Source organism: Paraburkholderia sp. BCC1886 (genome assembly GCF_900996245.1).
Lineage (GTDB): Bacteria > Pseudomonadota > Gammaproteobacteria > Burkholderiales > Burkholderiaceae > Paraburkholderia.
The window spans coordinates 57,672-113,835 of sequence record NZ_CAAJGK010000045.1; the positions used below are offsets into that span (position 1 = coordinate 57,672).

Genomic DNA, 56,164 nt, shown 5'->3' on the forward strand with positions numbered 1-56,164 from the left:
GATCAACGTGGACGAGGGCGAGCAGTCGACCCAGCGGTACTGGAAGCAGAACGAACTCGTGCCCGATACCGCTTTTCGCACCGGTTCGATGGAGGCGTTGCGTGGGTTGGTCGCGCATGGTTTTGGCGTGACCATTCTGTCGGATATGGTGTTCCGGCCGTGGTCGCTGGAGGGCAAGCGCATCGAAGCGCGGCCCATTCTGAACGCGATTCCGCAAATGGACGTGGGAATGTTGTGGCGTAAGGGCGCGACGTTAGAGGCGCCGGCGCACGCGTTCCAGGAGTTTTTGATTCATGCGTGTGGGAGTTGACGGAGGCAGCCATGAAACCAATGCTCGCCGGTGGATGTCTTTGCGGCGCGGTCCGCTATTCGGTGAAGGACGAATTCGTCTATGCGTTGAATTGCCATTGTTCTAATTGCCGTCGCGCGACGGGGTCGGCGTTCAAGCCGTTTGCCGGCATTGAACGCGGCAAGTTGCGTGTGACGCAAGGCGAAGACAGTGTGTTGATTGTCGGCGACGTGGATGCTTCGCACGATGTGCGCTGCAAGTTATGTGGGAGTCTTTTGTTTTCGGTGGTTCGCGACGGTCACTATGTTCATGTGACTTTGGGAACGCTTGCCGACGCGCCCGCTATTCGCCCCAGTGCCCATATTTTCGTGGGTTCGAAAGCGCCGTGGTATTCAATCACCGACGATCTGCCGCAGCACGATGAATTCGGATGAATGGGCTAATAAAGGAGCGCACACGAGTGAGCGCGCAGAAAAGAAAAGGGCCTAGCGCGAACGCTAGGCCCTTCGTATCTTTGGTAGGCCGTACGGGATTCGAACCTGTGACCAACGGATTAAAAGTCCGCTGCTCTACCAGCTGAGCTAACGACCCAAAAGAGAAGCAAGATTATAGCGATAGCCTGGAAGTGCTGTCAACCCGCTGGTGTCGACCGCGATAGGTTCGAAGTTTCAACGCACTTTGCGTTGCTTGCATCAGGCATGCGCAAATAAAAACGGCCGGACATTCCTGTCCAGCCGTTTTATCGCGAGGCACGCGTGGCGTCGATCGCTACTTGATCTGCGCCAGTTTGCTCTGAGCCGATTGCGCGGCGTCCGTGCCACTGTATTGCGCGACAACCTGATCGAGGGTCTTTCGGGCGGCTGCCTTCTGACCTTGCTCGAGCTGATTGTTGGCAATGGCAAGCAGCGCTTCCGGCGCACGCGGATGCTGCGGATACTTCGCCACCACACCCTGCCACGTCGCCGTCGAACCCTTGTAATCGCGCAATGCATAGAGCGCGTTGCCGAGCCAGTACTGCGCGGTCGGCTGATAAGGGCTCTGCGGGAACTTGGCGATGAAGCTGCGGAACGATGCCGCCGCATTCTTGAAGTCGCCGTTGCGGAACTGCTGTGAGGCCGCATTGAACGAATCCGTTTCACCCGGCTGAACTTCGCCCTGGACCCCGTCCACCGTCTGTTGCTGCGGCTCGAATTTCTTCAGCCGCGTATCCAGGTCGGTGTAGTAGTCCTTCTGCTGTTTTTGCAGCGTGGCGAGCTGGTTGCCCATGTCCTCGTTCTGTCCGCGCAATGTCGCGACCTGCTGGTTCAGCTGGTCGAGACGGTTGGACTGATCGAGGATCGTGCGCTGCGCAGCCGACAGTTGGCTCGAAAGGCTATCGGTCTTCGTACGCAGATCGAGAATGGCCTGGCGGGCCTGATCGTCGTCGAAGATGCCTGCATGCGCGGGCAGGGCCGCGAAGGCCGTGCCTGCGATGCAGGTCGCTGCGGCAAGCCGCAGCCAGGAGAAACGATGCGTCATTCGGCTCATCACCCGTTACTGTTGCGTGACTGTTGCTTATTGGTACACGAGGTCGGCGCGGCGGTTTTGTGCCCACGACGATTCGTCATGACCCGTAGCTTGCGGCTTTTCCTTGCCCAGGCTCACGGCTTCGACTTGCGAGTCCGGCACGCCCAGCAGCGACAGTGCGCGATGCACGGCTTCAGCACGCTTCTGGCCGAGTGCCAGGTTGTACTCGCTCGTGCCGCGTTCGTCGGTGTTGCCCTGAATCAGGACGTGACGTTCCGGATGGCTTTTCAGGTATTGCGCGTGTTGACCCAGCAGCGACTGGTAATCGTCCTTGACCGAATAGCTGTCGAAGTCGAAGTAAATGCTGCGCTTCGCCAACGGGCTGTTCGGATCGTTCAGCGGGTCGACGTTGACCTGTGCGACATCGTTCGGGTTCGGCTGCGTGGACACCGTGCCACCCTTGTTAGCGTTTTCGTCGAGCTTGACGCCCGAGTGACACGCGGCCAGCGCACCGACCATCAGTACGGCAAATACGAAGCGAAGTTTAGACATCATTTGGTTACTCTCCTTGTGTTATTGCATCAACGTTATTGCATAAACGGGCCCCAGGATGGCTCGCGTACGCTGCCACCCTGAACGGACAGGACCTGCCGAGTGCGACCGTCGGTCGATACTGCGGCCAAGACGCCACGGCCGTTCACCTGTGTGGCGTAAAGAATGTACTGACCGTTCGCCGCGAAGCTGGGCGATTCGTCATGTGTCGTGTCCGTCAGGCCCGTGGCGCTATTGCCTTGCAGGTCCTGGATATAAAGCTTGAACCCGCCGCCGACGCGCGAGATGTAAGCGAGCTGCTTACCGTCCGGGCTCACACGCGGGCTGGTGTTGTAGCTGCCGGTAAACGTGACGCGTTGTGCGGTGCCGGCGCTTTCGCCTTGTGCCGACATTTTGTAGATTTGCGGCTGGCCGCCGCGGTCGCTGGTGAAGTAGATCGACTGGCCGTCAGGAGAGAAAGACGGTTCGGTGTCGATCGAGCTGCCTTGCGTGAGACGCCGCAAGCCGCTGCCGTCTGCGTTGACGGCGAAGATCTGCGTGTTGCCGGTGCGCGAAAGCGCGACGGCCAGCGTGCGTCCATCCGGCGACCACGCCGGTGCGCTGTTGTTACCCTTCTGGTCCGACACGACGATCCGGCGACCGGTGGGCAGATCGTGGATGTAGACGATCGGCTTCTTCTTCTCGAACGAAACGTAAGCTACCTTGGTGCCGTCCGGCGACCATGCCGGCGAGATGATCGGCTCGGGGCTGGACAGCGCGATGTGCGCCTCCTGGCCGTCCGAATCGGAAATCTGCAACTGATAACGGCCACCCGTCTTGATGACGTACGACAGACGCGTGGCGAACACGCCGCGCCCGCCCATCAACTTGGCGTAAATGTAGTCCGCGACCTTGTGGCCGCTCATGCGCAGGCCGCTTTCCGGACTGACCAGCACGAGGCCGCCGAGGCTTTCCTGCTTGACCGTGTCGTACAGCTTGAAGCGCACTTCGTACTGGCCGTTCGGCAGACGGTTCACGCTGCCCGACACGAACGCGTTGGCGCCCTTGGCCTTCCAGCTGCCGAGGTCGACGGAATCGGTTTCGGAAACCGGCGTGCCGCCGGCATCGATATTGGTGAATTTGCCGCTGCGCTGCAAATCCTGACGCACGATCGTACTGACCTGCTGCGGCGAGTTCGCCTCATTGGCGAAATTCGCCGTGGCGATGGGAAACTGGGTGGACCCGACGCCCGTGACGAGGACGTTGAGTTGTGCGTGGGCGGCACCGCCGGTGGCGATCAGGCACGACGCTACAAGTGTCCGCAGGCCTAGCTTGGTCATCAAACTCATGCTGTATGGATTCCCCAAAAACGGTTTTACTAACACTTCGAGACAGCAGACAGACCCGAAAAGAACTAATTCGTTCCCGAGCACTCCGGGGACATAGCACGGTTCGTGCCGCCCCACCTTGTCTACCGTCTTTCCCCTCTTCCTCGCTAACCTGCCGGGCGCAACGTGATCGTGAAACTGCCAGGCGTTTTGCCGTCGATGTCCTGAGGCATCGGGTTGGAACTCTTGACGGCTCGCAGCGCCGCATCGTCCCATGCAGCGTTGCCGCTGCCCCGCGAGATCGTCGCGTCCAGCAGTGTGCCCGAAGGCGCACAACGCACGGCGATGACCGTCTCCAGACCCGCCGTCTCGCCACCCCACGTTACGTGCTGCAGCACCAGACGGCGGACCTTGTCCGCGTAACCCGGCGATGCCGACGTGCCGCCCGAACCGCTACCCGTACCGCTCTTGCTGAGGCCATTATTGCTGGAACTGTTGCCGCCGACCGCGCCTTGCATCTGCGCGAGCCGCGCGCGACGTTCCGCGTCGAGCTTCTTGGATTGCGCAGCGGCGTCGGCTTGCGCTTTGGCCTTAGCCGCTTTCTGCGCATCGGCTTTCTTCTGCGCGTCGGCTTCGGCCTGCTTCTGTTGCTGTTCCTGCTGCTGTTCTTTCAGCTGCTGCTGTTTTTGCTGCTCGGCCAACTGCTTCTGTTTGAGCTTGTCGGCCAGCTTTTGCTGTTGCTCCTGTTGCGCTTCTTGTTGCTGCTGCTGCTGTTGTAGTTGCTTCTGCTTGGCTGCAGCAGCTTTTTGCGCGGCGAGTTGAGCGGCCTGGTCGGCGGCTAACTGCTGCTGACGTTTCGCTTCGGCTTCCTGTTGCGCCTGCAGTTTCTGCTCACGAAGCTGCTCGGCGAGCTGCGCCTGACGAGCCGCCTGCTGCTGCTGACGCTTCTTTTCCTGTAACGCAATGTCGGCCTGTTCGTCCGGGACCGGAGGAGCAGGGGCGACGACCGGCGCGGGCGGCGGGGGCGGCACGGGACGCGGAATGGCCGAGTCCGGCACTTCGGTCCAAAGCTCTGCTTCCTCGCCGGCCGGCGTGCTGTTTTGCCATTGAATGCCGTGATACAGGAAGAACCCGAGCAGCGCGTGCATCACCAGGGCGAACACGAAGGCTCGCCAGGTGCCACGTTCACGCGGTGGCTGAAGCGGATAGTCGGAATTCTGACGGATCATTGCGATTTGACGAGCAGTCCCACACGCTTGACGCCCTCGGCTTTCAGCTCGGACATCACGTTCATCACGATTTCATATTTCACGGTCTTGTCGGCGGCGATCACGACGGGCTGGTCGGGATGCGACGCGGCGCGGTCCGAAATGAAGCCTTTCAGATCGGCCTTGCTCATGTCTTCCTGTTGCTGCGCGCCCGCGTCGTCCTTGTATTTGACGCTCATGTTGCCGTCCGCGCGAATGTTCACGATGACGGGCGGCGTTTGCTGTTGCGGCGCGGCGCCGCCGACGGTCGGCAGATTGACGATCGAAGGCGCGACCAGCGGCGCGGTCACCATGAAGATCACGAGCAGCACGAGCATCACGTCGATATACGGAACGACGTTGATGTCGGCCATGGCGCGGCGTGAACGGCTGCCGCGCATGCTGGAGTTGGATGAGCCTGCCATGGTGACGTCCTTACTGGGCCTGACGCTGCAGAATGTTCGAGAACTCTTCGATGAAGGTCTCGAAGCGGATGGCCAGACGGTCGATATCGTGCGCGTAACGGTTATAGGCGACGACGGCCGGAATGGCGGCGAACAGACCGATGGCGGTGGCGGTCAGCGCCTCGGCGATACCCGGCGCGACGTTGGCGAGGGTGGCCTGCTGCACGTTGGCGAGGCCGCGGAACGCATTCATGATCCCCCAGACCGTGCCGAAGAGACCGATGTACGGACTGACCGAACCGACGGACGCGAGAAACGCGAGATTCGCTTCGAGCACGTCCATTTCACGCTGGAACGCGGCGCGCATGGCGCGGCGGGCGCCGTCGAGGATTGCGCCCGAATCGTTCAGACGCTTTTCCTTGCCTTTCAGAAACTCGCGCATGCCGGACTCGAAAATCCGTTCCAGTGCGCCGATTGTATGGCGGTTGTTCGCGGCGCTCTGGTAGAGCGCCTGCAGGTCGCCGCCCGACCAGAAATCGCGTTCGAAACGTTCGGTTTGCGCGCGCGCCCGGCGAATGGCAAACCACTTGCGGAAGATGAACGTCCACGACAGCAGGGACAACAGCAGCAACAGCGCCATGACGGCTTGTGCCAGCAGACTTGCATTGAGTACGAGTGAAACGATCGACAGATCTTGTGTAGTGTTCATAAAGATTCGTATTAACGTCCCGGAAGGGGCGTCCGGTTGCAAGCTCGCTAGAGGCTTGCCGTGAGCAAAACGGAAGCTTCAGCGAAAGAGGCAAGCCGAACCATGCTTTGTGATGCTGAATGTTGCCTGATCGATACGAATTCACTGGCCCCGTAACAACGGCGCTCAGGCTGAATCCGTTGACACGTCAATGTTGTCGGCGCCCGGGCCACGCTTTAACGCAGCCAGAACCGACGTAGGAATCGGGGCGGGTCGTAAGCCGGTCCGCTCGACACACCCAATCCGGATGGAGCCATTAGCAAGCAGCGTGCCGTCGCGCCACGCTTCCTGCACGAAGTCGACCGAAGCCCGGCCCAGCCGTTCGATCCGGCTGACGATCCGGATCAGGTCGTCGAGTTTCGCCGGCGCTTTATAGTCGACCGCGGTACTGCGCACGATAAAAATGGCGCCGGTTTCTTCCGCCAGGCGATTCTGATCGACGCCGCAGCCGCGCAGCCACTCGGTCCGCGCCCGTTCGAAGAACTTCAGGTAGTTCGCGTAGAAGACGATGCCGCCGGCGTCGGTATCTTCGTAATACACGCGGATCGGCCACGTAGAGCCGATTTCCGCGTCGGGCGGGCTGGTCGACAGATTCATGCGGCGCATTTTACCGGAACGCCTACCCCCAGGTCTGTTTCAAGATGTGTTCATTACCCAAGGGATTTCGAATCGCGTTTTTTAGCCCCGGTGAATCGACAATCCGGCAAATGACTGGGCTACCGGCATGAGTTCGATCGTGTTGATGTTGATGTGAGCCGGGCGCGTCGCGATCCAGTAGATCGAGTCGGCGATGTCTTCCGCCGTCAGTGGCTGGACGTTTTCGTACACTTTGGACGCTTTGTCGTCGTCGCCGCGGAACCGGACGTTCGAAAATTCGGTGCCGCCGCACAGGCCCGGTTCGATGTCGGTGACGCGCAGCGCAGTGCCGGCGAGGTCGGCGCGCAGGTTCAGGCTGAACTGGCGCACGAACGCTTTGGTCGCGCCGTAGACGTTGCCGCCCGCGTAGGGCCAGCGGCCAGCCACGGAGCCCAGGTTGAAAATATGTCCGCGATTGCGCTCGACCATGCCTGGCAACAGGGCATGCGTAACTTGCGCGAGCCCCGTGCAGTTGGTTTCGATCATGGTGTTCCACTCGTCCAGACTGGCTTTGTGCGCCGGTTCGACGCCAAGCGCGAGGCCTGCGTTGTTGACGAGCACGTCGATTGCCGCGAAATCGGCCGGCAGTGCCGCCGGCATGGCTTCGACCGCCGCCCGGTCGCGCACGTCGAGTTCGAAGGGAAGAAGGGCGTCGCCGAGTTCCGCGGCGAGCGCATCGAGACGATCCTTGCGGCGCGCGGTAGCGACGACGCGATGGCCGCCCTTGACGAAGGCGCGAGCGATAGCAGCGCCGAATCCCGCAGACGCTCCGGTGACGAGCACGATCATGGCAATTTCCTGGTCGGTAGGAGAAAAAGGCCCCCAGCCTACTTCCAATGCGGCGCTGCGGCAAGACCGGCGCGAGTGCGCTAGGCGCCATGAAAGCAAGACCGGCCGACCGGCAAACCGGCCGGTGCCGGGAAGCGGCGGCCCGACCTGCGAGCGTGCCCGAACGCCATTCCGGCGAGAGCCGAGAGCGTCTTCGCCTGCGGCCCGCCAGGCGCCGGTGGACGCGGCGTCGAGGCGGTTGCCTATTCGACCCCGTTCCAATAAACTAACGCGCTCATCCCTGCGTGACTGGCGATAGAACCGGTTCAAGCAATCGGGTTCAAGGTGGAACAACCCACCGTGAAGCGCAGGGTGCCGTTTTGCCGTTCGCCTGGGCAGCCGTGATCCGCGCGCATCGATCTGCGCTGACGGTGGCTGTCCTGCCTCGCGTGTGCGGCGACCTTCTATCCGCCACGTCAGGGCTGGCCCAGCCGCCAGCAGCGCTGCGTACCCCCTACGCAAGATTCGGCGCACGAGCCGGTCAACCTGAAAACACTCAACGGAATCCGTATGTTTGACAGAGCCCAAAGCACCATCGCCAATGTCGATCCTGAACTCTGGAAGGTCATCGAGCAGGAAAACCGCCGTCAGGAAGAGCACATCGAACTGATCGCCTCGGAAAACTACACGAGCCCGGCCGTGATGGCCGCACAGGGCTCGCAACTCACCAACAAGTACGCGGAAGGTTATCCCGGCAAGCGTTACTACGGCGGTTGCGAATACGTCGACATCGCCGAGCAACTCGCGATCGACCGTGTCAAGCAGCTGTTCGGCGCGGAAGCCGCCAACGTGCAGCCGAACTCCGGCTCGCAAGCCAATCAGGGCGTGTTCTTCGCGATGCTCAAGCCGGGCGACACGATCATGGGCATGAGCCTCGCGCATGGCGGTCACCTCACGCACGGTTCGCCGGTCAACATGTCGGGCAAGTGGTTCAACGTGGTGAGCTACGGCCTGAACGAAGCCGAAGACATCGACTACGAAGCCGCCGAGAAGCTCGCTCAGGAACACAAGCCGAAGCTGATCGTCGCCGGCGCTTCCGCGTTTGCATTGCGTATCGATTTCGAACGTCTGTCGAAAATCGCCAAGTCGGTAGGCGCGTATTTCATGGTCGACATGGCGCACTACGCCGGCCTGATCGCCGCGGGCGTCTACCCTAATCCGGTGCCGCACGCCGACTTCGTCACCACCACGACGCACAAGAGCCTGCGTGGCCCGCGCGGCGGCGTGATCCTGATGAAGGCCGAGTTCGAAAAGCAGATCAACTCGGCTATTTTCCCGGGCATCCAGGGCGGTCCGCTGATGCACGTGATCGCCGGCAAGGCCGTCGCTTTCAAGGAAGCGCTGTCGCCTGAGTTCAGGAGCTATCAGCAGCAGGTCGTCGAAAACGCACGCGTGCTGGCTGAAACGCTGGTCAAGCGCGGTCTGCGTATCGTCTCGGGCCGCACCGAAAGCCATGTCATGCTGGTCGACCTGCGCGCCAAGAAGATTACCGGCAAGGCAGCAGAAGCCGCACTGGGCGCCGCTCACATCACCGTCAACAAGAACGCCATTCCGAACGATCCGGAAAAGCCGTTCGTGACGAGCGGCGTGCGGCTCGGCTCGCCGGCCATGACGACGCGCGGCTTCGGCGTCAAGGAAGCGGAGCAGGTCGGTAACCTCATCGCCGACGTGCTGGACAACCCGGAAGACGCCGCCACGATCGAACGTGTGCGCGCGCAGGTTTCCGAGTTGACCAGGCGTTTCCCGGTCTACGGCTAAGCCCTCATGCATTGCCCCTTCTGCCGCCACGCCGATACGCAGGTTGTCGATTCCCGCGTATCGGAAGACGGCGCGACGATTCGCCGGCGCCGCCGCTGCCCGGCCTGCGACAAGCGTTTCACGACGTATGAGCGGGTCGAGCTGGCGTTGCCGTCGGTCGTCAAGAAAGATGGCAGCCGGACTGAATTCGACCGCCGCAAGATTGTCGCGAGCATGCAACTGGCGCTGCGCAAGCGCCCGGTTGCAGCAGACGCAATCGACGCGGCCGTTGCCCGCATCGAGTACCAGTTGCTCGGTAGCGGCGAGCGCGAGGTGCAGAGCGAGCGCCTCGGCGAACTCGTGATGAACGAATTGCGCGCGCTCGACACCATCGCTTATGTCCGTTTTGCTTCGGTCTACCGGCGTTTCGAAGACGTCTCTGAATTCGAAGATGTGATCGAAGAATTCCGCCGCGCTTCTTCGCCTCCCAAGCCGCCGCGCAAGCGTTGATTCCGGCCGGCCTGTGCGCCGCCCTTCGCGCCGCGCTCTGTACTGCGCTTTCCGCCGCATCTTACGCAGCGCCCGAGTCGCTTTTTTCGACCGGGTTGCTTCGCGCATTCTCATCGCCTGCTCCTCGTATTGATCTTCGCGTGCATTTTTGCGCGGGATAGCGTCTGAGTGCCACCTGGCCATTCGGCTGATTGTTGCGGCGTTCGCGAGTCGCTAGATTGGCGAACATTCTTCGCGACGATCAGGGATGCCAATGAAATTCAGTTCGATCTGCTGGCGGCAAGGCCGCGGCTTCACGCTTGTCGAAACGTTGTGCGTGATCGCGCTCATTGGCGTGATGGCCGTCATGGCGACGCCGTCGTTCGTGGCGTGGCGTATGCGCGATCAGGTGGATGCCCGGGCCCGGACGCTTGCCGCTACGCTCGTCTATGCGCGCAGCGAAGCATTGCGACGTGGCGCACGGGTAACGGTTTGCCGGACCGACGCGGCGCGGCATTGTCTTGCCGCGGGACAGAGCTGTGGCGACGGCGTCGCCGACTGGTCGTGCGGCTGGGCCGTGCTGGCGGAGCGGGGCGGCAAGTCGTCCGTGCTGCGCGCGCAACCTTTGCTCGCTGCGGTGAGCATCAGTGGAACCCAGACCAACCTGACCTTCACGCCGCCGGCCGGACAATTGATCGGCACGTTTCGCAGCTTCGAGATCGCGCCGCGCACGTCTTCGAGACTCACTCAGGGAGACCGGTGGCGCCGTTGTATCCACATTGCGGCGGGCGGCCGGGCGCGCATGGTCGAAGGTGCATGTGGAGCGTCGTCATGAGCCACGTTCTTCGGGAGACGAGCGGCAAACGCAAGGGCGCCGGGGATAGCGGTAGCTCCCTGATCGAAGTCATGCTGGCCGTCGCGTTAATGGCTGTCACGGCGCTAGGCCTGATCGCAGCCCAGTTGTGGACCGCTCGCGAGGCTCGCGCGACGGCATTGCGCGAGCACGCGGCATGGGTCGCCGATTCCGTGGCGGAGACACTGTGCGGAGCCTGTCCGTTATCGGCAGGCGAAGCTGCGATGCGGCAATGGAGCGCCCGGGCATCGACGCTGTTGCCGCATGCCGAGGTGACGGTCGTGGAAAGCGGCGGCGTATCCGCGGCGCGCGTGACCTGGCTATCGGTGCGTGACATGCCGCGTACGAACGAACTCATCGACAAACCGGAATCGTGCGGTGGCGCCGACGTTCCGTCCGGGTTCTCATGCGTTGCACTGGCGTTTGCGAAATGAGTCGCCGTCAAGACACCGTCCGTGGCCATACGCTGATCGAATTCGTCATCGCGATGGCGCTCGGTCTGATCGTGACAGCGGGCGTGATCGCGCTCTACAGATCGCAGCGCGCGGCGTTCGATCACGCCGGCGACGCCATGCGGATTCGTGAGGCCGGTCTGACCTCGCTGATGCTGATCGGTCAGCAATTGCAGATGGCGGGCTTCGTGCCAGCGGATGTCATGGGCTACGCGGCGCCGGCCGGTTTGTTCGGCTGTTCGGGCGGCCGTCCCACCGGCGCCGACGATAGTCCCGGCTGCGAAGCATTGGTCGGACGCTCGGATGGCGTCGTCGTCCGCTACGTCGGCGACGTGATCTCGACCTGGCCGTCGGCGAGTGGGCAGGCCACCGACTGTCTCGGTCAGGTGATTACGGCAAGTAACGCCGCGCTCGGCGCGCAAGGGGTACCGGTCGTCAATCGGTTTTTCGCGCGGGCGAGTGGCTCGACCGGCGAGCCCGAACTCTATTGCGAAGGCAACGGCAAGGCGGGCTCGGCGCAACCGTTGGTGGAGGGCGTCGAGCGGGTTCGACTGAAATACTGGGTGAGCGGTGCGGGTGGCGCGCTCGAGGCATCCGCGGTGCCGACCGATCGATGGGCGAAGGTCGTCGCGGTCGACGTGTGCGTGCTCGTGCGTGGCGCGCCAGCGGGGCAGCGCAGCCGTTATGTCGATTGCGATGGAGTCAGCGGACTCGGCGCCGATTATCGGGCCCGGCAGGCGTTCTCGCGACGTGTGGCAATACGCAATCAGACGGAAAACGCGCTATGACGGTCGGATATACCAGGTGCAGCCGCGCAGAGGGCAGGTTCAGGCCATCGCGTCCGTGGCCCGACCACGCAAAACGCAGCGGCGGCGGTGCCAAAAAAACAGGCAAGCGCAGCAAGGGCGCCGTGCTGCCGATCGTCCTGCTGATTTCCGCGATGCTGTTGGCAACGACTGCGGCCTGGTTCGAAACCACGATAGCGGCTGCGCGCGCAGCGGCCAATGTGCGCGACTATCTGCAAGCGTTTCAGGCGGCGGATTCGGCGTTGACTTCGTGCGCGCGCCGAGTCATCGCATCGGAAGAGTCGAGCGGAACGTTGCCGATTGCTGCAGGCGAGCCTCAGCAGTGGAAGCTCGAAGCGGCATTCGAGGCGGGCGCGACCACATTCGTCACGCAATGGCCAGGCTCGCGGCGCGCGCCGCAGTGCCTGATCGAAGCGTGGAGGCCGGCCAGCCGGGCCGATGTCCGCGCCTATCTGCTTACCGCGCGCGGCATGGGGCGCACGCAGGAGTCGCAAGTCTGGTTGCAGATGCAACTGGTCGTTCAGGGCGGCAAAGTCGAGCGCCATTGGCGGCGTGTGGCCGCACGGCCGTTCTGAGGAGATGCAATGTCCAGTCTTCGCATCCGCGCATTCACGCTGCTGGAGTTAATAATCGTGCTGGCCATCGCCGCCACACTCGCGGTTTTTGCCGTGCCGTCGTACCGGAGTCATATCGCGAGAAGCTACCGTATCGACGCATCGTCAGCGCTGTATCGGGCGGCCCAATTCGTGGAAGGTGCGACCGGCGACGCTATGCCGGCATTGCCGCCGGGTTTCGACCAGGCGCCGCAGTCCGGCACACCGGTCTACCGTCTGCGAGTGCTGGCCGGGGACGACTCGAACGGCGGCTACGCAATAGAGGCAACGCCGAGCGATTCAGGTCCGATGCGCGATGACCCATGCGGCGTATTCACGCTGGACGCGACGGGGCAACGTACGAATAGAAGTGGGGGAGGTAATGCAAATGCGGCGGATACGGCACCCGTGCGCGCCGATTGCTGGAACACGAAGTGAGGCTCAATGAAGCCGGAAAGCAAGACTCAACGAGCGGAAGCAAACACCGATGCCTCGCTAAACGCAATCCATGGACTCAACCTTCACCATTCGAAGCGCGCTCGTTTTTCATCTGTTGCCAGATCCGATACGCTTCCCATCCGACAAGCCCGAGGCCGCCCCATTTGAGAGCAGGTTTTGCACCGGCAGCGACGCTTGCGCGCAGCGGTTTGGCGAGAAGCATCGAGGCGATCGAACTGATCAGCGGGTATTGCTTGAGCAGCGTACCGATGGTGCCTGCATTGAACACATTGTTGCCGCCCTTCGGCCCACTGCCTCCTACGCGCATGCCGCCCATACCGGGCACGATCATCTTGAGCCAGCTGAAGTGGGTCACGGCCTCGCGCAGGTCGGTGGTCGCCTGAGCAAGCTCCATGCGCTCGACGTCCGCGCGCACTAGCAGCAATTCCTTGCGCAGTGCGCGCAGGTGCGGGGCGCTCAGATCTTTGGCCTGGCGACGTTTGTTGCGAAACGCGGTATCGGATTGGCTGGAGCTCATGGCGGGTAGGCAGCGGTGAAAGTGTGGAGCGGTTCGATCAAGGCTTGCGAAACGTATCGCGGTCCTTCTCGAACTCGGCAATGGTGGCTTCGAACACCATCGGTGCGTTGCGCAGGCCGCTGCGCGCTTTCAGCGCGCAGGCTATGCCCGCAATCGCGTAGACAGCCGTAATGCCGGCGAGCGCCTGCCACCGGTACGTGTCCCAGAAGGCGATCGCGATGAGTACGGTTAGCGAGATCAGGGCCATCGTGGCGAGCATCATCGCGGCGAGGCCGAGAAACAGTACGCCGATCAGCCGATCTTTCTCTTCGGCGAGCTCGATGCCCACCAGTTCAAGCCGCGTCTGCAATATCGCAAACACGGAGCCGATGATGCGGCGCAGCGGGCTGTGTTCTCCGCGCGGCGGTTGTTTGTCGATCGTCATAACTGTGGGCGTTGCGCGTGAGGGCCGAACCGGCGCGCGCGGACGGGCGCGCCAAGATGAGCAGACCCGCCGGAGATGCGCCGGTCGGCTCGAGTCACCGGACTGCCGAGCCGCGAGGTCCGGCGATGTCCGGCGTTACCGCTTACTTGCGGTTGATCAACAGGCCAAGCAGCACGCCTGCGCCGGCAGCAATGCCGATAGATGCCCACGGATGCTCATGCACGTAATCGTCCGTCGCACGGGCGGCTTTCTTGCCTTTTTCGACCACGACGACCTGCACGTCGGCGGCTTTTTCCTTCGCCTGTTTCAGACGCGTGAGCGCCGTTTCACGCAGTTCCGAAGCACGCTCGCCAGTGGCGCTCGCGGCCTGTTTCAGCAGATCTTCTGCGTCCGCGAGGACGGTTTTGATATCCGACATCAATCTCTCCTTGTTGATTTCCGACATTGACAGCTCCCCTTCGTCTCACGCCACGTGAATCCTAACCAAACTAAAGGTTGCTGGCGAGCGTGGGGTCCGGTGGATTCAAGCAGACGCACGAACCGTTCCCGGCAAAGAGAGAAGCCTTGCAAGCGCGATCGCCCGCAACTCGAAGCAGGAAATCTTTGCCTGAGATGGAGTTGATCTGTCCCGCAAAGTTTCCACTAAATCGGTGAAAATTACAAAAACGCATAAAGTAGTGACGCGATGTTCGTTCGTCACGCCATGCCGTTGCCGTATGCTTTATCGTTGCAGGCGCTGCGAGGAGACTGCCCGCGCAGAAAGTTTCGAACCCTAAGGAGGATGCATCATGAGTTTACGTCTTGGCGATATCGCACCCGATTTCGAGCAGGAGTCGAGTGTCGGTCGGATCAAATTCCATGAATGGCTAGGCGATAGCTGGGGCGTGCTGTTCTCGCATCCGGCGGACTTCACGCCGGTCTGCACGACCGAACTCGGTCTGACTGCCAAACTCGCCGACGAATTTGCGCAACGTAATGTCAAAACCATCGCTCTGTCGGTCGACAGCGCCGAGTCGCACAAAGAGTGGATCAAGGACATCAACGAGACTCAAGCCGCCAACGTCGGTTTCCCGATTCTCGCCGACGGCGACCGCAAGGTAGCCGAGCTATACGACATGATTCACCCGAACGCGAACGAAACGCTCACCGTGCGTTCGCTGTTCGTGATCGATCCGAAAAAGAAGGTGCGGCTGATCATCACGTACCCGGCCAGCACCGGTCGTAACTTCGACGAAGTGCTGCGAGTGATCGACTCGCTGCAACTCACGGACAGTCACTCGGTCGCCACGCCCGGCAACTGGAAGCAGGGCGACGACGTGGTGATCGTGCCGTCGCTGAAGGACGAGGAAGTGATCAGGCAGAAATTCCCGAAGGGTTATAAGGCGTTGCGCCCGTATCTGCGTCTGACGCCGCAGCCGAACAAGTAAGCGGGCAACGGACGTCACGCACGTGCCGATCGCCGCTCCAAAAAAAGGCCGGTTCGATTCGAACCGGCCTTTTTCAATTTAAGCGGACTTCGCGTCAGAAAAACGCCTGAATCCCCGTCTGCGCGCGCCCGAGAATCAGCGCGTGAATATCGTGCGTGCCTTCGTACGTGTTCACGACTTCCAGGTTCACCAGATGCCGGGCAATACCGAACTCGTCCGAAATACCGTTGCCGCCCAGCATGTCCCGCGCGAGTCGCGCGATATCGAGCGCCTTGCCGCATGAATTGCGCTTCATGATCGACGTGATTTCGACGGCGGCCGTGCCTTCGTCTTTCATGCGACCGAGGCGCAGCACGCCTTGCAAGCCGAGCGTGATTTCGGTCTGCATATCGGCCAGTTTTTTCTGGATCAACTGATTCGCGGCGAGCGGCCGGCCGAACTGTTTGCGATCCAGTACGTACTGACGGGCCGTATGCCAGCATGCTTCAGCCGCGCCCAGCGCGCCCCACGCAATGCCATAGCGCGCCGAGTTCAGGCAGGTGAACGGACCGCGCAGGCCGCTGACGTCGGGGAAGCGGTTCTCTTCCGGCACGAACACTTCGTCCAGCACGATCTCGCCGGTGATCGACGCACGCAGACCCACCTTGCTATGAATGGTGGGCGCGGACAGACCCTTCCAGCCCTTCTCCAGAATGAAGCCGCGAATCGAGTCGCGGCCGTCTTCCTCGAGCTTTGCCCAAACGACGAACACGTCGGCGATCGGCGAATTGGTAATCCACATTTTCGAGCCCGACAGCGAATAGCCGCCGTCGACTTTCTTCGCCCGCGTCACCATGCTGCCCGGATCCGAACCGTGGTTCGGCTCGGTCAGACCGAAACAGCCGATCCATTCGCCGGTGGCCAGCTTGGGCAGATACTTCTGCTTTTGCGCTTCCGAACCGAATTCGTTGATCGGCACCATGACCAGCGACGACTGCACCGACATCATCGACCGGTAACCCGAATCGACGCGCTCCACTTCCCGCGCGATCAGACCATAGGCGACGTAGTTCAGACCCGGGCCGCCGTACTGCTCGGGAATCGTCGGGCCGAGCAGACCGAGCTCACCCATCTCGCGAAAAATTTCGATGTCGGTTTTTTCATGACGGAACGCTTCGAGCACGCGCGGTTGCAGCTTGTCCTGCGAGTAGGCCGCGGCGGCGTCGCGCACCATGCGTTCGTCTTCGGTCAGCTGCTGATCCAGCAGCAACGGGTCTTCCCAATGAAACTGCGCGGCCTCGGCCATGACTGATCTCCTGATTCCTTGCTTGAATTAAGTGCGACTGCGCTTGACGTGAGTTCCGCTATGCGAAACAATGTTTTGCAAATCACGCCCGAGTGTATCACCCCATGCCGACTGCTTCCACTCCCTCCGAGCCGCTCGACGAGCGCAAATTCGTCGTCGCGCTGGCGCGCGGCCTCGACTTGCTGCGGGCATTCAAGCCGGGCGAGACCTTGCTCGGCAACCGCGATTTCGTCGAACGCACGGGTTTGCCGAAGGCGACCGTCAATCGTCTCGCCTATACGCTGACCGTGCTGGGTTACCTGCGGCTCGACGAATCGCTCGGCAAATATGCGCTCGACGCGGGCGTACTGTCGCTGGGTTTCGCGCTGCTGTCCGGCACCGACACGCTCGAACTGGCGCGCCCGCATCTGCGCACGTTTGCGCGCGAGGTCGGCGCGGCGGTGTCGCTCGGTTGCCGCGACGGGCTGGACATGATTTATCTGGAAACGATCCGCAGCGAGACCGCGTTGACGCTCGGGCTCGCGTCGGGTTCGAAACTGTCGATGCTGACGAGTTCGATGGGCCGCGCCTATCTGGCCGTTCAGCCCGAGGACGCACGCAAGGCCTTGCTGGCCGAGTTGCGTAAAGCGGCGGGCAAGCACGCAGCGTTGCAGGTGGCCGAAGCGGAAAAAGAGATCGCCGCCTTCGCGACGGAGCGCTGTTGCTATTCGTTTCGCGCGTGGCACGACGATGTGAACGCGGTCGCCGTGCCGTTTCGCGAGCCGCGCGAAGGGCGCTGGCTGGTACTTAGTTGCAGCGGGCCGGCTTCGTCGATGGGCGAGGCCGTGTTCCGCGACAGCGTCGCGCCCCGGTTGAAGGCACTGGCGCGGCGCCTTGGAGATGCCGGCTGACCTTGCGCTTCGGACTTAAACCTTAAACCTCAAGTCTCAAACCTCAAGCCTCAAACCTCAAGCCGGCCGCTCATGATAATGAGCCGTGAACAAAGGCCCCTGCACAAAACGCACGTCGTATTGCTGAAGCGCGACGAACTGCGACTCATCCGCCACGCCATTGAAAATCAGCGGAATCCGCAACCGGCTCGCATAGCCGACTAGCGGCTTCACCATCGCATCGCGCAACGCAATGCCCGCATCCATCTTGATGAAATCGAGCCGCGCGGTTTCCGACACCGACAGGATCTGCCCCGCGTTCGACAGATTGCCCGCCACCTTGAAGCCGTAGCGCTGATAGCTCGTGGTCAGATAGCCGAGAAAGGTTTTATGGGCGACGGCCGCGGCCGGCAACTCGATCACCACCCGCGCCGGGTTCAGCCCGAACGACACGAGCACGGTCGAGAAATGCTTTCCGTGGTCGTATTTGACGCTCTTGAGCAAACGCTCGTGCACGCGCAGGAACAGCAAGCCATGCCGTTGAGCGCCGAAGAAGTTGATCGCATGCAGCGCGCGGGACATGCGGTCGAGCGCGACCAGTTCGCGGTCGTCGGCGATACGCTCGAACGGATCGGCCACGTCGAACGGCGTCGCATCCGGCCGCTGCGTCACCGCCTGAAAGCCGAGTTCGTCGCCGAAGCGATCCACGCCCTCGGCGCCCGAAGTCAGCGATTGCGCGAGTGCATGCACGCTGATATCGAAGATGGGTTCATACGCACTGGCCAGTTCGATATCGCCGAATCGCGCGAGCGCCACGTCGCGATGCGCGCCGGTTCCCATGGCCAGATGTTCGCCGAGAAACGGATGATCGGCGGCACGGGCAATCAGATTGGGAATGGTCGGCGGAATCATGTAGGCGGATGGATTCGAAGAACGCGCGTCAGGCGCTGGACAACGCGGCGCAATGGCCGCATCCAGGGATGGTAGCAGTCCGCGATGCGCGGGCTTGGACAAAATGCTCATAACGTTATCGGCCGAACGTTTGTCCGCCGGGCTCTTCGGGCTGTCACACTGCTTCGCTTCGGGTTTACGTTAGTTTCACTATTCGAAATTGATTTTACAATGCGTAAATCTTGTGGGCCGCATACCTGCCGATACCAATACACCCGCTTCACCAGACAAGCCGTCGAGACCGAGGAGACCCCCGTGACAGCCAAACCGGCCGCCGCCAGCGCCAGCGCCAATGTGATCGAAGTCGAGCGCGTGCTCGGCGAAACGCATCACCCGGCATTCCAGTTGTTATTGCTCGCGCTATGCGGGTTGTGTCTGGTCATCGATGGTTTCGACGCTCAGGCCATGGGCTATGTCGCGCCGAGCGTGATCGGCGAGTGGCATGTGTCGAAGGCCGCGCTCGGCCCGGTGTTCAGCGCCAGTCTGTTCGGCATGTTGCTCGGCGCGCTGGGCCTGTCGGTGCTGGCCGACCGGATCGGCCGGCGCCCGGTGCTGATTGGCGCGACGTTTTTCTTTGCGTTGTCGATGCTCGTGACGCCGTTCGTCACGACGATTCCTACGTTGATCGGGCTGCGCTTCGTCACGGGCCTCGGGCTCGGCTGCATCATGCCGAACGCGATGGCGCTGGTCGGCGAATTCGCGACGCCCGCGCATCGCGTCAAGCGCATGATGCTGGTGTCGTGCGGCTATACGCTTGGCGCGGCGATCGGCGGCTTCGTCAGCGCCGCGCTGATTCCGGCTTACGGCTGGCGCGCGGTGTTCTGGGTCGGCGGCACGGTGCCGCTGCTGCTGGGCCTGGCGATGCTCGCGCTGCTGCCGGAGTCGCTGCAGTTTCTCGTGCTCAAAGGCCGTACCGACCGCGCGCTGAACTGGCTGCGCAAATTCAATCCGGCATTGCCGATCGATGCGGCCACGCGCCTCGTCGTGCGAGAAAAGGGCAATGGAGGCGCGCCGGTCGCTGAACTGTTCCGCGCCGGTCGCGGTCCGTTCACGCTAATTCTGTGGGCCATCAGCTTCATGAACCTGATCGATCTGTATTTCCTGTCGAACTGGCTGCCCACCGTGATGCGCGACGCGGGTTACTCGCCGGGCACCGCGGTGATCGTCGGCACGACGCTGCAGACCGGCGGCGTGATCGGCACGCTGCTGCTCGGGTGGTTCATCGAACGGTTTGGCTTCGTACGCGTGCTGTTCGTCTGTTTCGCCGCTGCGGCGGTGGCGGTCGGCACCATCGGCACGGTCGCGCATGCGTTGCCGTGGCTGCTGATCGCCGTATTCGCCGGCGGCTTCTGCGTGGTCGGCGGACAGCCGGCAGTCAACGCGCTCGCCGGACATGTTTATCCGACCACGCTGCGCTCGACCGGGATTGGCTGGAGCCTCGGCATCGGCCGCATCGGCTCGGTGATCGGGCCGCTGGTCGGCGGCCAGCTGATTGCGCTGAACTGGTCGAACGAGTCGCTGTTTCATGCAGCCGCGTTGCCGGTGCTGTGTTCCGCGCTGCTGGTGATACTGCTCGCCGGCACGACGCGTCAGCGAGGCCCGGCGACGACGCAAACCGTCTGACGCCGTCCGGACATCTGGTTAGAAGCCGCGACTCGAACCGGCGGCTCAAACCCGCGGCTGGAACACCGATCGATCATCCAAGGAGACCTTTATATGGTTGCCCTCACCAGAACACCGAACCTCGAGCGTTCACGGCTCGAGATCGAGCCGGGCTATCAATCCGGCTTTGGCAACGAATTCGCCACCGAGGCATTGCCGGGCGCGTTGCCGGAAGGTCGCAACTCGCCGCAACGCGTGGCCTATGGCCTGTATGCGGAACAACTGTCGGGCACGGCGTTCACCGCGCCGCGCGGCCACAACCGTCGCTCGTGGCTATACCGCATTCGCCCGGCCGCCGTGCATATGCCGTTCGAGTTGCTGCCTTCGGAGCGCCTGGTCGCCAACTTCGCGGAAGTCCCGCCGACGCCGCCGAACCAGTTGCGCTGGGACGCATTGCCGATGCCCGCCGAGCCGACCGATTTCGTCGACGGCTGGACCACGATGGCCGGCAACGGCTCGGCGGAGTCGATGAACGGTTGCGCGATCCATCTGTACGCGGCCAACAGTTCGATGAAGGACCGCTTCTTCTACAGCGCCGACGGCGAACTGCTGATCGTGCCGCAGGAAGGCCGCCTGCACATCGCCACCGAACTGGGCGTGCTCGACGTCGCGCCGTTCGAGATCGCGGTGATCCCGCGCGGCGTGCGCTTTGCCGTGAGCCTGCCGGACGGCCAGGCGCGCGGCTACATCTGCGAAAACTTCGGCGCGCTGTTGCGCTTGCCGGACCTGGGTCCGATTGGCTCGAACGGTCTTGCCAATCCGCGCGATTTCCTCACGCCGCAGGCCGCGTATGAAGACCGTGAAGGCGACTTCGAACTCGTCGCGAAGATGAACGGCAACCTGTGGCGCGCCGACATCGGCCATTCGCCACTCGACGTGGTCGCCTGGCACGGCAACTACGCACCGTACAAGTACGATCTGCGCCGCTTCAACACCATCGGTTCGATCAGCTTCGATCATCCGGATCCGTCGATCTTCCTCGTGCTGCAATCGCAGAGCGACACGCCGGGCGTCGATACGATCGACTTCGTGATTTTCCCGCCGCGCTGGCTCGCCGCCGAAGACACGTTCCGCCCGCCCTGGTTTCACCGCAACGTGGCGAGCGAGTTCATGGGACTCGTGCATGGCGTCTACGATGCGAAGGCCGAAGGCTTCGTGCCGGGCGGCGCGAGTCTGCATAACTGCATGTCGGGCCACGGCCCCGACGCGGATACCTTTGAAAAAGCCTCGAACGGCGATACCTCGACGCCGAAGAAAGTCGGCGACACGATGGCTTTCATGTTCGAAACCCGTACGCTGATCAAGCCGACCCGCTTCGCGCTCGAAACCGCGCAATTGCAGGCGCATTACTACGAGTGCTGGCAAGGTCTCACCAAACACTTCAACCCGGAGCAACGATGAGCGCATTGAGCGATCTTCAGGCGACGCTCGATCCGTCGCGCAAGAGCTGGGTCGAATCGGCCAACGATTCGACCAACGATTTTTCGATCCAGAACCTGCCGTTCGGCATTTTCAGCGACGCGAGCAACGCGGCGCGTCGCGTCGGCGTGGCGATCGGCGATGAGATCGTCGACCTGGCCGTTCTGCAGGCGGCGGGATTGTTGAAGGCTTCGGCATCTGCTTCCGCTCCCACCGATGTCTTCTCGCGCGACACGCTAAACGATTACATCGCGCTGGGCCGCGATGCATGGCGCAGCGTGCGCGTGCAACTCAGCAATCTGCTGGCCCGCGATACCGCAACTTTGCGCGACGACGCCGCGCTGCGCTCGAAAGCGCTCGTCAAGCAGGCCGGCGCGCAATTGCATCTGCCGCTGCAGATTCCGGGCTACACCGATTTCTACTCGTCGAAGGAACACGCGACCAATGTCGGCTCGATGTTCCGCGATCCGAAGAATGCGCTGCTGCCGAACTGGTCCGAGTTGCCGGTCGGTTATAACGGACGGGCCTCGTCGGTGGTCGTGAGCGGCACGCCGGTGCGCCGTCCCAACGGACAGTTGAAGTTGCCGGACCAGGAGCGCCCGGTATTCGGCGCGTGCCGCAAGCTGGATATCGAACTCGAAACGGGCTTCGTGATCGGCCGCGGCAACGAACTGGGCGAGCCGATCGCGTGCGCGGATGCCGAAGCACATATCTTCGGCATGGTGCTGCTGAACGACTGGAGCGCGCGCGATATCCAGCAATGGGAATACGTGCCGCTCGGTCCGTTCAACGCGAAGACTTTTGCGACCACGATCTCGCCGTGGATCGTGACGCTCGACGCACTGGAACCGTTCCGCGTCGCGCAACCGGCGCAGGATCCGCAGCCGCTGCCGTACTTGCGGCACGAAGGCGCGCATTCGTTCGACATCTCGCTGGAAGTGCGACTGCGTCCGCAAGCGGCTTCGAAGACGAGCACGATCGCGCTGACCAACTTCAAGTACATGTACTGGACGATGGCGCAGCAACTCGCTCACCACACGGTGTCGGGCTGCAATACGCGCGTGGGCGACCTGATGGGCTCGGGTACGATCAGCGGTCCGACAGAAGATTCGTTCGGCAGCCTGCTCGAAATCACCTGGAACGGCAAGAAGCCGCTGGAACTGCAGGAAGGCGGCACGCGCAGCTTCATTGAAGATGGCGACGAACTGACGCTCGCCGGATGGTGCCAGGGCGACGGCTACCGTGTGGGCTTCGGCACCTGCGTGGGCGAGATTCTGCCGGCCCGCCGTTAAAGCTTGTTGACGCAGTAGAAAGGCCGGCGCGGTTTTGCCGGCCTTTTTTGCATTGTCATTCTGCTGTGCGGGTTTAGCGCGCATACCAGAGACCATGGTCATACAGGATGGCGAGCACTTTCGCGTCCTCGGCCGCGCCCGGTGCGAGCGTGTTTGCGACCGCCAGACACGCGGCCGTCGTATTGCCCACCAGATAACCCGTGCTGCGCGCCAACGCTTTGCGCGTATCCAGCACGGCTTCGTAGTCGACCGTTCTGACGTCGTCGATCAGACTCCAGTCCAGAAACGGTGGCGCAACGCCAACCGCCATACCTTCCAGCTTGTGTTCAGTGAAGACGCCGCGGCGCGAGTCGCAGCCTTGCGGCTCGACCAGCACGACTTCCACCGTATAACCCGCCGACTTCAATGCCTTCGCGATTCCAACCAGGCTCGCGCCGGTGCCCGCGCACGCAACGAATGTCAGTTTCTTGACGCGCGGCCAGGCCTGGAGTTGTGCGACGATTTCCGGACCGGTCTCCAGTTCATGCGCGGCGACGCTCGCGGCATTGCGAAACTGGTCGGTGTAGAAATAGCTGCGCTGCAATTCCTGCTGGTTTTGCAGATGCCATTCCACGACCTCGCGCGGCGACGCGCCGCGTTCCAGCATCTCGAGGCCGATCAGCCGCGCGCCGAACAATTCGAGGCAGCGGCGTTTGACGGGACTGAAGCTCAAACCCACCGCGAGTTCGACGGGGACATCGTGCGCCCGGCACGCAATCGCCAGGCCGAAGCCAAAGTTGCCGCCCGTTTTTTCGATGACGGTGGTGTGTCCCGGCACGATCTCGCCGCTGTCGAGCCCGCTTCTCACGATAAAGCGCGCAGCCCGGACTTTGTGACTGCCGCCCGCGTTGTCGCCTTCGAACTTGAGCAGCATGCCGGGTTGTACTTCGCGGAGTGGCGTAATCGTGTCGCCCTGAATCTCGAACGCGGGCGAGGCGTCATGTCTATCCATTAAAGCGGGCGTCATGATCCCAACGCCTCCCGAACCGGTTTGCGGTTTTCGCGCAGACCTGCCCACGTCATGCCCGCCGCGACGACGCACAGCGCCAGACAGGCGAGATTGGTGTTGCGCCAGCCGATCGCGGCTTGCAGTATGGCCGGGGCGAACGCGCCGATGGTCGCGCAGATCGCGATGATGCAGTCGTTGATGCCTTGCAGACGATGGCGGTCGGCGTCGGTCAACGTGCTGGCGAGCAGTGCACCGCCGCCGACATAACCGAAGTTCCAGCCGACCCCGAGCAGGATCAGGCCGACGACGACCGTTTCGAAGCCGGTGCCCCATGCGCCCAACGCCGCCGATGCGGCCAGCAGCACATAACCGGCCATCAGCGTGTTGCGATGACCCGCGCGGACCAGAATCGCGCCGGTCACGAACGACGGCGCGAACATCGCGACGACATGCCCCTGAATCGCCATCGAACTGCTGTCGAACGATACGCACATCGATTCCATCAGCAACGACGCCTGAACCATCAGCATGTTCATGATGAGATAGCTCAGCGCGGACGCGATGACGGCGACGGTCACAGGGGCCTGTCGCGTGGCCACGCCGTCTACGCCTGACGAAGCGGCAGCCTTCAAGCTGGAGAAACCGGAAGCAGTCGCCGTACTTACCCCAGCCGGCTTCCAGAGCCCCATCAGTCCGATCGTCGCCAGCCCGAGCAGCACGAACGATGCATAGCACAAGGAAAATGCTGCAAAGCCCGCGACGTCCTTGAGTCCCATCGACATGAGCGGGCCCGTGATAGCCGCGACGACGCCGCCTCCCACCACGAACGACAGGCCCTTCGCGCGCAGATCCGGCGCGAGGCCGTCGACGGCAGCGAAGCGATAGAAGTTGGCGAATGCGACATATACGCCGAGCAGCGCGTGCGCGACGATCAATTGCGTGAAGCTGGCGCGCGCGATCGCGTCGTAGCCGATGCAGCCCGCCGCCATCAGACAGAGTGCGCCGATCAGGAAGCCCGGCTTGCGGCCGCGACGACGCATGAAGCTGGCCGCCGGATACGTGGCAATGGCGACCGCCGCGAACTGCACGCCGTAGGGAACCGTGGCCCACGCCTGGCTCGGGGCCAGCTTGCCGCCCACCAATGCGGCGATCGTGACGGACACCACGGCCGCGGTCAGGTTGATGGCCTGGCACAGCGAGAGCAGGTAAGTCGCACCGGGTAATTTGCCGGACTCCAACGACGCGTTGAGCGGAGAAAGCGGCGCGCCGGTCACGATGTCCCTCCGCCTGAATGACCAGGCTGCGGCCCTGCATGCCCGGTATGAAAAGGCGCAATGTCGAAAGCCGCCTGCTCGAACTGACACGACAGCCGTTCCTTGCCGGCGCCCATGCTTTTACGGCGCACGGCGATACGGCCGATGGGCGCGGTATTGCCGATATGGGTGCCCCCGCAAGGCATGGTGTGAGCCTCGCACTCCCAGTAGCGCGCGTCGATATGCTCGGGATGTGCATACGTGAGCACCGCGTTGCCTCGTGCGACGAACTCGTTCGCTATCTGCTCGACGGCCCGCACCTCGTCCAGCGAGAAGCGCTGCTCGACGCCGAAATCGAAGCGCGCGCCGTCGGGCCGGATATGACAGCCGAGCGTCCAGTCGATAGCGTCGGGGCGAACTTGCGCGACCCCGAGATAAAGCAGATGCGATGCGGTGTGACTCAACGACAGTTGCGCGCGACGGAGCACGTCGATACTGATCTGAACTTCGTCGCCGGTTTTCAACCCGGCGAGCAAAGGCACGTCGTCGGGATGAACGACATGTTCGATCACCCCGTCGAGTTGAATGTCCGGAAAGCCTGGGATAGTCGCTCGCTTGCCGTACATCTTGCGCGCGTGGATAAATCGGATCGATTCGCCGCTCACAAGCTCGAGTGTGCCGACGTCCGCTTCCTGGCCGCCGCCTTCGGGGTAGGCGACGGTTGCGGCCAGCTCGACGTAATCGCTGCCGACTTTCGTCACGGTGGAGCTGGTTTGGTACAAAAAAGCGTCCGAGTAATAAAGCCGCTCGGTACAACGGGAAATGGACAGCATGGTTGAAAGAACCTCGCGTTGAGCAGAGCGCCTTAAGCGCGGCAGCCGGCCGTGGCGGCGCGAACGACCTGGTTTTCGGATCGCAGCGTGACGACGGAATTGGCCGGAATGGTCTGGGTGACGCAGCAGTGCGTGCCGATGAACACGTCGTCGCCGATCAGGATGTTGCCGAACACGCGCGCGAAGGCGCCGACCTGCACGCGATTGCCGAGCGTGGGATGACGCCGCACCGATGGATTGCCCGCCATGCCTGCCGCGCCCAACGTGACGCCGCCGAGCAGATAGCAGTCGTCACCCAGCACGCTGGTCTCGCCGATCACCGTGCCCCAGCCGTGATCGAGCACGAAGCGCTTGCCGATCGTGCAGCGCGGATGGATTTCCGCGCCCGAGAGCAGCTTGCCGCGATTCGACACGAGCAACGCATACGACTCGAAGCCGTCCGCGCCGTGCGGGTCTGCATTCGCCATGGAGATCAAAGCGCTGGCCAGCCGGTAGTGGAGGATGGCCTTGTAGGACGTCGAGCCGGTGAGCGTGACGTTCCACGAGCCTTGTTGCGCGGGGTCTTTGACGACGAACGCCGTGAGGTCTTCATAGGCGTCGACGCAGGCAAGCGCGAAGCAGGGATGCGCGAAGATTCTGCGGGTGGCGGCGGGCGGCGCGCATTCCATGAGCGCGGCGCGCAGCAGGCTGGTGACGGCTAGAAGGGGTTCTGAACCGGAAGCGGTGCTGGACGGATCGACAGGACCGACAGGACCGACAGGACCGACAGGATCGACAGGATCGACAGGAAAATGCGCAGTGGTTGCCGCGAGGCCGGTGCGGTCACCACCCGTGATGAGCGATGCAGCAACGCTCGATTCGGATTGCGTAACTAGGACGTCTCTCATGACTTATAGGAATTTTTTAGATGAACATAGGATTACCTATCGATAAGTTTGCCTCATTCAATCGCCGCATTGGTGTGCGAAATTTCCCAAATTAGAGAGCGTGCAGAAGCTCAGCCGGACACGGCCATGCGTTGCGTGCGCCGCTCGATCAGCACCGACCACAGCGTCAGCAACAGTGCGCCGATCGCGATCGCGACGCCCACCCAAGGCAGGCGCGTAAGCGGCGCACCCGCGCCGATCGACAGGCCGCCGAGCCACGCGCCGGTCGCATTGCCGAGATTGAACGCCCCCTGGTTCAGCGTCGAGGCGAGATTCGGCGCCCGACTCGCTCGATCGACGATCAGGATCTGCAGCGGCGGCACGATGGCGAAGGCGAGCACGCCCCACACGAAGATCGTGATCATTGCCGGAATGCGCGCGTGCATGGTGCCGGCGAAGATCGTCAGGATCATCACGATGGCGAACAGAAACGTCACCAGAGACGGCATCAGCCGCCAGTCGGCGAGCTTGCCGCCGAGCGTGCTGCCGACCGTCAGGCCGAGCCCGAACAGCAGCAGCACGAGCGTGACGGCATGCGGCGTCAGACCGGTCACGTCCTCGAGAATCGGCGTGATGTAGGTGAAGGTGGAGAACAGGCTCGCCGAGGCCAGCACGCTAATGGCGAGCACCATCAGCACCTGCGGGTTTTTCAGCACGCCGAACTCGCGCAGCAGACTCGCTTTCTGCATCTCGATTTTGGCCGGCAGACACACGGCGAGCGCGATGGCCGCGAGCACGCCGATCACGGTCACCGCCCAGAAAGTCGCGCGCCAGCCGACCGCCTGGCCCAGCGCGGTGCCGAGCGGTACGCCGAGCACGTTGGCGAGCGTCAGGCCGGTGAACATCAGCGCAATCGCTTGCGCGCGGCGATTCGGCGCGACCAGTCCGGCGGCCACTACCGAGCCGATGCCGAAGAACGCGCCATGACAGAACGCCGTGACGATGCGCGCGGCCATCAGCACGGCATAACCCGGCGCCGTCGCGCACAGCACGTTGCCGACGATGAACACGCCGATCAGGCTCAGCAACGCCTTCTTGCGCGGCAGATTGGCGACGGCGATCGCGACGATCGGCGCACCGATCGTGACCCCGAGCGCATACGCCGAGACCAGCATGCCCGCTGCGGGAATGGAGACCGACAGGTCGCGCGCGACATCGGGCAGCAAACCCATGATCACGAATTCGGTGGTGCCGATGCCGAACGCGGCTACGGCAAGAGCGAGCAGGGGTAGGGGCATGGTGAGCGAGGAAGCGTCGGCGCGGGAGGTGCGCATGGTCGGGATGAGCATGCAGGCACCTTGCGAGGTCAAGGCAGTGGGGAATTCTACCCAGGTCGAAATGGGCCTGCCGGGCAGCGGCACCGGGTGATACCGTGCATGACCGGCTGCAAAACGTGCGCTCGCGCACACCGGTCCGTCGATGCATGGCGGTTAATACACACACGTGTCATCCAGGTTTCACAATCGCCTCGTAGCGTGGGCGGTCTATTCGTGCGCTGGCGTCGCCTGCCAGCTTTGCCGGCTTTTTGCTGGCTTTCCAAGCCTTTCAAGCCTGCCCAGCCTGTTCCGTTTTTCGAGCCCGACTTTGCCCGTTATTCCGCCCTTTTCGTCCGGTCCATTGCACACGAACCCATTGGCCGATGCCGTTCCCGTTCCCGAAACCGTCTGGACCGTGCCGCTGCCCGATCATCCCTGGTACGACCACGTGTGCCTGAAACGGGTGTTCGTCACCGACGGCACGCGTCATCAGGTGGTGCTCGTCGACGCGCGCAAGCTGCTCGTCTGCGCGGATCGCGACAATACGGACTACGTGCTCAAGCCGGTCGCCGAATGGCATTCGGGCAAGGTGCGCGGCATCCGCGAGTTTCTCGATCCGGAGAACCCGCGGATTCCGCCGATGCCCTACGTGACCATCTCGACGCGTCGCGCGTCCGGTCTGCTGGGCTGGCTCGGACTGGAGCGCGAAGGGGTGGTGGCGTTTCGCAACGGACAGCATCGCGCGCGCTATCTGGCGGGGGCGGGCGCGCGCTGGTTTCCGGTGGAGGTTCACGAACGCGAAGCCGCGTTGCTGCATGAAATGTGCGGTGCCGCCGACGATGCGCGCACGGCGATCCGCCCGGTCACGTTGCCGGCGGTGCCCCAGCCGGGCGCCGCGGGCAGCGCGGGCGGCAAGCCCGGCAAAGGCGCCGCCTAACTCCGTGCGCTCACCTCGTTGCGCGGCGCACCCGCCCGCCACGCGGCCACGTTGCCGAGCGTGGTCTGGGCAATCTCGTTCATCGCCTCGCGCGTGAAGAACGCCTGGTGCGCGGTGACTATCACGTTCGGGAACATCAGAAGCCGCGCCAGCACGTCGTCTTGCAGCGGCGCGTGCGAGTGGTCTTCGAAAAACAGGCCGCCTTCTTCCTCGTACACATCGAGCCCGAGATGGCCGAGCTGGCCGTCTTTCAGTGCGCCGACCAGCGCCTGGCTTTCGACCAGACCGCCGCGACCGGTATTGATAAGCATCGCGCCGCGCTTCATTTTCGCGAGCGCGGGGCCGCCGATCAGGTGATAAGTGGACGGCACCAGCGGACAGTGCAGGCTCACCACGTCCGACTCGGCCAGTAGCGTATCGAGCGGCACGTAGCGCGCGCCGAGCGCCAGCAGGTCGTCGGCCGGTGTGCCGGGATCGTGCGCGAGCACCTGCATGCCGAAGCCCGCCATGATGCGGCCGAACACGCGGCCGATCATGCCGGTGCCGATCACGCCCACCGTCTTGCCGTGCAGATCGAAGCCGAGCAGCCCATGCAGCGAAAAGTCGCCTTCGCGGGTGCGTGCGACAGCGCGCGGCAAACGCCGGTTCAGCGCGAGGACCAGGCCAACCGCATGTTCGGCGACCGCGTGCGGCGAGTAAGCCGGCACTCGTGCGACCGGCATGCCGAGCGCGGCCGCCGCGGCGAGATCGACGTGATTGAAGCCTGCCGAGCGCAGCGCGATCATGCGCGTGCCGCCTTCGTGAAGCCGGGCAAGCACGGCCGCGTCGACGCGGTCGTTGACGAACGGGCAGACCACCTCGTACCCACGCGCGAGGACCGCGGTTTCCTCGTCGAGACGCGAATCCTGGAAATGCAACTCATAGCCGTGCATGGCGTTGGCTTCGGTGAACGTGTCGCGGTCGTACTGGCGGCTGCTGAACAGGATGATGCGCATGGCGGACTCCGCAAGGCTTCGGAAGAAGGCTTAGATGTTATTCCCGACGTTTCGCCAAATCTTATTGCATATGCACATTACATTTGGCATCAGCCAGATGCTGCCTTTTTCGAGAATAGATTCGCCTCAACTGCAAATAATATTGACAGCTGCGCCGAAATGCCATATTTATTAAACGCTGCAATTTAAGAAAAGCATGTTCATTCATGCAAAAAAGATTGGCCATCCGCAAATGTCATTTTCAAGGCGTTAGGCAACTTCGCGAGGAAAGTATGACTGTCGAGCCATCCAGAAGGCGCCTGCGCGCCGCTGTCGCAATGCGGCATTATGTCCGGCCGCGTGCGGTTTTTGCTCTTTACGCGTTCCCATTTTCAGTCAATTCTGTTTTCACCCAATAATCGATGCAGGTTGATTAATTCACCGGACATAATGGCGCCGGCTGGATCGACACGCGCCCGGTAATTGGGTATTCAGTTCTTTTTTAATTAATCGATAACGACCGCGAGACAATATGATCGGTGAATTGCTGAGGTCTCAACCCGAGATCGCGCTGTTCGCAAGTCTGGCAATCGGCTATTTCATCGGCTCGTTTCGCGTCGGCCCCATTCAGTTGGGCGGCGTGTGCGGCACGCTGGTCGTCGCGCTGCTGTTGGGGCAAACCGGCGCCCGCCTGCCTGCCGATCTGAAGAACATCGCGTTCGCGCTGTTCATCTTCGCGCTCGGCTTCACCGGCGGCCCGCAGTTCTTCGCGAACATTGGCCGCGGCTGGCGCTATGGCGTGTTGTCGATCGTCGAGATCGTCTCGGTGCTGGCGCTCATCATGATCGCGGTCGTCGTCATGCGGCTCGACGTCGGCACCGCCGCCGGTCTGCTGGCGGGCGCCGCGACGGAATCGGCGGTAATCGGCACCGCCTCCGAGGCCATTGGCAAGCTCGGCTTCGGCGCGACGGAAACGCTGCGTCTGCAAGCCAACATCGTGACCGCGTACAGCGTGAGCTACCTGTTCGGGCTGATCACCATCGTGCTGTTCACCAGCCAGTTCGCGCCGCTGTTGCTGCGCGTCAATTTGCGCGACGAAGCCGAACGGGTGTGGCGCACGCTCGGCGGCGACGGCGCATTCGGCGACGGACAACGGGCCGCCGCGCCGGCGCTGGTCGGCCGCGCCTTCCGGGTCGGCGCGGAGATGGACGGCACGACGGTGGCCGCGCTGGAGCAGCAGTACGGCTTCAACCTGAACGTCGCGCAGGTCCGGCGCGACGGCGCCGAACTGCCGGTCGAACCACAACTGGCCTTGCGTGCCGCCGACCAGATCCTGCTCGGCGGGCGACGCGAAGCGATCGTCGCCGCCGCTGCTTTTCTCGGCGAAGAAGTGGACGGGGCGAGTTTCGGGCAGGTGCTGGCCGCGCGGCTCGACGTCGTGCTGACGCGCCGCGAGGCCCACGGCCTGACGCTCGCGCAGTTGCGCGCGCGGGCCGTGCCGCAAGAGGGGCGCGGCGTCTACATCGCAGCGGTGACGCGGCTCGAAACGACGGTGCCCGCGCTACCCGGAACCGAACTGAATCGCGGCGACGTGCTGACGCTGGTGGGCGCGAAGACCGACATCGAGCGCGGCGCCGGCCGTCTCGGCTACGTGCTGGCGGCCACCCAGAAAACCGACTTCGTCTATCTGGGGCTGGGCGTGCTGGTCGGGATGGCAATCGGACATCTGGGCGCGCGCATTGGCGGCGTGTCGATCGCGCTCGGCACGGGCGGCGGCTGTCTGTTGTCGGGCCTGCTATTCGGCTGGATCCGCTCGCGCTATCCGCTGATCGGCTCGCTGCCGTCCGCCGCCGCGCAAATTCTCAAGGACTTCGGGCTGGCCACGTTCATCGCCGCGGTGGGTCTCTCGGCGGGGCCGGACGCCATCAGGCTGGTGCGCGAATACGGGCTCGCGTTGCCGGTGGCCGGCATTCTGATGGTGCTCGTGCCAGGGCTGCTTTCGCTGTGGATCGGCCGCGTGTTTCTCAAGCTCGAAGCGCCGATGCTGCTCGGCGCGATTGCCGGCCAGCAATGCAGCACACCGGCAATCAGCGCGCTGGTCGGCGTGACCGGCAACTCGACGCCGGTGATCGGCTACACGATCACCTACGCGCTCTCGAACATCCTGCTTCCGTTAATGGGCCCGGTCGTCGTGGGCCTTGCCGGCAAGTTCGGCTAGCACCGCAGTAATCGCGCATCGCGCAGTCGCGCATAACGAGCATCACTATCCAGCGAGGGCATGATGGATTGGCTACATGACATCTTTCACAAATCACCCGAGATTGCGCTGTTCCTGTCGCTGGCGGTCGGCTATTTCGTCGGGCAGATCAACTTCGGCAAGTTCCAGTTGGGCGGCGTGGGCGGCTCGCTGCTCGCCGCGGTGGTCATCAGTCAGGCGGGCGTGACCATCGACAACGGCGTGAAATCGGTGATGTTCGCCGTGTTCATCTACGCGGTGGGCTACGACTCCGGGCCGGGCTTCTTCAATTCGCTGAATCGCAAGACGCTGCGCGAAATCGCGATGGCGATTTTCCTCGCCGTCTCCGCGCTCGTCACCGTGGTGGTGTGCGCGAAGCTTTTCCATCTGAACAAGGGCCTCGCCGCCGGACTCGCGGGCGGTGCGCTCACGCAGTCCGCGATTATCGGCACGGCCGGCGACGCCATTGCGCGGCTCGGTCTGCCGGCCGATCAGGTGAAGTCGCTGCAATCGGACGTGGCAATCGCGTATGCGGTGACTTACGTGTTCGGCTCGCTCGGCGCGATCATCGTGTGCGTGAACATTCTGCCGAAGTTCATGGGGCAGGGCCTGCGCGAGGCCGCGCTCGAAGCCGAGAAAGCGCTGTCCGGTTCCGTGCCCGCGCGCGCGGCGGGGCAGTTGTCCGCGTTGCCCGAACTGGTCGGCCGCGCGTTTCGCGTCGAACAGGCCGCGGGACGCACGGTCTCCGAACTCGAGATGAGCCAGAACGACACCATCACGATCGAGCGGATTCGCCGGCACGGGAAGGCCGAAGAGCCCGTACCCGACTTCGTGCTGGAGAAGGACGACGTGGTGATGGTGGTCGGCCGGCGCGGCGGGGTCGTGGACATCGCCCCGCTGATCGGCGTGGAAGTGGCCGACACGGACGGCGTGAGTCTCGTCATGCAGACCCGCGAAGGCGTGTTCACGCGCAAGGGCATGAACCACATGACGATCGCCGAAGTGCGGCAGAGCGTCGATCGCAACATGCGCCACGGCGTGTTCCTCGAGAGCGCGCGGCGTGCCGGTCAGCCGCTGCCGATCCTGCCCGAGACGAAGCTCGAACATGGCGACGTCGTCAGCTTCTACGGCTCGCCGAAAGACACCAAGCGCGCGGTCGACGCCGCCGGCTACGAGTTGCCGTACAGCATCAAGACCGACTTCATCTACATGGGCGTGGGCATCGTGATCGGCTTGCTGATCGGCCTGATCGTCGTGAACGTCGCGGGCATACCGCTCACGCTCGGTTCGGGCGGCGGCTGTCTGCTGGCGGGTCTCGTGTTCGGCTGGATGCGCGGCAAGCATCCGATGTACGGCGTGATGCCGTCGGCGGCATCACGGCTCCTGCAGGACTTCGGGCTCGCCGCGTTCGTCGCGGTGGTCGGGCTGAACTCGGGCTTGCAAGCGGTCGTCACGGTCAAGCAGAGCGGCATGACCATCTTCCTGCTCGGCGCGTTCGTCACGCTGTTCCCGTTGCTGCTGACCATGCTGTTCGGCCGCTTCGTGCTGCGCTACGACAACGCGGCCATTCTGGCCGGTGCGCTGTGCGGCTCGCGCAGCGCGAACCCGGCGTTCGGCGGCGTGCTCGACAAGGCGGAAAGCGCCGTGCCGACCGTGCCGTTCGCCATCACCTACGCCATCGCGAATGTTGCTTTGACGCTGCTCGGGCCGCTGGTAGTCGGCCTCGTGTAGCGCGTACCGATCCATCCATCCATTGGAGAACGACATCATGGCCAAAGAGAAAAACGGCAAGAAACACGCGGATATGGACCAACCGGGCCTCGCCGCGCTCAGTCCGTTCGAACTGAAAGACGAACTCATCAAGGCCGCGGGCGGCGGCGCCGTGGAGCGGCCCGCCAACGTCTCTATGCTCAATGCCGGTCGCGGCAATCCGAATTTCCTCGCGACGATTCCGCGCCACGGCTTCTGGCAACTGGGACTGTTCGCCATGCGCGAGGCGGAGCGTTCGTTCGCGTATCTGCCCGAAGGCGTGGGCGGCTTTCCGCGCCGCGACGGACTCGAAGAGCGTTTCGACCTCTTTCTGCGCGAGCATAAAGGGGTCGACGGTATCGACTTTCTGCGCGGCGCGGTGTCGTACGTGCGCGATCAGCTCGGTCTTTCCGCCGGCGATTTTCTGTATGAAATGTGCGAAGGCATTCTGGCGTCGAACTATCCGGTGCCCGACCGCATGCTCAAGCTTTCCGAGGTGATCGTCGGCCAGTATCTGCGCCGCGAGATGATCGGCAAGCATCCGTTCGTCGGCGAGTTCGACGTGTTCGCGGTGGAAGGCGGCACGGCGGCGATGACGTACATCTTCAACACGATGCGCGAGAACCATCTGATCAAGGAGGGTGACACGATCGCGCTCGGCATGCCGATCTTCACGCCGTATATCGAGATTCCGCGTTTGAACGACTATCGCCTGAACGTCGTCAACCTCGAAGCGGACGTCGCCAACGGCTGGCAGTACTCGAAGCAGGAACTCGACAAGCTGCGCGACCCGAAGGTGAAAGCGTTCTTCCTCGTCAACCCGAGCAATCCGCCTTCGGTGCGCATCGACGACGAGAGCCTTCAGTACATCGCCGATATCGTCAAGGAACGGCCCGACCTGATCCTGCTGACCGACGACGTGTACGGCACCTTCGCGGACGACTTCGTTTCGCTGTTCGCGCTCGCGCCGAAGAACACGATTCTGGTGTACTCGTACTCCAAGTATTTCGGCGCGACCGGCTGGCGGCTCGGCACCATCGCCACGCATCGCGACAACGTGATGGACCGGCTGATCGCCGGGTTGCCGAAGGACGCGAAGAAGCAGTTGCACGAGCGCTACGAGTCGATCACCACCGAGCCGGACAAGCTGAAGTTCATCGACCGTCTGGTGGCCGACAGCCGCACGGTCGCGCTGAACCACACTGCCGGTCTGTCGACGCCGCAGCAGGTGCAGATGGTGCTGTTTTCACTGTTCTCGCTGATGGACACGCCGGATGCGTACAAGAACGCACTCAAGCGGCTGATACGCAGCCGCAAGCAGGCCTTGTACGAAGAGGTCGGCATCTCGTTCGAGGACGACGATCCGAACCAGGTCGATTACTACACCATCCTCGATATCGAATTTCTCGGCTCGCGCATGTACGGGCGCGAATTCGTCGACTGGCTGCTGAAGAACACCGAGCCGTCCGAACTGCTGTTCCGGCTCGCGCGCGAGGCGCGGGTGGTGCTGCTGCCGGGGCGCGGTTTCGGTACGCAGCATCCGTCGGGACGCGTGTCGCTCGCGAATCTGAACGAATCGGACTACCGGCTGATCGGCCGCGCGTTGCGCCGGCTGATCGAGGAATACGTCGAGCGGTTCAATGCCGCCACCGGCAAGAATCTGGATAAGACCAAGGTGAAGTGACGTCCGGGCGCGAAGCACAGTCAAAAAACTTGCGCAATCGCGCCAATCAGTGAATGATCGGACGAACGGCCTCGCTGGTGTCATGACAGCGAGGCCGCTTGCTCCTTTGCGTCCCGACCTTCACGTATCGACCATGCCGACTTCCTCTTCTGCTGCTGTGCGCGCTGTGCCCTGTCCCGTCGTCGAATCGCTCGACGCCATTCTTCCCGAAGAACCTTTGCTGATGATGGGCGCGGGCCCGGTGCCGATTCCCGCGGCCGTGGCCAAGGCCAATACGATCGTGATCAACCACCTGGGCGCCACGATGGTGAAGGTGATCGGTCAGGTGAAGACGATGGCGCGCTATGTGTTCCAGACGAATTCGAAATGGGTGCTGGGCGTCGCGGGCCCGGGTTCGGCTGCGATGGAGATGGCGATTTCGAATCTGGCGTGGGAAGGCACGCGGGTACTGAGCATCAAGAACGGCTTTTTTAGCGAGCGGATGGCGGAGATGGGACGCCGCGTCGGCGCGCGGGTGAGTCTGCTGGACGTGGACGACCGGTCGGTGGCGAGTCTCGAGCAGATTGCCGATGCGATTCGCCGCGAGCGTCCTGAGATCGTGACGGTGGTGCAAGGCGAGACATCGAACACGGTCTGGAATTATCAGTTGAAGGAAATCGCCGCGTTGGCGAAAGCTGCTGGCGCACTGGTGATTGTCGACGCGGTGTGTACGTTGAGCACGATGCCGCTGGAGATGGACGCCTGGGGCATCGACGCGGTGATTACGGGCGGCCAGAAGGGTTTGTCGTCGATTCCGGGTGTCTCGCTGATTGCGTTTTCGGACGCTGCGTGGGCGCGCGTGAAGGGCCGCACGGCAGCGAATGCGCATTGGTGCCTGGACGCGTCGCTGGCGGAAAATTTCTGGCACAACGCCGGCTACCACTACACGGCCCCGGTATCGGGCGTGTTGGCTTTGCACGAGGCGTTGCGGCTCGTCTGCGCCGAGACCTTGGAAAAACGCTTTGCACGCCACTTGAAGTGTTCGCTGGCGTTGCAGGACGGCGTCACGGCATTGGGTTTGAAGTTATATGCACCGGCCGCGTGCCGCCTGAACTCCGTGGTGGGCATTGAGGTACCGGTGGGCCTGAGTCCAGGCGATGTCTGCTCGCACATTTCGCGACAGCACCAGGTGGAGATATCGGGTTCGTTTGGTTTGCCGATTGTGCGAATTGGTCAGATGGGCGAGCAATGCCGCGAGCACAACTTGTTTCGCACGGTTCACGCACTGGGCCGCACGATGGTGGACCTGGGCGTAAGGGTGGACTTACCGGCTGGCGTCGCCGCACTGGAACGCGGCCTGTCGGGCGCCCGGTAAAGTAGAGGGCCAAGGGAGGCTGCCCCTGACCATCCGCCCCGGCCGGCCTTCCCAGGCAGACCCATCCGCGACGCACGCAGTGCGGAGTGGGCGCTGATGACTGCTTTGTCACTCACGCATAATGCGCGAGGGCACGGATTCCAGATGCACCACTACCAAAGAAATGCCGCGGGACCCGCTTAAGAATTAGCGGTTTGAGCCCGCTTTCTTTTGCCTACTTTTCTTTGCGGCGGCAAAGAAAAGTAGGTGCCCCCCCGCACAGGGGGAACGCTAATAGACCACAAACGCAAGAAAAAAAATAAGGAAAAAGCCCTCAAAGCGCCGCAGGCAAATTAGCCCCCTTAACATCCCGCATATAAAGCAAAACCGAAAGCCCAACAGCCAAAGCCGACGCGAGAGCGGCAAAGAGAAATACTGACCCATACCCAAACTCCCCGGCGATATACCCGGCCAGCGGCCCGGTAATCCCAAGAGAGAGATCGAGAAAAACAGAATACGCCGACAAGGCGGCTCCCCGACTAGCAGGCGGCACCAACCCCACAGCCTCGACCCCAAGCGCCGGAAACACCAGAGCAAACCCAAACCCGGTCAAAGCAGCGCCAGCCAGGGCAACATTAGGCTCAGGCGCCAGCCACAACATCAACAACCCGACGCATTCAAACGAAAACGAAGCAATCGCCACCCGAAACCCACCATAGGTCTTGATGGTATTAGCAAACAACAACCGCGCGCCGATAAACAGCGTCCCAAACACGGTCAACGACAAAGCCGCATTAGGCCAATGCCTGGCCGCATAAAACAGCGTAATAAACGTAGCGATCGACCCAAACCCGGCGGAGCCCAAAGCCAACCCGATCCCATGCGGCAGCACCCGCGTGAACACGCTGCCATAGGACATCCGCTCGCCATGCACCACTGGCACCGGCAACATCGGCCGCGCGAGATAGAAACCCAGCACCGCCAGCGCAATAACGAGAATACCGAGTGCAGCAAACCCGACCATATGCTGGATCGCCACGCCCAAAGGCGCACCAATCGCAAGCGCTCCATAAGTGGCAATGCCGTTCCAGGAAATCACCTTGGCGTTGTGATTCGTGCCGACTCGCCCGATACCCCACAAAATCGCCCCCGTACCGCACAGGCTTTCACCGAAACCCAGCAGCAGCCGGCTCAACACCAGCAAAACCATGCTCAGCAAAGGCCACGGAGCCGATAACACCGCGAGCAACAGCAACACGCCACTCGCGCCACAGCCCGTCAGGCCAATCGAAACAGTCCGCTTTGGTCCCAGCGTATCCGCCGTGCGTCCGGCGAGCGGCCGCGACGCCAGCGTCGCCAGGTACTGCACGCTGATTGCCGCGCCCGCCAGCACGGTGCTGTAACCGAGGTCGTCGTGGACGTAACCGGGCAGCACCGCGAGCGGGATCCCGATGGTCAGGTAGCAAAGAAAGGTGAAAAAGACGACCGGAATGATCTGCATGGTCGTCGCAAAGTCGCTGCGAGGTGTCGCTGAGTCGGTGGACATGGGGAAAACGAGACTTGAAAACGGCGGAAAGGCGTGATTTTCCCATGGAAACGCGTCGCTTGCAGGATTCGCTTAAGACTCCCTGTGTTCAAAACGCCTGATGAAACTCATATAGTGGCCTGCTACTGGGGGATAAAAACGTCCAGAAAGCCAAAATCACCGCATGCCAGAATGGCAGAAAGACCGCATCAAGTCATAAAATCACTAAAAATAGCCACCCCGATATAAGCCGCCCATCACCAGAATCCGCCTCGATATCGCTCTCCGAATATGTCCCCCATGCGGTCCCCGCTATGGGTTGTCTTTATTGACGATGATAGTTTTCGACCCATCATTGCTGGACGTCCCCACGGACACAGAACATTCGAGAGTAACGAGACATGACCGAGCCGATTCGCTTCTACCACCGCAACGCCATCCGCGAGATCCACGACGCGCCCGTCACGCGCACCGTGCTGCAGTATCTGCGTGAAGACGCGCACTGCACCGGTACCAAGGAAGGCTGCGCCGAAGGCGACTGCGGCGCGTGCACGGTGGTAATCGGCGAGCGCAACGAGGCGGGCGGCGTCGACTTCAAGGCGGTCAATGCGTGCATCCAGTTCGTGCCGACGCTCGACGGCAAAGCGCTCTACACCGTCGAAGACCTGCGTCAACCGGACGGTTCGCTGCATCCGGTGCAGGAAGCGATGGTCGAATGCCACGGCTCGCAATGCGGGTTCTGCACGCCGGGTTTCATCATGTCGATGTGGTCGCTGTACGAAAAGCACGGTCACGAACACAGTTGCGCCAACCGGACCGTCCCGTCGCGCGACGACCTCAGCAACGCATTGACGGGCAATCTGTGCCGCTGTACCGGCTACCGGCCGATCGTCGACGCGGCCGTGCGGATGTTCGAAACGCCCGCGCCGAAAGCGCCGGTCGATGTCGCGGCGCTGGCAACCCGACTCGCCACGCTGCAACGCCCCGACACCTTCGTCTATCAGAACCGCGGGCAGCAATTCGCCGCACCGCGCACCGTTGCGGCACTGGCGCAAATCAAACAGGCGGAACCGGCCACGCGCATCCTCGCGGGCAGCACCGACATCGGCTTGTGGGTGACCAAGCAGATGCGCGAACTCGGCAACATCGTGTATGTCGGGCAGATCGCCGAACTGCAAAAGCTCGAAAGCGGCGAGGAGTGGATCGAGATAGGCGCGGGCGTCAGCGTCGAGAAAGCCTACGCGGCCATCGCACGGCACTACCCCGAACTGACGGAAATGTGGCAACGCTTCGCGTCGTTGCCGATTCGCAATGCCGGCACGCTCGGCGGCAACATCGCGAACGGTTCGCCGATCGGCGATTCGATGCCCGGCCTGATCGCGCTGGGCGCGCGCGTGATCGTGCGCGGCGGCGAGATCGAACGCGAGATGCCGCTCGAAGACCTGTACCTCGCGTATCAAAAGAAAGACATGGCGGAGCACGAATTCGTGGTCGGCCTCAAAGTGCCGACGCGCACCGGCGCGCGCCAGCATCTGCAATTCCGCACCTACAAACTCTCGAAGCGCTTCGACTCGGACATCTCCGCGGTGTGCGCGGCGTTCTCGTTCATCGCGGACGGCAACCTGATCCGCGAGCCGCGCATCGCGTTCGGCGGAATGGCGGCGACGTCCAGACGCGCGGCGCAGGCCGAAGCCGTGTTGCGCGATGCCGAGTGGCACGAAGCCACCGCGCAGGCCGCGATGCTCGCGCTCGGCAACGACTACGCGCCCTTGTCCGACATGCGCGCGACCAGCGACTACCGCCTCGAAGCCGCGAAGAACACGCTGTACCGTTTCTGGCTCGAAACGCGTCCGCACAACCCGCTGCCGAAGAGCGCGCTCGATGTCCGTGCGGTCGCCGCGGCCTGCGCGCCGGCCGGCGCGACCGCTTAAGACGCGGCGCTCAACAAGGATACGGAGAACCCACGATGAATCAGCAAGCCGAACCGTTCCTGAAAGACCTTCAGGAACTCGACGACTTCACCCAGGTGCACGTGTCGCGTCCGCACGAATCGGCGCATCTGCACGTGAGCGGCCGCGCGACCTATACCGACGACATCCCCACGCTCGCCGGCACGCTGCACGCCGCGCTCGGCCTGTCGCCGAAAGCGCACGCGAAAATCGTCTCGATGTCGCTCGACAAGGTGCGCGCCACGCCCGGCGTCGTGGCGATTTTTACGGCCGAGGACGTGCCGGGCGTCAACGACGTCGGCCCGATCATCCACGACGATCCGTTTCTCGCCGATGGCATCGTGCAGTACGTGGGCCAGCCGATCTTCATCGTGGTCGCGACCTCGCACGAAACCGCGCGGCTCGCCGCGCGTCGCGCTGAAATCGTCTACGAAGAGTTGCCCGCCATTCTCACCGCGCAGCAGGCGCGTGCGGCCAACCAGCATGTGCTGCCGCCGATGAAACTGGCGCGCGGCGAAGCCGCGGCGAAGATCGCCCGCGCCGCGCATCGCACCGACGGCGAGATGCTGCTAGGCGGCCAGGAGCAGTTTTATCTGGAAGGGCAAATCTCATACGCGGTGCCGAAAGACGACGACGGCATGCACGTCTACTGTTCGACTCAGCACCCGACCGAGATGCAGCACATGGTCGCGCACGCATTGGGCGTGGCGTCGCACAACGTGCTGATCGAATGCCGACGCATGGGCGGCGGCTTCGGCGGCAAGGAATCGCAATCGGGCCTGTTCGCGTGCTGTGCGGCGCTGGCCGCATGGAAGCTGCTGTGCCCGGTGAAACTGCGTCCGGACCGCGACGACGACATGATGGTCACGGGCAAGCGCCACGATTTCCACTACACCTACGAAGTCGGCTACGACGACACCGGCGTGATCGACGGCGTGAGCGTCGACATGACCTCGCGCTGCGGCTTCTCGGCCGACCTTTCCGGTCCGGTGATGACGCGCGCGGTCTGCCACTTCGACAACGCTTACTGGCTGTCGGACGTCAGCATCGACGGGTTCTGCGGCAAGACCAACACCCAGTCGAACACCGCGTTCCGCGGCTTCGGCGGACCGCAGGGCGCGTTCGCGATCGAATACATCATGGACGACGTCGCGCGCTCGATCGGCGCGGATGCGCTCGATGTGCGGCGACGCAATCTGTACGGCAAGACCGAGCGCAATCTCACGCCGTATGGGCAGACCGTCGAAGACAACGTGATCCACGAACTGATCGACGAGCTCGAAGCCACCAGCGACTACCGCGCGCGCCGCGCGTCGATCGACGAATTCAATGCGAACAACGAGGTCCTGAAAAAAGGCCTGGCGCTCACGCCGGTGAAGTTCGGCATTGCGTTCAACGTGACGCATTTCAACCAGGCCGGCGCGCTCGTGCATATCTACACGGACGGCTCGGTGCTGGTGAACCACGGCGGCACGGAAATGGGCCAGGGGTTGAACACCAAGGTCGCGCAGGTGGTCGCGCATGAACTCGGCGTCGGCTTCAACCGCATTCGCGTGACGGCGACCGATACCAGCAAGATTGCGAACACGTCGGCGACGGCGGCCTCCACCGGTTCGGATCTGAACGGCAAGGCGGCGCAGGACGCGGCGCGCCAGTTGCGCGAGCGTCTCTCGGCGTTTGCCGCCGAGCGTTTCGGCGCAGGACAGGTGAGCGCCGCGGACGTGCGTTTCGTGCACGACCGCGTGGTGATCGGCGAGACCGTCGTGCCGTTCGAAGAGATCGTCGCGAAAGCCTATCTGGCGCGGATCCAGTTGTGGTCGGACGGCTTTTACGCGACGCCGAAGCTGTACTGGGATCAGGCGAAGCTGCAAGGCCGCCCGTTCTTCTATTACTCGTACGGCGCGGCCGTCGCGGAAGTGGTGATCGACACGCTGACCGGCGAAATGCGCGTGCTGCGCGCCGACGCGTTGCACGACGTGGGCGCGTCGCTCAATCCGGCGCTCGACGTCGGCCAGGTGGAAGGCGCCTTCATTCAAGGTATGGGCTGGCTCACGACCGAAGAGTTGTGGTGGAACGCGAGCGGCAAGCTGATGACGCACGCGCCGTCCACCTACAAGATTCCGACCGTCAACGACACGCCGCCGGACTTCCGCGTGCGTCTGTTCAAGAATCGCAATGCCGAGGACAGCATTCACCGGTCGAAGGCGACTGGCGAGCCGCCGCTGTTGCTGCCGTTCTCGGTGTTCTTTGCGATTCGCGACGCGGTCTCGGCGGTCGGCGGCCACAAGGTCAATCCGCCGCTGAATGCGCCCGCGACCAGCGAGGAAATTCTCAAGGCCGTCGGCGCGGTGCGCGCGGCAACGGCGCCGCCCGCACCGGCGCGCCGGTCCTGATCGCGGGCTCATCGTGCGCAACCCGAACCTCACCATGACGATCGCCATGAACGATACCCCGCCCATCCAGATCGGCCGCCGCAGCGCCGTTCAGACGCCGCGTCCGGCGCCTTTGCACATCGTGCTGTTCGGCGCCGGACACGTCGGTCATGCGCTCGTCACGCTGCTCGGCGCGTTGCCTTGCGTGGTCCACTGGGTCGACGAGCGCGACGAACTGTTCCCCGACGAAACGCCTGCCAACGTGCAGATCGAAGCGACCGATACGCCGGAAGCTATCGTCGATACCGCGCCGCCCGGCGCCTATTTTCTCGTGATGACGCACAACCACGCGCTCGATTTCGCATTGGCCGCGCGCATCATGCGGCGGCGCGACTTCACTTACTTCGGCATGATCGGTTCGAAGACCAAGCGGGTGAAGTTCGAGCGGCGTTTGCTGGAGCGCGGCGTCGAGCTGGACCGGCTTGCAGAGATGACTTGCCCGATCGGCGTGGCGGGTATCGTCGACAAGGCGCCTGCGGCCATCGCGGTCGCGGTGTGCGCGGAGTTGTTGCAGATTCGCGCGCGGCAAGGCGCAGCGGTGTGGGCGGCACAGGCGGTGGCGAACACGCTGCGGGCGAGCGTCTAGGTTTGAACGCAGTGGTGCGTGAAATCCGCAACGCAAGCCCAGTCAGCTCAACCCGCTGACGTTTTCGCTTTCACGCGGCGCACCTTTTGCGCGACCAGTCCATCCGACACGCGCGACATCAACGCGCGCAACCAGCCGACATCGCTCGGCCGATCCGGTTGCGGATGCCAGAGCTGATAGCACTTGATGCGCGGAAACGGAATGGGCACCTCGACCACCGCGAGCGGCAGCATGGCCGCGTAGTGCATCGCGAAGCGGCGAGTCGTCGTGAAAATCAGATCCGATTGCAGCAGCGTCTGCGGCACGAGGCCGAAATACGGCAGCGTAGTGACGATGCGCCGGTCGGCGCGCGCGCGCGCAAAGCCGGTGTCGATCGCACCGCCGCGCGCGCCGCTGTAGGGCGTCGGCGCGAGATGCGGCGCGGCCAGATACGCTTCGCGCGTGAACGGCCTGCGGGCCAGCGGATGGTCGGCGCGCATCATGCACACCACGGTGTCCGAGAACAGATCGCTGCGCTCGAAGCGCGGATCGGGTTTCGGCCAGTTGCCGATCACCAGATCGAGTTCGCCGGCCTCGAGTGCCGCGTGATGATCGAGCATCGGACTCAGCGAATCGATTTCGAGCCGCGCATGGGGCGCCGCCTCGCGAAACTGCGCGATCACGGTGGGCATGAAGAAGTCGTTCAGATAATCCGGCGCGGCCACCCGGAACGTGCGGCGCGAGCGGCCCGGGTCGAAGTCGCCGTGCGGCGTCGCGACGAAGTCGACTTCGCGCAGCACGCGTTGCGCGGAGGCCAGCAGCGATTCGCCGTATTCGGTCGGCACCATGCCCGACTTGCCGCGCACCAGAATCGGATCGTTCAGCGCTTCGCGCAGTCTGCGCAAGGCCGTACTGATGGCAGGCTGGGTCTGATTCAGCCGCAGCGCGGTTTGCGTGACGCTGCGCTCGACCAGTAGCGTGCGCAGCACGCGGACGAGCCAGATATCGAGTGAGGCGGCGGTGTCTTCCATCGTGAAGGACCCAGGCATGGCAAAACGCCAACGGCAAAAAAGTGCACCACCTTAGGCCTGTTTGCCCCCCGCCGGCCATAGCAGGCGGGGTATGGCCGGCATCAGCCGCGCTGCCTGCGGTTGCTCATGCCTGTTTCCCCGGAAGACCCGAAGGCAGCGAACTTACCCGTTTCACTTCGCGCGACTCGAGCCAGTTCGGCGTGCGCGCGCAGTACAGCACCATCGGCAGCGCGTCTTCACCCCAGAACAGCTGATTGTTGAGCCGGAACGTCGGCACGCCGTAGACGCCGAGGCCGACCGCATCCGCGGTATTGCGCTGCAACTGGGCCTGCACCTCTGCGCTTTTGATCAGCTCCGGGCCGTCCGGCATGCCGACGCGTTCGCACAGTTCGGCGAAGGCTTCGTCGCTGGACGGGTCGCGTCCCTCGCGCCAGATGAAGCGGAAGATTTCGCGCACGAACTGCACGTCGCCTTTGGCGGCGGTCGCGAGCAACAGCGGTTTGGTCGAATCGAACGGATGCGCCGGCGGCATCTTGTACGGAATGCCGAGTTGCTCGGCGCGAAACAGCGCGTGCCGGTACATGAACACCCGCTTGGTGGGCAGGCTATACGCCGGCACCTGGCCGGAGTGGCGATACAACTCGTTCAGCACCACCGGCGTGAACGCGAAATCGAAGCCCGGCCATTTGTCGTGTTGCTCGAGCAACAGATACGTGAACGGCGAGACGAAATCGTAGAACCACAGAGGTTGCCTGGCGTCGATGCCAATGGTCATAAATGTCTCCCGGATTGCCCTTGCGGCCGGCGGCTGGCGAGACGTGAGCGAACACGCGTCTGCTGCGCCGGCGAAATTGTGATGATCTTACGCGGTGCGGCCGCCGCGCGGTTAATTGAGGTCGATGCGCGAGGTGCTCGAACAGCCTCACGCCGATCTTGTTCGTAAACCGTCCGCCGATTCCGGCGGACCGTCGTCGGGCTGGCGGTTCGGCTGCTCGCCGCTCGGGTCGTCCCCTTCGCCAGCAGTCCCGGCAGCCGCCTCGCGACCCTGCGTGAGCCGCGCGCGCACGAAGCCGATATGCTCGCGCAGCACGTAGAACTGATCCGCATACGCGAGCGGCATCTTCAGACCGTTGACCGACTCCTCGATCGCGTCGAGCCGGTCGAGCAGCGATGCGCGCTCGGCGGCGGAGTGGTCGGTGAGCGCGCTGCGCTCGATCGCGATCAGTGCGCCGTACCAGCGGTAGATGCGCGACTTCACGCGCCAGGCGTACAGCGACGGCACGAGCCGCAGCGCGGGAATCAGCAGCACGATCAGCGGCACGACGACCACCAGCAGACGGTCGGCGAGGCTGGCGAGCCAGAACGGCAGGATCCGGTAGAGGAAGCTTTTGCCCGACTTGTAGTAGCGCGCGGCGTCGTCGCTGATCGGGAAGTCGTGCGCGAGCGGCGCAGGAAACTCGCCGGCGCGCTGCAGGATGTTCGCCTTGCCGTGCACCTCGCGGGCGGCTTCGATCAGCAGATCGGACAGCGCCGGATGCAGCGAGTCGCGCGCCACCAGCTCGGCAGTGGGCGCCACCATGTGAATCGGCGCGGACGGCAGGTTCTTGCCGAGGTCGAACGCGCCCATCGGCATCACGAGTTGCGTCAGATACGGGAAGCGGCGCGTGTACGCGTCGGCCTGGGTGAAGTCGTAGAACTGCACGTTCGGCGTCCGGTAGAGCTTGCCCATGACCGCCGGTTGCGCCGAGTCGCCGGCGAGGAAAGCGGCGTCGACCTTGCCCGAGACCAGCGCATTGGCGGCGTCGTCACCCGACAGCGGCAGCAGCCGCGTCGCACCGTCCGGCACGATGCCGTTGGCCTTGAGCAGCGCCAGCGCGAGTTCGCGCGTGCCGCTGCCTTCGGCGCCGACCGCGAGGCGTTGCCCCTTGAATTCGGAGAGCCGCGTCACGCTCGGGCCGTGATAGAAAATCGCCAGCGGCACATAGGCCACGCTGCCGAGCGACATGAGTCCGTCGCTGGCCGGGCCGGGCGCGACGCCGTCCTGCACGAAACCGACATCGACCTTCGAGTTCGGATCGGCCAGCCGCTTGAGATTCTGCAGCGAGCCTTCCGAGGCCAGCACATTCAACGTAATGCGGTTGCGCGCCAGAATCGCCTTGTACTTTTGCGCGGCGCTCCAGAAGGTGCTGCCTTCGGGGCCGGCGCTGATCGTCAACGTGCTGGGCGGGGCGGGCTGGATCAGACGCACGGCGACCCAGATGGCGGCCGCCGCGATCAGCAGGATCGGGCCGAACGACAGCGCCAGATCGCGCCAGGAAATCGCCACGAAGCGGGCGACGAGGCGGGGCGGACGCTTGAGATTATCGACGGGACCAGGCTTCATCGGATCAGGTGACGGCGATGCTCGCAGGGAAAGAAGTGACGGCGCTTTTTTGCGGCTTTTGCAGCTTTTGCAGCGCATGGCCGGCGCTCAGCGCTTCGCGCCGATGGTACCCGAGATTCGCACGACGCCCCAACGCCTGACGGCTGCGCGCACGGAGAAACCCGTAACAAAAGGTGAGTGCCTTCGAAGGCCTGGGTGAGGGCGCGTCGGGTTGGATGACGGGCGTGGCGCGGCCGCGGCCTACATAGTGGGTCGAATGCCATCGGCCGACCCGCCAGCCGCCCGGCCAACGACTAAACCCTTTGCGATTCCGGCTCGCGTGGATTAAATTGTGCATCGCTGCCGCGAACCGACGTTCGGCGCGGCGTGACCCGGCACGACACACAAGAACCGGGCGCGCCCTCCGGCCTCGCGGCTTGCCGGTTTTTCCGCCATCTTGCCGCGCGCGCTGCGCCGGCGGTCATCGGCAACCGGCCTCTCTCGCCTCTCGCACATCGTGTTTCAGCCTTAGTCGGCCGTCGCCGGGTCGCGCCTATCGTGGCGTCGGCTCGCGCGCGGTCGCGGGTAGTCGTAACGAAGCCGCTTCTATAAGCGGTCCAATGTGTGAAGTAAAGGAGAAAAGCATTATGAAATCGGTCGGTTTTCTGAAAACGCTCGGCTCGGTCGTGGCCATGGTCGTCGCGTGCAATGTCTACGCTCAGGCCAGCGATGCCGCAGCAAGCGGTGCGACGGCTGCGCCGGCGACTAGCGCCAAGGCCACCAGCAAGTCCACGAAGAAGGCCAATAGCCAGCTTGGTCGCAAGGTGCGCGCGGCGATCGGCAAGGCGCAAGGTGTCGACGTGTCGAGCATTGCCGTGCGTGCGCGCGGCGGTGCGGTGACGCTGACGGGCACGGTGCCCGATCAAGGCCAGATCGATGCCGCAGGCGCTGCTGCGAAGAGCGTCGCCGGCGTGACGTCGGTGTCGAACAAGCTGACGGTGGAGCAGCAGTAAGCTGCCCGGGCGAGCGTCGCACGGGTTCCGTCACGGACGGCTAGCACGCTCGCCGCATCGCGAGACGCAGAACGGACGCCGGCTGTCAGCCGGCGTTTTTTTTCGATTAATTTTTCGTCGCGGCGATTTTTGACACGGTGATGATGAGGCAACGCGCCGGGCAACCGGCCGTCGACGACGCCGCGTTTTTCGAAGGTGGGTTCCGGGTAGCACCGACACCCGCTCGACACGTTTCAGGCGGACTCTCAGGCATGCAGCGCAACCGGAGTCAATGCGATGGAAGCCACGCTTTTACGCTATACCGACTTGCCGATCGGCCATCGGGCCGCCTTCGAACTGGTGTGCGCGCGGCACGGTTTCGCGCCGGCGCATTTCGAGGTCAGCGTGTGTGCCGATCTTGCCGGCCCCCAGGATCCCGACTATCCCGCCGATGCCACGCCGGGACGTCTGGTCACCGTGCGCCGCGCGGGCTGGGCGCAGTCCTATCACGACCGTGCGGGGCAATGGGTGCGCCAGTTCGAAACCGATCTGACCTGCCGTTTCTTCAAGTAGCGCTTCGGCTCGCTCTGACTCAGACTCAGACTCAGACTCAGACTCAGGCCAGCACGAGCCGCGCGCCGACCAGCGTCAGCGTGGCGGCCAGCAGATTGCGCAGCAGCTTCTCCGGCGCGCGCGAAGACAGGTAGCTGCCGATCGCAATGCCCGGCAGCGAACCCACCAGCAACGACAGCAGCATCGTCCAGTCGATCGAACCCAGCAGCCAGTGACCGGCGCCCGCCAGCAGCGTCAGCGGCACGGCGTGCGCGATGTCGGAGCCGACGATGCGCGTGGTCGCGAGCAGCGGATACAACAGCAGCAACACCGTCACGCCGATCGCGCCCGCGCCGACCGACGTCAACGAAACCAGCACGCCGAGCACCGCGCCGGTGAGGATCGTGAGCGCGAGCGTGCGGCCTTCGCGCGGCGCGCGTCGACGGTGTGCGCCGAGCGCCGCGAGTTGCGGCCGGAACACGAGGGCCACCGCGGTGATCAGCAATGCCGCACCGAGCACGATCTGGATCAGCCGGCCCGTGCCCGGCGTATCCATGCCATAGCGGTGCAGCAGGACCAGCGTGACGGCGGCGGCCGGGACACTGCCCGAGGCGAGGCGCAGCGTGATGCGCCAGTCGACCGAGCCTTTCAGGCCGTGCACCAGCGTGCCGGTCGCCTTGGTCGCGGCGGCATACAGCAGGTCGGTGCCGACGGCAGTCGCCGGGTGGACGTTGAACAGCAGCACCAGGATCGGCGTCATCAGCGATCCGCCGCCGACGCCGGTCAGGCCGACCAGAAAGCCGACGAACAGGCCGGAAACGGAATACAGCAGTTCGATATGAGGAAGAGCCATTGAGCAGACCGTCGACGGTCGGGTGGGTTGAACGGCGTATCGTCCAGGTCGCAAGGAGCCGACGCAGTACGCAGCCGCCGTGTGATGGCGGCGCGCTGCTATTGCCGGAGGGGAGCGTGGGAACGACGAAAGGCGCTATTGTCGCAAAACTGCTGCTCGTGCGTACGAAGCGCCGGCGGCGATCAGGACCATGCCCGTTGCGGGCAATCCCAACTGGAACGCGAAAGCGCCCGAACCCGCCGCATCAAAGCGCGCGGCGGATTTCGGCGAGACCGAACGCCGCCAGCGTGATGCCGACCACCCGGTCGATCACGAGCCGCAGCTTGCTGCCGATCGCATGCCGCGCTAGCGACACCACGGTGACGAGGCAACACCACCACGCAATCGATCCGCAGAACACGCCGGCCACGGTGGTCAACGCGATGCTCGAAGAAAACGCGCCACGCGGCGCAAGCGTGGTGAACAGCGCGGCGAACATGATGACCGTTTGCGGGTTGGTCAACGTGAGCAGCAGCGAACTCGCGTAGGCGCGCAGCGCGCCCGCTCGCATGGCCGGTGCGGCCGATTCCGCGTCGGCGTTTGCGGATGCCGGGGCCGGTTTCTGAAGCAGGGCGCGCAGCCCGAGATAAAGCAGGAACAGCCCGGCCAGCAGATGCAAAGGCCGGTCATAGGCCAGCATGAAATGCGAAATGCCGACGAGGCCAAGCGCCGCGATCAGACCGTAAAACGCATCGCCGCTGGCAATGCCGAAACCGATTGCAAGTCCGGCGCGCGGGCCGCCGCCCAGCGTGCGACGGATGCACAGCATGCCCATCGGGCCGACCGGCGCGGCAATGGCAAGGCCGACACCCGCAGACGTGACAAACAGATCGATCAGTGACATGTGAAGTCGACGCAACTGGACGGTGAGCAGGAAGCAGCCCGGCGGAAGCCGATGTCGCAGCGAAAAACGACAGGAAAAACGAACGCCCGCCGAAAGCGGCGGGCGTGTTGGGATTATTTCTTGGTGGTGGCCGAAGCGCTCGGCTGAACCCGGATTGGCGGCGAGCCGGAAGGCGACGTGGCCGGTTGGGGCTTCTTCGCCTGCTTCGGCTTCTTGACTTCGCGGTTACTGCGCATTTGACCTTTTGCCATCATGGACTCCAATTGGCTGGCTTGCTCCCCGTGGGAGCAATACGCGAGTGTGCGCTGAAATCCGCCGGCGCGGTTGAAAATCTTGGCCGGTGGCAGCTAATGACGAGGCAACCGGCAGCTAATCGGCCATCGAGCCAGGCGGGCAACATTGCATTTGCTGCGAAGTGGGCGGTGGCGCTCATTGGGCAGCCGCGGAACTCTGGGAGTTGGCGTAAAAGTGCTGGACCTTCGGAGTAAGGTTTCCGGGCAGCAGTCACTTCGCAGCGGAACTGTTGCGGTATCAGGAGGCCAGGCGCGTTGTCCACCGGCGCGCCCAGATCGACGAAGAGACAGGCCAACGGGGTTTGGGGTCGGCAGCCGCCGGCCAGGCGTGTCCAGTCGCTGCGTAAAAAAGCGGTTATCCAGAGAGATAAATCGTGAGGATTCTTCAACTGGTTCACGCACCGCGCCTTTCCGGCGCGGAAATCCTGGTGAAAGGCGTCGCCATTCATCATCAGCGCGCGGGGCACGAGGTTGGCATGGCGTCGCTGCTACCGCAGCAGGACGACTTTCTCGACATTCGCGCCGAACTGGAAGCGGCAGGCGTCACCTGCATGTTTCCCGAAGTGCGCCACGGCCGGGTCGGCAAACTGCTGCACCTGTATCGCGTGGTGCGGCAGTTCAGGCCGGACTTCATCGTCGCGCACGCGACCCTTGCCGGTCTTTATATCCGCCTGCTGCCGGTGAACACGCCTATCGCGTGGGTCATGCATTCGGGTGTCAACGACTTCGAGAACGGCGCGCTCAAGCGCGCGGAGCGGCTGTTGTCGCGCCGGGCCCAGGCGATCATCGGCGTGACGCAGCAGAACATCGACGATTATCTGCGCGAGATCGGCAAGCATCCGGCGATGGTCGTGATCCCGAACGGTGTCGACGCGTCGATGTTCGCGGAAGACGGCGACGCCCACGTGCCGGATCTGGAAGTGCCGCCGAAGCAGATCGTTCAGCTCGGCCGCTATATCGAAGGCAAGAGTCAGCTGGACACCGTTCGCGCGTTCGAGCGGGTACTGCAGAGCGAGCCCGAGGCGCGTCTGCTGTTATGCGGCGTGGTCGAGGAAGTCGCCTATCACGAGGCGGTGCTGTCGCTCGTCGAACGGCTCGGTTTGACGAGCCGCGTGACGGTATGCGGGCCGAGGTCGGACGTCGCCGCGATTCTGCGCTCGTCGCGCGTGTTCGCGATGCCCTCGCAGTTCGAAGCGCAGAGCATCGGTTTTCTGGAAGCGCTGGCGTCGGGCATTCCGGTGGTGGCGAACCGCATTCCTTCGTTCGGGTTCGCCGGTAACTTCGCGGGCGTCAGTCTGGTGGATACGACCGATGCCGAAGCCTATAGCCGGGCCTTGCTGAACGCGCTCGACACGCCGCGCGCGAATCGTCAGCTGGCGGGCTATACGCTGCACGATACGGCGGACCGCTATATGTCGATCGCGCGCAAGTTCGCGCATCCGCTCCACGCTTCTGCGTGAAACGGATTGGCGTCGTATCGACCGGACTGGCTACTGTGCGAGCCGGTCGATACGAACGGTCTCCGTGAATAAGCCCGGCAACGCGCCGAGTTGCTGCGCGGCGCCCAGCGTCGATCCCTCTCCCATTGCATAACGCGAGAGCGCGGGCGAGCCGCCGGTGAAATAGAAATCGCCGAGCATCGCATCGGTTCGGCGATACAGCACGAGCGCCGTGCCGTGGCTGTCCCGCACCACCGCCGGGAACACATCCGACCACGACATCCCTCGCAGACTCGCCGTGCGCGTGGCCACGCCGGCTGTTTGCGTCAGGTCGACGGTCGAGACGTCGATCGTCGCGTCGTCGCTCGTGCTGTCGAGATGCGGTGTCAGCAGCACCAGCAGATTGTCGTTCGCGGCGGTCCCGCTTTCGATCGCGGCCTTCACGAAGTCAGGCCCGATGCCCGGCGGCAGCACGCGACGCGCTCCCGACGTGAGACGTGTGCCGTCGTTGGAGATCGGGGTGAGCGCGACGCGGTCTGCCATACGTTCGAGCGCCACCAGCGACGTGCGCGGTGATTTGCCACCTGCCTCGCTTGCGCCACGCGTCAGCAATTCGGCGTTCTGCTGCAGGTCGGGCGCTTGCGCCACGAGTCGCGGCGCGGCGCCATCTTCCTCGCCTTTAGCCGACCCGTTGGCTCGTCCCTTGGCCGACCCAACGAGCCAAAAATCGAGTCCCCGATCCGTCCGCTTCTGCGCGATCAACACACTGGCGCGACCGCTGCCCGTGAAATCTCCCGCCACATACTGTTGCGCGGTCGCGGGCTTGAACGCCGGTCCGGTTTGCAGCCACAGACGCGGTGCGTCGAACCGGTCGCCGGCGCCGCGCAGCAACCAGAACGCGGTGCCGTCTTCGCGTGCAGTGACGACCATCAGGTCCGCTTTGCCATCGCCGTCGAAGTCGCCGAGCAGGAAGCGCGCGCTATCGAAACACAGCGAGTCTTTCCCGCAACTCGGCGCGCTGGCGAGCGGATCGAAGGCAACCTTGTTCGCATACCACAGCACCGGCCGGCCGGCGCCCGTGAGCGACGCGGCGTACACGTTGAAGCCGGGGCCGTCCGCTTGTCGCTGCACGTAGACGGCGGCCTGTTCGCCGTTGCCCCCGAGATCGCCGAACATCGCGGTCGCGAGCCGCAGGTCGTTGGCCTGGGTGTGCTGCGTAGTCGACCAGCGGTAGCGCGTGGTCAGCGCGGTACAGCCGCGCTCGGTGAGCTTGCCATCGTTTTCGCCGAGGCAATGTCGTTGCGGCGTGTAGACGAGGCCGAAGTCCCACGGCGTCCAGCGCTGCGCCATATCCCATTGATCGCAGGTCTCGGCGAGCAGGAAGCCGTCGCGTTCGGCGACGCATTGCGAGGTCGCGACATTGACGAGCGCGGCATTGCGCGTGTTGCCGGGATACACGGTCAACGGTTCCCAGCGCCATTGCTGCGCCGACGAACCGTTGCACGCCGCGAGCGTCGGCGCTTCGCCTGGGCGCGTGGAACTCGCACAGCGGTTGGCCGCCGCATTGAACAGCACCACGGGATGAACCTGAAAATCCGGCACGCGATGCTCGCTGCGATCGGCGACTGCGTAGCGCCGCGCGACCCAGTTGCCGTCCCATTGGAATTCGCCGAACACATGCGAAAAATCGCTGCCGTCGATCGAAAAATAGCTGGCGACGATATCGCGCTTGCGTTGCACTTCGGCGGCGGGAAGATTGGCGGGCCAGTCGCCGGTCGGATAGGTGACGTGATAGACGATCGGCACGCTGCGCCCCAACGTCTGGGCGACGTGACGCGTGATACGCGCCGCGTAAATGTGGTCCGGATGTTCGAGAAACGGCACGGTATCCGGATTGAGCGTGTAGATCTCGGTGGCTTCGGCGAGGATCGCCTTCAGCGTCGCGGACAACGTGTCCCGGTCGTAACGCATGCGCGACGAGCCGTCCACGTTCATCGGATACGTCGAGAGAATCGCCCGCTGATCCCACAGCAGCGCGAGCGGGGCGCGCCCGCCGCGCACGGCGCCGCCCGGCAGACGCAGTTCGAGCAGTTGCACCTGGGGCTTCGCCTTCAGCACCATCCGATGCACGAGCTTGCCGGCAATCGTCCGGTTCGATTCGAGCCACACGTCCGGCACATGCGCCATCCGCGCATAGGCGAGCCGCGAGGCCCGTTCTCGAGTCTGCACGTAGGCGAAGTTCGCGCCGTTCGCGCCGCCGATCAGATGGACCGTGGTGATGCACCATCCGGCGTCGAGCCGTTCGCTGATGGCCGGGTCGACGAACAGCAGGTCGTCGTCGAGGTGCGCGACCACCGTGACGAGCTTGCCTGCCGCGCATTCCGCGGCGCTGGCGGCGCTGGCCGCGCCGACTGTGCCGACCGCGTTGGCCGCGCCCGGCGTGAACACCCCGGCGAGCACCGCGACGCAGGCGAAGAAAAATCCCCGAACGAATCTGGTTATGGATGTCCGCATGGTGAGTCGAGCCCCGAAAGTGAGCCCGATCTTACTGGAGCACCCGGGCGCGCCACGTTGGCGAACTCACAGTTCGCAGCGTTCTGCGATGTCGAGGCGCAGCGCGGCGGGATCAGCGGAAATACGCCTTGGTGTTCTCGTGCACGTCGTCGCGCGCGAGCAGTTCGGCAGGCATGAGCCATAGATAGTCGCTGTGCTGGTCGGGCCGGCCGACGGCGGCGTCGCCCGTCAATTGCAGTGCGTACGCGAGCACGATGTAGTGTGTGGAGACGCCGGGTTCGCCGGCGAAGTTGTCGGCGTAGTGATGTTCGAACACGCCTTCGAAGCGCGCGCCGTCGCGAGCCAGTTTCGCCACGCCGAGTTCCGCGTCGGTAATCCGCACGAACGCTGCATCGAGCGTTTCGTCCTTGAGAATGCGGCCGCCCGGAACGAACCAGGTGCCGCGCGCGGGACGATTGCGCCGGTGACCGATCAGCACGCGTCCACTGGCGTCGCGCACGATCAGATCGATTGCGACGAGCGGCGTCAGACGGACTACGTCGAGGAAGTCGATCTCGGTCAGCATGAAGGGTTCTCCAGCGAATGAAGCGCGGGCCGCGCGGTTGGGTGGAGTACCGTGCGCGAGCCGCCCACATGGCCCGGCCATGTGTCAGTCGCGATGATCCTCGTCGTTGCGCGTGAGCCGGTCGGAGACGTTGGCGAACAGCAGAACCAGCAGCAGCACGCCGATGACGGCGAACAGGAATGCGCCGGTCAGCGCGGCCAGCACCAGCATCGTCCAGGCAAGGCCGTTCATCTCTCGGCTCCAGCGCATTGTTGATCATGCTAAATCTCACCCCGGAGCCGCTCTGTGCGGCAGCTATCCCGGGCCCCGTTACTTCACGCCGGATTATCGCCGTAATCCGCCGTTAGCGGGGCGCATACCCCTCCGGCGTCGTGACCGCCGGAGCGAATACCTCGGCGTTGCCCGAGACCACGTAAAGCGGCGCGGGCGACAGTTTCAGATCGGCGACGCCGTCGCGGTACGGCACGCTGCTGGCGTTACCCATCATGTCGAGCGCGGTAACGGTGCCGGCGGTGCCGGCCGCGTCGACACGCAAGCGGTAGTTCGCGGTGGCGTTCGCATCGAAGCCGGACTTCGCGTTCCAGCGGTCGTTGTCATGCGTCCACAGCGCGGTCACGATCTTGCCGCCGCCGAGCCGGCGAAACGCATACGCATAGACGCCTTGCGGCAAACCCTTGAGCGGACCGAGCGTGATGGTGCCGTCGACGATGCGGGTCAGCGCCGCCACGGCCAGCGCGGCCGGCTTCGGGCTGATATGCACCGCGCCGTACGCACCTTGCGGATGATCGAGTTCGAAGAACACGCCATAACCGGGCGCCGCGTCCGGCATGTCCGCGAGATAGAACACATAGCTCATGTCGGCGCCTTCGCCGAGCAGGATCAGATGAGTGCGCGCGACCACCGCGGCCTGCGCGTACAGCACGTTCGCATCCGGATACTGCTTGCCGTACGACGCGCCGATGTCGTAGCTGATACCGGTTTCGGTCACGAAGAGCGGCGCGCCCGGTTTCAGATAAAGGCGCATTTCGTGGCGCAGCGCGCGCATCGATGCCGCGAGCGCGCCCTGCACGGTGCCCTGGCTGGCCGTATCGGCGACCCGTTCGGGCGGATGGGACGGTGTCGTGCCGATGTCGTAATAACCGTGGATGGTCATGCCGTCCATATATCGGCCGATGCCCTGCGGGCCCAGCCGGCGCATCGCGACGACGTTCGCCTGGACCGACGCGTAGGTCGGACCCATCACCACCGCGTGCGGATCGTTCCGGTGGATGCCTTCATAGACCGCCTG

Annotated in this window: 55 protein-coding genes, 1 tRNA gene and 1 riboswitch (2 of these 57 only partly in view); of the genes, 25 read left to right on the forward strand and 31 right to left on the reverse strand. The window is 63.7% G+C overall.

The features are described from left to right. A protein-coding gene (locus tag FQ746_RS14985; RefSeq protein ID WP_144110153.1) for a LysR family transcriptional regulator crosses the window boundary here: on the forward strand, positions 1-310 show its final stretch. It extends 596 nt beyond the left edge of the window; the window shows 310 of its 906 coding nt (coding positions 597-906); the start codon falls outside the window, past its left edge; it ends in the stop codon at positions 308-310. A gap of 11 nt (positions 311-321) precedes the next feature. Continuing rightward, positions 322-723 (forward strand): GFA family protein, encoded by a 402-nt coding sequence (locus tag FQ746_RS14990; RefSeq protein WP_144110210.1) that lies wholly within the window; start codon positions 322-324, stop codon positions 721-723. A gap of 81 nt (positions 724-804) precedes the next feature. Here the strand turns inward: FQ746_RS14990 and FQ746_RS14995 are convergent. The 9 genes from FQ746_RS14995 to ydfG form a co-directional block, all read right to left on the reverse strand. Beyond that, positions 805-880: transfer RNA gene (locus FQ746_RS14995), tRNA-Lys, on the reverse strand. Positions 881-1,057: 177 nt separating this feature from the next. Next, complete coding sequence (gene ybgF, locus FQ746_RS15000; protein ID WP_144110211.1) at positions 1,058-1,807, reverse strand: tol-pal system protein YbgF; 750 nt, start codon at positions 1,805-1,807, stop codon at positions 1,058-1,060. A gap of 36 nt (positions 1,808-1,843) precedes the next feature. Further along, positions 1,844-2,350, reverse strand: a complete 507-nt coding sequence (pal, locus tag FQ746_RS15005; protein WP_144110154.1) for a peptidoglycan-associated lipoprotein Pal — start codon at positions 2,348-2,350, stop codon at positions 1,844-1,846. Positions 2,351-2,382: 32 nt separating this feature from the next. Further along, on the reverse strand, positions 2,383-3,675 hold the full coding sequence (gene tolB, locus FQ746_RS15010) for a Tol-Pal system beta propeller repeat protein TolB (RefSeq protein WP_144110155.1): 1,293 nt from the start codon (positions 3,673-3,675) through the stop codon (positions 2,383-2,385). Between the two features lie 146 nt (positions 3,676-3,821). Next, entirely contained in the window at positions 3,822-4,883 is a 1,062-nt protein-coding gene (tolA, locus tag FQ746_RS15015; protein WP_144110156.1) for a cell envelope integrity protein TolA, read from the reverse strand. Further along, positions 4,880-5,326: a protein TolR gene (gene tolR, locus FQ746_RS15020; protein ID WP_144110157.1), complete on the reverse strand. Its 447-nt coding sequence runs from the start codon at positions 5,324-5,326 to the stop codon at positions 4,880-4,882. The genes tolA and tolR overlap by 4 nt, the downstream gene beginning before the upstream one ends. Before the next feature lie 10 nt (positions 5,327-5,336). Beyond that, positions 5,337-6,014, reverse strand: a complete 678-nt coding sequence (tolQ, locus tag FQ746_RS15025) for a protein TolQ (protein ID WP_012431821.1) — start codon at positions 6,012-6,014, stop codon at positions 5,337-5,339. Positions 6,015-6,179: 165 nt separating this feature from the next. Next, on the reverse strand, positions 6,180-6,659 hold the full coding sequence (gene ybgC / locus FQ746_RS15030) for a tol-pal system-associated acyl-CoA thioesterase (RefSeq protein ID WP_144110158.1): 480 nt from the start codon (positions 6,657-6,659) through the stop codon (positions 6,180-6,182). A 72-nt stretch (positions 6,660-6,731) separates the two neighbouring features. Continuing rightward, positions 6,732-7,478 (reverse strand): bifunctional NADP-dependent 3-hydroxy acid dehydrogenase/3-hydroxypropionate dehydrogenase YdfG, encoded by a 747-nt coding sequence (ydfG, locus tag FQ746_RS15035; RefSeq protein ID WP_144110159.1) that lies wholly within the window; start codon positions 7,476-7,478, stop codon positions 6,732-6,734. Between the two features lie 274 nt (positions 7,479-7,752). After that, positions 7,753-7,861, forward strand: a riboswitch (ZMP/ZTP riboswitch). A 166-nt stretch (positions 7,862-8,027) separates the two neighbouring features. On the opposite strand from ydfG, the gene glyA reads away from it, so the two are divergent. The 7 genes from glyA to FQ746_RS15075 all read left to right on the forward strand — a co-directional run bounded on the left by glyA (position 8,028) and on the right by FQ746_RS15075 (position 12,885). Continuing rightward, complete coding sequence (glyA, locus tag FQ746_RS15045) at positions 8,028-9,275, forward strand: serine hydroxymethyltransferase (RefSeq protein WP_144110160.1); 1,248 nt, start codon at positions 8,028-8,030, stop codon at positions 9,273-9,275. Between the two features lie 6 nt (positions 9,276-9,281). Continuing rightward, a complete protein-coding gene (gene nrdR, locus FQ746_RS15050; protein ID WP_144110161.1) occupies positions 9,282-9,764 on the forward strand; it encodes a transcriptional regulator NrdR in 483 nt (160 codons plus the stop codon). A 253-nt stretch (positions 9,765-10,017) separates the two neighbouring features. Beyond that, the gene (locus FQ746_RS15055) at positions 10,018-10,578 is read left to right on the forward strand and encodes a GspH/FimT family pseudopilin (protein WP_144110162.1); all 561 of its coding nucleotides are present in this window, start codon (positions 10,018-10,020) and stop codon (positions 10,576-10,578) included. Then, positions 10,575-11,030, forward strand: coding sequence for a hypothetical protein (locus tag FQ746_RS15060; RefSeq protein ID WP_144110163.1), 456 nt, complete (start codon positions 10,575-10,577; stop codon positions 11,028-11,030). The genes FQ746_RS15055 and FQ746_RS15060 overlap by 4 nt, the downstream gene beginning before the upstream one ends. After that, positions 11,027-11,836: a PilW family protein gene (locus FQ746_RS15065; RefSeq protein WP_144110164.1), complete on the forward strand. Its 810-nt coding sequence runs from the start codon at positions 11,027-11,029 to the stop codon at positions 11,834-11,836. The genes FQ746_RS15060 and FQ746_RS15065 overlap by 4 nt, the downstream gene beginning before the upstream one ends. Before the next feature lie 122 nt (positions 11,837-11,958). After that, on the forward strand, positions 11,959-12,429 hold the full coding sequence (locus FQ746_RS15070; protein WP_144110165.1) for a pilus assembly protein: 471 nt from the start codon (positions 11,959-11,961) through the stop codon (positions 12,427-12,429). Between the two features lie 9 nt (positions 12,430-12,438). After that, on the forward strand, positions 12,439-12,885 hold the full coding sequence (locus FQ746_RS15075) for a type IV pilin protein (RefSeq protein ID WP_144110166.1): 447 nt from the start codon (positions 12,439-12,441) through the stop codon (positions 12,883-12,885). 76 nt (positions 12,886-12,961) lie between these two features. Here FQ746_RS15075 and FQ746_RS15080 read toward each other — a convergent pair whose 3' ends face one another. The 3 genes from FQ746_RS15080 to FQ746_RS15090 all read right to left on the reverse strand — a co-directional run bounded on the left by FQ746_RS15080 (position 12,962) and on the right by FQ746_RS15090 (position 14,292). Beyond that, a complete protein-coding gene (locus FQ746_RS15080) occupies positions 12,962-13,423 on the reverse strand; it encodes a DUF3318 domain-containing protein (RefSeq protein ID WP_144110167.1) in 462 nt (153 codons plus the stop codon). A gap of 37 nt (positions 13,424-13,460) precedes the next feature. Next, the gene (locus FQ746_RS15085) at positions 13,461-13,847 is read right to left on the reverse strand and encodes a phage holin family protein (RefSeq protein ID WP_144110168.1); all 387 of its coding nucleotides are present in this window, start codon (positions 13,845-13,847) and stop codon (positions 13,461-13,463) included. 142 nt (positions 13,848-13,989) lie between these two features. Next, positions 13,990-14,292 (reverse strand): YqjD family protein, encoded by a 303-nt coding sequence (locus FQ746_RS15090; RefSeq protein WP_007179108.1) that lies wholly within the window; start codon positions 14,290-14,292, stop codon positions 13,990-13,992. A 343-nt stretch (positions 14,293-14,635) separates the two neighbouring features. Here FQ746_RS15090 and FQ746_RS15095 point away from each other — a divergent pair, with 343 nt between their 5' ends. Continuing rightward, positions 14,636-15,274, forward strand: a complete 639-nt coding sequence (locus tag FQ746_RS15095) for a peroxiredoxin (RefSeq protein ID WP_144110169.1) — start codon at positions 14,636-14,638, stop codon at positions 15,272-15,274. 94 nt (positions 15,275-15,368) lie between these two features. On the opposite strand, the gene FQ746_RS15100 is transcribed toward FQ746_RS15095, so the two are convergent. Beyond that, complete coding sequence (locus FQ746_RS15100; RefSeq protein WP_144110170.1) at positions 15,369-16,559, reverse strand: acyl-CoA dehydrogenase; 1,191 nt, start codon at positions 16,557-16,559, stop codon at positions 15,369-15,371. 104 nt (positions 16,560-16,663) lie between these two features. Here FQ746_RS15100 and FQ746_RS15105 point away from each other — a divergent pair, with 104 nt between their 5' ends. After that, a complete protein-coding gene (locus FQ746_RS15105; RefSeq protein ID WP_144110171.1) occupies positions 16,664-17,449 on the forward strand; it encodes an IclR family transcriptional regulator in 786 nt (261 codons plus the stop codon). 57 nt (positions 17,450-17,506) lie between these two features. Here FQ746_RS15105 and FQ746_RS15110 read toward each other — a convergent pair whose 3' ends face one another. Beyond that, entirely contained in the window at positions 17,507-18,340 is an 834-nt protein-coding gene (locus tag FQ746_RS15110) for an EAL domain-containing protein (protein WP_144110212.1), read from the reverse strand. 294 nt (positions 18,341-18,634) lie between these two features. Here FQ746_RS15110 and FQ746_RS15115 point away from each other — a divergent pair, with 294 nt between their 5' ends. The 3 genes from FQ746_RS15115 (at position 18,635) to fahA (ending at position 22,752) form a co-directional block, all read left to right on the forward strand. Beyond that, positions 18,635-20,002, forward strand: coding sequence for an MFS transporter (locus FQ746_RS15115; RefSeq protein ID WP_144110172.1), 1,368 nt, complete (start codon positions 18,635-18,637; stop codon positions 20,000-20,002). Positions 20,003-20,095: 93 nt separating this feature from the next. Continuing rightward, positions 20,096-21,442: a homogentisate 1,2-dioxygenase gene (hmgA, locus tag FQ746_RS15120; protein ID WP_144110173.1), complete on the forward strand. Its 1,347-nt coding sequence runs from the start codon at positions 20,096-20,098 to the stop codon at positions 21,440-21,442. Then, a complete protein-coding gene (fahA, locus tag FQ746_RS15125; RefSeq protein WP_144110174.1) occupies positions 21,439-22,752 on the forward strand; it encodes a fumarylacetoacetase in 1,314 nt (437 codons plus the stop codon). The genes hmgA and fahA overlap by 4 nt, the downstream gene beginning before the upstream one ends. 73 nt (positions 22,753-22,825) lie before the next feature. On the opposite strand, the gene FQ746_RS15130 is transcribed toward fahA, so the two are convergent. From FQ746_RS15130 to FQ746_RS15150, 5 genes are all read right to left on the reverse strand, one after another. Next, complete coding sequence (locus FQ746_RS15130) at positions 22,826-23,758, reverse strand: PLP-dependent cysteine synthase family protein (RefSeq protein ID WP_260854061.1); 933 nt, start codon at positions 23,756-23,758, stop codon at positions 22,826-22,828. Next, a complete protein-coding gene (locus FQ746_RS15135; protein ID WP_260854062.1) occupies positions 23,755-25,014 on the reverse strand; it encodes an MFS transporter in 1,260 nt (419 codons plus the stop codon). The genes FQ746_RS15130 and FQ746_RS15135 overlap by 4 nt, the downstream gene beginning before the upstream one ends. Beyond that, positions 25,011-25,775 carry an alanyl-tRNA editing protein gene (locus tag FQ746_RS15140; RefSeq protein ID WP_186310741.1) on the reverse strand — a complete coding sequence of 255 codons (765 nt, stop codon included), beginning with the start codon at positions 25,773-25,775 and terminating at the stop codon, positions 25,011-25,013. The genes FQ746_RS15135 and FQ746_RS15140 overlap by 4 nt, the downstream gene beginning before the upstream one ends. An 83-nt stretch (positions 25,776-25,858) precedes the next feature. Further along, entirely contained in the window at positions 25,859-26,713 is an 855-nt protein-coding gene (locus FQ746_RS15145; protein ID WP_260854063.1) for a serine O-acetyltransferase, read from the reverse strand. Between the two features lie 110 nt (positions 26,714-26,823). Then, positions 26,824-27,990 carry an MFS transporter gene (locus FQ746_RS15150; protein ID WP_144110216.1) on the reverse strand — a complete coding sequence of 389 codons (1,167 nt, stop codon included), beginning with the start codon at positions 27,988-27,990 and terminating at the stop codon, positions 26,824-26,826. Between the two features lie 394 nt (positions 27,991-28,384). Here FQ746_RS15150 and FQ746_RS15155 point away from each other — a divergent pair, with 394 nt between their 5' ends. After that, positions 28,385-28,945, forward strand: coding sequence for a plasmid fertility inhibition factor family protein (locus FQ746_RS15155; protein ID WP_409932400.1), 561 nt, complete (start codon positions 28,385-28,387; stop codon positions 28,943-28,945). Here FQ746_RS15155 and FQ746_RS15160 read toward each other — a convergent pair. Then, the gene (locus FQ746_RS15160; RefSeq protein WP_144110175.1) at positions 28,942-29,940 is read right to left on the reverse strand and encodes a 2-hydroxyacid dehydrogenase; all 999 of its coding nucleotides are present in this window, start codon (positions 29,938-29,940) and stop codon (positions 28,942-28,944) included. The two genes, FQ746_RS15155 and FQ746_RS15160, sit on opposite strands and share 4 nt — an antisense overlap. A gap of 511 nt (positions 29,941-30,451) precedes the next feature. Between FQ746_RS15160 and aspT (FQ746_RS15165) the strand changes: the two genes are divergently transcribed. From aspT (FQ746_RS15165) to FQ746_RS15180, 4 genes are all read left to right on the forward strand, one after another. After that, entirely contained in the window at positions 30,452-32,137 is a 1,686-nt protein-coding gene (gene aspT, locus FQ746_RS15165; RefSeq protein WP_144110176.1) for an aspartate-alanine antiporter, read from the forward strand. 63 nt (positions 32,138-32,200) lie between these two features. After that, the gene (gene aspT / locus FQ746_RS15170; protein ID WP_144110177.1) at positions 32,201-33,886 is read left to right on the forward strand and encodes an aspartate-alanine antiporter; all 1,686 of its coding nucleotides are present in this window, start codon (positions 32,201-32,203) and stop codon (positions 33,884-33,886) included. A 37-nt stretch (positions 33,887-33,923) separates the two neighbouring features. Continuing rightward, a complete protein-coding gene (locus FQ746_RS15175; RefSeq protein ID WP_144110178.1) occupies positions 33,924-35,588 on the forward strand; it encodes a bifunctional aspartate transaminase/aspartate 4-decarboxylase in 1,665 nt (554 codons plus the stop codon). Between the two features lie 133 nt (positions 35,589-35,721). After that, positions 35,722-36,942 carry a pyridoxal-phosphate-dependent aminotransferase family protein gene (locus FQ746_RS15180; RefSeq protein WP_144110179.1) on the forward strand — a complete coding sequence of 407 codons (1,221 nt, stop codon included), beginning with the start codon at positions 35,722-35,724 and terminating at the stop codon, positions 36,940-36,942. A 313-nt stretch (positions 36,943-37,255) separates the two neighbouring features. On the opposite strand, the gene FQ746_RS15185 is transcribed toward FQ746_RS15180, so the two are convergent. After that, entirely contained in the window at positions 37,256-38,467 is a 1,212-nt protein-coding gene (locus FQ746_RS15185; RefSeq protein ID WP_144110180.1) for an MFS transporter, read from the reverse strand. Positions 38,468-38,847: 380 nt separating this feature from the next. Between FQ746_RS15185 and xdhA the strand changes: the two genes are divergently transcribed. Genes xdhA through xdhC form a run of 3 tightly spaced genes read left to right on the forward strand, consistent with a single transcriptional unit; the run spans position 38,848 to position 43,413 of the window. Then, a complete protein-coding gene (gene xdhA, locus FQ746_RS15190) occupies positions 38,848-40,377 on the forward strand; it encodes a xanthine dehydrogenase small subunit (protein WP_144110181.1) in 1,530 nt (509 codons plus the stop codon). 35 nt (positions 40,378-40,412) lie between these two features. After that, entirely contained in the window at positions 40,413-42,788 is a 2,376-nt protein-coding gene (gene xdhB, locus FQ746_RS15195; RefSeq protein ID WP_144110182.1) for a xanthine dehydrogenase molybdopterin binding subunit, read from the forward strand. A 34-nt stretch (positions 42,789-42,822) separates the two neighbouring features. Next, positions 42,823-43,413 (forward strand): xanthine dehydrogenase accessory protein XdhC, encoded by a 591-nt coding sequence (xdhC, locus tag FQ746_RS15200; protein ID WP_409932401.1) that lies wholly within the window; start codon positions 42,823-42,825, stop codon positions 43,411-43,413. 47 nt (positions 43,414-43,460) lie between these two features. On the opposite strand, the gene FQ746_RS15205 is transcribed toward xdhC, so the two are convergent. The 3 genes from FQ746_RS15205 to FQ746_RS15215 form a co-directional block, all read right to left on the reverse strand. Further along, positions 43,461-44,423, reverse strand: a complete 963-nt coding sequence (locus FQ746_RS15205; RefSeq protein WP_144110219.1) for a LysR substrate-binding domain-containing protein — start codon at positions 44,421-44,423, stop codon at positions 43,461-43,463. 124 nt (positions 44,424-44,547) lie between these two features. Further along, positions 44,548-45,198 (reverse strand): 2-hydroxychromene-2-carboxylate isomerase, encoded by a 651-nt coding sequence (locus tag FQ746_RS15210; RefSeq protein ID WP_144110183.1) that lies wholly within the window; start codon positions 45,196-45,198, stop codon positions 44,548-44,550. Positions 45,199-45,345: 147 nt separating this feature from the next. Continuing rightward, positions 45,346-46,806, reverse strand: a complete 1,461-nt coding sequence (locus FQ746_RS15215) for a TAXI family TRAP transporter solute-binding subunit (protein WP_144110184.1) — start codon at positions 46,804-46,806, stop codon at positions 45,346-45,348. Positions 46,807-47,432: 626 nt separating this feature from the next. On the opposite strand from FQ746_RS15215, the gene FQ746_RS15220 reads away from it, so the two are divergent. Together FQ746_RS15220 and FQ746_RS15225 are read left to right on the forward strand one after the other, a co-directional pair. After that, positions 47,433-47,798, forward strand: coding sequence for a BON domain-containing protein (locus FQ746_RS15220; protein WP_144110185.1), 366 nt, complete (start codon positions 47,433-47,435; stop codon positions 47,796-47,798). A 276-nt stretch (positions 47,799-48,074) separates the two neighbouring features. Next, positions 48,075-48,350, forward strand: coding sequence for a hypothetical protein (locus tag FQ746_RS15225; RefSeq protein WP_144110186.1), 276 nt, complete (start codon positions 48,075-48,077; stop codon positions 48,348-48,350). Positions 48,351-48,393: 43 nt separating this feature from the next. Here the strand turns inward: FQ746_RS15225 and FQ746_RS15230 are convergent, their stop codons facing one another. From FQ746_RS15230 to FQ746_RS34800, 3 genes are all read right to left on the reverse strand, one after another. Further along, a complete protein-coding gene (locus tag FQ746_RS15230) occupies positions 48,394-49,182 on the reverse strand; it encodes a sulfite exporter TauE/SafE family protein (RefSeq protein WP_144110187.1) in 789 nt (262 codons plus the stop codon). A 244-nt stretch (positions 49,183-49,426) separates the two neighbouring features. Beyond that, positions 49,427-50,065, reverse strand: coding sequence for a LysE family translocator (locus tag FQ746_RS15235; RefSeq protein ID WP_144110188.1), 639 nt, complete (start codon positions 50,063-50,065; stop codon positions 49,427-49,429). 113 nt (positions 50,066-50,178) lie between these two features. Then, positions 50,179-50,316, reverse strand: coding sequence for a hypothetical protein (locus tag FQ746_RS34800; RefSeq protein WP_186310742.1), 138 nt, complete (start codon positions 50,314-50,316; stop codon positions 50,179-50,181). A 416-nt stretch (positions 50,317-50,732) separates the two neighbouring features. On the opposite strand from FQ746_RS34800, the gene FQ746_RS15240 reads away from it, so the two are divergent. After that, the gene (locus tag FQ746_RS15240; RefSeq protein WP_144110189.1) at positions 50,733-51,818 is read left to right on the forward strand and encodes a glycosyltransferase family 4 protein; all 1,086 of its coding nucleotides are present in this window, start codon (positions 50,733-50,735) and stop codon (positions 51,816-51,818) included. 30 nt (positions 51,819-51,848) lie between these two features. Here FQ746_RS15240 and FQ746_RS15245 read toward each other — a convergent pair whose 3' ends face one another. The 4 genes from FQ746_RS15245 to FQ746_RS15255 all read right to left on the reverse strand — a co-directional run. Beyond that, complete coding sequence (locus FQ746_RS15245) at positions 51,849-54,311, reverse strand: PIG-L family deacetylase (protein ID WP_144110190.1); 2,463 nt, start codon at positions 54,309-54,311, stop codon at positions 51,849-51,851. 112 nt (positions 54,312-54,423) lie between these two features. Then, the gene (locus tag FQ746_RS15250; protein WP_144110191.1) at positions 54,424-54,876 is read right to left on the reverse strand and encodes a GDP-mannose mannosyl hydrolase; all 453 of its coding nucleotides are present in this window, start codon (positions 54,874-54,876) and stop codon (positions 54,424-54,426) included. Positions 54,877-54,960: 84 nt separating this feature from the next. Beyond that, positions 54,961-55,107, reverse strand: a complete 147-nt coding sequence (locus tag FQ746_RS34805) for a hypothetical protein (protein ID WP_186310743.1) — start codon at positions 55,105-55,107, stop codon at positions 54,961-54,963. 112 nt (positions 55,108-55,219) lie between these two features. After that, positions 55,220-56,164 carry the 3' portion of a hypothetical protein gene (locus FQ746_RS15255; protein ID WP_260854064.1) on the reverse strand. Its footprint extends 1,038 nt past the window's final position, so only the last 945 of its 1,983 coding nucleotides appear in the window; its start codon lies off the right edge, out of view; the stop codon is at positions 55,220-55,222.

Bases quoted from the DNA above. Each gene is read 5' to 3' on its own strand.
- FQ746_RS14990 (WP_144110210.1), top strand. From the start codon at position 322: ATGAAACCAATGCTCGCCGGTGGATGTCTTTGCGGCGCGGTCCGCTAT.
- ybgF (WP_144110211.1), bottom strand. From the start codon at position 1,807: ATGACGCATCGTTTCTCCTGGCTGCGGCTTGCCGCAGCGACCTGCATC.
- pal (WP_144110154.1), bottom strand. From the start codon at position 2,350: ATGATGTCTAAACTTCGCTTCGTATTTGCCGTACTGATGGTCGGTGCG.
- tolB (WP_144110155.1), bottom strand. From the start codon at position 3,675: ATGAGTTTGATGACCAAGCTAGGCCTGCGGACACTTGTAGCGTCGTGC.
- tolA (WP_144110156.1), bottom strand. From the start codon at position 4,883: ATGATCCGTCAGAATTCCGACTATCCGCTTCAGCCACCGCGTGAACGT.
- tolR (WP_144110157.1), bottom strand. From the start codon at position 5,326: ATGGCAGGCTCATCCAACTCCAGCATGCGCGGCAGCCGTTCACGCCGC.
- tolQ (WP_012431821.1), bottom strand. From the start codon at position 6,014: ATGAACACTACACAAGATCTGTCGATCGTTTCACTCGTACTCAATGCA.
- ybgC (WP_144110158.1), bottom strand. From the start codon at position 6,659: ATGCGCCGCATGAATCTGTCGACCAGCCCGCCCGACGCGGAAATCGGC.
- ydfG (WP_144110159.1), bottom strand. From the start codon at position 7,478: ATGATCGTGCTCGTCACCGGAGCGTCTGCGGGATTCGGCGCTGCTATC.
- glyA (WP_144110160.1), top strand. From the start codon at position 8,028: ATGTTTGACAGAGCCCAAAGCACCATCGCCAATGTCGATCCTGAACTC.
- nrdR (WP_144110161.1), top strand. From the start codon at position 9,282: ATGCATTGCCCCTTCTGCCGCCACGCCGATACGCAGGTTGTCGATTCC.
- FQ746_RS15055 (WP_144110162.1), top strand. From the start codon at position 10,018: ATGAAATTCAGTTCGATCTGCTGGCGGCAAGGCCGCGGCTTCACGCTT.
- FQ746_RS15060 (WP_144110163.1), top strand. From the start codon at position 10,575: ATGAGCCACGTTCTTCGGGAGACGAGCGGCAAACGCAAGGGCGCCGGG.
- FQ746_RS15065 (WP_144110164.1), top strand. From the start codon at position 11,027: ATGAGTCGCCGTCAAGACACCGTCCGTGGCCATACGCTGATCGAATTC.
- FQ746_RS15075 (WP_144110166.1), top strand. From the start codon at position 12,439: ATGTCCAGTCTTCGCATCCGCGCATTCACGCTGCTGGAGTTAATAATC.
- FQ746_RS15080 (WP_144110167.1), bottom strand. From the start codon at position 13,423: ATGAGCTCCAGCCAATCCGATACCGCGTTTCGCAACAAACGTCGCCAG.
- FQ746_RS15085 (WP_144110168.1), bottom strand. From the start codon at position 13,847: ATGACGATCGACAAACAACCGCCGCGCGGAGAACACAGCCCGCTGCGC.
- FQ746_RS15090 (WP_007179108.1), bottom strand. From the start codon at position 14,292: ATGTCGGAAATCAACAAGGAGAGATTGATGTCGGATATCAAAACCGTC.
- FQ746_RS15095 (WP_144110169.1), top strand. From the start codon at position 14,636: ATGAGTTTACGTCTTGGCGATATCGCACCCGATTTCGAGCAGGAGTCG.
- FQ746_RS15100 (WP_144110170.1), bottom strand. From the start codon at position 16,559: ATGGCCGAGGCCGCGCAGTTTCATTGGGAAGACCCGTTGCTGCTGGAT.
- FQ746_RS15105 (WP_144110171.1), top strand. From the start codon at position 16,664: ATGCCGACTGCTTCCACTCCCTCCGAGCCGCTCGACGAGCGCAAATTC.
- FQ746_RS15110 (WP_144110212.1), bottom strand. From the start codon at position 18,340: ATGATTCCGCCGACCATTCCCAATCTGATTGCCCGTGCCGCCGATCAT.
- hmgA (WP_144110173.1), top strand. From the start codon at position 20,096: ATGGTTGCCCTCACCAGAACACCGAACCTCGAGCGTTCACGGCTCGAG.
- fahA (WP_144110174.1), top strand. From the start codon at position 21,439: ATGAGCGCATTGAGCGATCTTCAGGCGACGCTCGATCCGTCGCGCAAG.
- FQ746_RS15130 (WP_260854061.1), bottom strand. From the start codon at position 23,758: ATGACGCCCGCTTTAATGGATAGACATGACGCCTCGCCCGCGTTCGAG.
- FQ746_RS15145 (WP_260854063.1), bottom strand. From the start codon at position 26,713: ATGAGAGACGTCCTAGTTACGCAATCCGAATCGAGCGTTGCTGCATCG.
- FQ746_RS15150 (WP_144110216.1), bottom strand. From the start codon at position 27,990: ATGCCCCTACCCCTGCTCGCTCTTGCCGTAGCCGCGTTCGGCATCGGC.
- FQ746_RS15160 (WP_144110175.1), bottom strand. From the start codon at position 29,940: ATGCGCATCATCCTGTTCAGCAGCCGCCAGTACGACCGCGACACGTTC.
- aspT (WP_144110176.1), top strand. From the start codon at position 30,452: ATGATCGGTGAATTGCTGAGGTCTCAACCCGAGATCGCGCTGTTCGCA.
- aspT (WP_144110177.1), top strand. From the start codon at position 32,201: ATGGATTGGCTACATGACATCTTTCACAAATCACCCGAGATTGCGCTG.
- FQ746_RS15175 (WP_144110178.1), top strand. From the start codon at position 33,924: ATGGCCAAAGAGAAAAACGGCAAGAAACACGCGGATATGGACCAACCG.
- FQ746_RS15180 (WP_144110179.1), top strand. From the start codon at position 35,722: ATGCCGACTTCCTCTTCTGCTGCTGTGCGCGCTGTGCCCTGTCCCGTC.
- FQ746_RS15185 (WP_144110180.1), bottom strand. From the start codon at position 38,467: ATGTCCACCGACTCAGCGACACCTCGCAGCGACTTTGCGACGACCATG.
- xdhA (WP_144110181.1), top strand. From the start codon at position 38,848: ATGACCGAGCCGATTCGCTTCTACCACCGCAACGCCATCCGCGAGATC.
- xdhB (WP_144110182.1), top strand. From the start codon at position 40,413: ATGAATCAGCAAGCCGAACCGTTCCTGAAAGACCTTCAGGAACTCGAC.
- xdhC (WP_409932401.1), top strand. From the start codon at position 42,823: ATGACGATCGCCATGAACGATACCCCGCCCATCCAGATCGGCCGCCGC.
- FQ746_RS15205 (WP_144110219.1), bottom strand. From the start codon at position 44,423: ATGGAAGACACCGCCGCCTCACTCGATATCTGGCTCGTCCGCGTGCTG.
- FQ746_RS15210 (WP_144110183.1), bottom strand. From the start codon at position 45,198: ATGACCATTGGCATCGACGCCAGGCAACCTCTGTGGTTCTACGATTTC.
- FQ746_RS15215 (WP_144110184.1), bottom strand. From the start codon at position 46,806: ATGAAGCCTGGTCCCGTCGATAATCTCAAGCGTCCGCCCCGCCTCGTC.
- FQ746_RS15220 (WP_144110185.1), top strand. From the start codon at position 47,433: ATGAAATCGGTCGGTTTTCTGAAAACGCTCGGCTCGGTCGTGGCCATG.
- FQ746_RS15225 (WP_144110186.1), top strand. From the start codon at position 48,075: ATGGAAGCCACGCTTTTACGCTATACCGACTTGCCGATCGGCCATCGG.
- FQ746_RS15230 (WP_144110187.1), bottom strand. From the start codon at position 49,182: ATGGCTCTTCCTCATATCGAACTGCTGTATTCCGTTTCCGGCCTGTTC.
- FQ746_RS15235 (WP_144110188.1), bottom strand. From the start codon at position 50,065: ATGTCACTGATCGATCTGTTTGTCACGTCTGCGGGTGTCGGCCTTGCC.
- FQ746_RS34800 (WP_186310742.1), bottom strand. From the start codon at position 50,316: ATGGCAAAAGGTCAAATGCGCAGTAACCGCGAAGTCAAGAAGCCGAAG.
- FQ746_RS15245 (WP_144110190.1), bottom strand. From the start codon at position 54,311: ATGCGGACATCCATAACCAGATTCGTTCGGGGATTTTTCTTCGCCTGC.
- FQ746_RS15250 (WP_144110191.1), bottom strand. From the start codon at position 54,876: ATGCTGACCGAGATCGACTTCCTCGACGTAGTCCGTCTGACGCCGCTC.
- FQ746_RS34805 (WP_186310743.1), bottom strand. From the start codon at position 55,107: ATGAACGGCCTTGCCTGGACGATGCTGGTGCTGGCCGCGCTGACCGGC.